General features: G+C 66.0%; 51 protein-coding genes, 1 tRNA gene and 1 pseudogene (2 of these 53 cut by a window edge). 31 read left to right on the top strand and 22 right to left on the bottom strand.

Features of this window, described 5'->3' with window-relative positions; translation table 11 throughout:
• The 14 genes from murD to HZZ16_RS06645 all read left to right on the top strand — a co-directional run.
• Window positions 1-410 carry the final stretch of a UDP-N-acetylmuramoyl-L-alanine--D-glutamate ligase gene (murD, locus tag HZZ16_RS06710; RefSeq protein ID WP_197947719.1) on the top strand. 991 nt of this gene lie to the left of the window's left edge, so only the last 410 of its 1,401 coding nucleotides appear in the window; its start codon lies beyond the left edge, outside the window; it ends in the stop codon at window positions 408-410.
• 228 nt (window positions 411-638) lie between these two features.
• Window positions 639-1,790, top strand: a complete 1,152-nt coding sequence (ftsW, locus tag HZZ16_RS06705; RefSeq protein ID WP_197947718.1) for a putative lipid II flippase FtsW — start codon at window positions 639-641, stop codon at window positions 1,788-1,790.
• A gap of 179 nt (window positions 1,791-1,969) precedes the next feature.
• Complete coding sequence (gene murG / locus HZZ16_RS06700; protein WP_210342362.1) at window positions 1,970-3,070, top strand: undecaprenyldiphospho-muramoylpentapeptide beta-N-acetylglucosaminyltransferase; 1,101 nt, start codon at window positions 1,970-1,972, stop codon at window positions 3,068-3,070.
• A 185-nt stretch (window positions 3,071-3,255) separates the two neighbouring features.
• Window positions 3,256-4,659, top strand: a complete 1,404-nt coding sequence (gene murC / locus HZZ16_RS06695; protein WP_197947717.1) for a UDP-N-acetylmuramate--L-alanine ligase — start codon at window positions 3,256-3,258, stop codon at window positions 4,657-4,659.
• Between the two features lie 186 nt (window positions 4,660-4,845).
• Window positions 4,846-5,766 carry a UDP-N-acetylmuramate dehydrogenase gene (gene murB, locus HZZ16_RS06690; protein WP_197947715.1) on the top strand — a complete coding sequence of 307 codons (921 nt, stop codon included), beginning with the start codon at window positions 4,846-4,848 and terminating at the stop codon, window positions 5,764-5,766.
• Between the two features lie 104 nt (window positions 5,767-5,870).
• On the top strand, window positions 5,871-6,857 hold the full coding sequence (locus HZZ16_RS06685) for a D-alanine--D-alanine ligase family protein (RefSeq protein WP_197947714.1): 987 nt from the start codon (window positions 5,871-5,873) through the stop codon (window positions 6,855-6,857).
• A 351-nt stretch (window positions 6,858-7,208) separates the two neighbouring features.
• Window positions 7,209-8,237 carry a cell division protein FtsQ/DivIB gene (locus tag HZZ16_RS06680; protein WP_197947713.1) on the top strand — a complete coding sequence of 343 codons (1,029 nt, stop codon included), beginning with the start codon at window positions 7,209-7,211 and terminating at the stop codon, window positions 8,235-8,237.
• Window positions 8,234-9,556, top strand: a complete 1,323-nt coding sequence (gene ftsA / locus HZZ16_RS06675; RefSeq protein WP_197947712.1) for a cell division protein FtsA — start codon at window positions 8,234-8,236, stop codon at window positions 9,554-9,556. The genes HZZ16_RS06680 and ftsA overlap by 4 nt, the downstream gene beginning before the upstream one ends.
• 87 nt (window positions 9,557-9,643) lie before the next feature.
• Window positions 9,644-11,422: a cell division protein FtsZ gene (gene ftsZ / locus HZZ16_RS06670; RefSeq protein ID WP_197947711.1), complete on the top strand. Its 1,779-nt coding sequence runs from the start codon at window positions 9,644-9,646 to the stop codon at window positions 11,420-11,422.
• Window positions 11,423-11,785: 363 nt separating this feature from the next.
• A complete protein-coding gene (lpxC, locus tag HZZ16_RS06665; protein WP_197947710.1) occupies window positions 11,786-12,748 on the top strand; it encodes a UDP-3-O-acyl-N-acetylglucosamine deacetylase in 963 nt (320 codons plus the stop codon).
• Window positions 12,749-12,989: 241 nt separating this feature from the next.
• Window positions 12,990-13,880, top strand: a complete 891-nt coding sequence (locus HZZ16_RS06660; protein ID WP_197947709.1) for an outer membrane protein assembly factor BamD — start codon at window positions 12,990-12,992, stop codon at window positions 13,878-13,880.
• 13 nt (window positions 13,881-13,893) lie between these two features.
• Window positions 13,894-15,567 carry a DNA repair protein RecN gene (gene recN / locus HZZ16_RS06655; protein ID WP_197947708.1) on the top strand — a complete coding sequence of 558 codons (1,674 nt, stop codon included), beginning with the start codon at window positions 13,894-13,896 and terminating at the stop codon, window positions 15,565-15,567.
• Window positions 15,568-15,723: 156 nt separating this feature from the next.
• Window positions 15,724-17,877, top strand: a complete 2,154-nt coding sequence (ligA, locus tag HZZ16_RS06650; protein WP_197947707.1) for an NAD-dependent DNA ligase LigA — start codon at window positions 15,724-15,726, stop codon at window positions 17,875-17,877.
• A 308-nt stretch (window positions 17,878-18,185) separates the two neighbouring features.
• On the top strand, window positions 18,186-19,634 hold the full coding sequence (locus HZZ16_RS06645; protein ID WP_197947706.1) for a cell wall hydrolase: 1,449 nt from the start codon (window positions 18,186-18,188) through the stop codon (window positions 19,632-19,634).
• Between the two features lie 175 nt (window positions 19,635-19,809).
• Here the strand turns inward: HZZ16_RS06645 and nadC are convergent, their stop codons facing one another.
• From nadC to nadA, 3 genes are all read right to left on the bottom strand, one after another.
• Window positions 19,810-20,688 carry a carboxylating nicotinate-nucleotide diphosphorylase gene (nadC, locus tag HZZ16_RS06640; RefSeq protein ID WP_197947705.1) on the bottom strand — a complete coding sequence of 293 codons (879 nt, stop codon included), beginning with the start codon at window positions 20,686-20,688 and terminating at the stop codon, window positions 19,810-19,812.
• 10 nt (window positions 20,689-20,698) lie between these two features.
• Window positions 20,699-22,306 carry an L-aspartate oxidase gene (locus tag HZZ16_RS06635; protein WP_197947704.1) on the bottom strand — a complete coding sequence of 536 codons (1,608 nt, stop codon included), beginning with the start codon at window positions 22,304-22,306 and terminating at the stop codon, window positions 20,699-20,701.
• Between the two features lie 181 nt (window positions 22,307-22,487).
• Window positions 22,488-23,612, bottom strand: a complete 1,125-nt coding sequence (gene nadA, locus HZZ16_RS06630) for a quinolinate synthase NadA (RefSeq protein ID WP_197947703.1) — start codon at window positions 23,610-23,612, stop codon at window positions 22,488-22,490.
• 341 nt (window positions 23,613-23,953) lie between these two features.
• Here nadA and HZZ16_RS06625 point away from each other — a divergent pair, with 341 nt between their 5' ends.
• The 6 genes from HZZ16_RS06625 (at window position 23,954) to HZZ16_RS06600 (ending at window position 31,331) form a co-directional block, all read left to right on the top strand.
• A complete protein-coding gene (locus tag HZZ16_RS06625) occupies window positions 23,954-25,207 on the top strand; it encodes an MFS transporter (RefSeq protein ID WP_197947702.1) in 1,254 nt (417 codons plus the stop codon).
• 42 nt (window positions 25,208-25,249) lie between these two features.
• Window positions 25,250-26,236, top strand: coding sequence for an acrylyl-CoA reductase (NADPH) (gene acuI, locus HZZ16_RS06620; protein WP_197947701.1), 987 nt, complete (start codon window positions 25,250-25,252; stop codon window positions 26,234-26,236).
• A gap of 114 nt (window positions 26,237-26,350) precedes the next feature.
• On the top strand, window positions 26,351-26,938 hold the full coding sequence (locus HZZ16_RS06615; protein WP_197947700.1) for a hypothetical protein: 588 nt from the start codon (window positions 26,351-26,353) through the stop codon (window positions 26,936-26,938).
• A 163-nt stretch (window positions 26,939-27,101) separates the two neighbouring features.
• Window positions 27,102-27,347, top strand: coding sequence for a DUF6894 family protein (locus HZZ16_RS06610; RefSeq protein ID WP_197947699.1), 246 nt, complete (start codon window positions 27,102-27,104; stop codon window positions 27,345-27,347).
• Window positions 27,348-27,535: 188 nt separating this feature from the next.
• Window positions 27,536-29,272 carry a methyl-accepting chemotaxis protein gene (locus HZZ16_RS06605; protein WP_197947698.1) on the top strand — a complete coding sequence of 579 codons (1,737 nt, stop codon included), beginning with the start codon at window positions 27,536-27,538 and terminating at the stop codon, window positions 29,270-29,272.
• 370 nt (window positions 29,273-29,642) lie between these two features.
• Window positions 29,643-31,331 (top strand): methyl-accepting chemotaxis protein, encoded by a 1,689-nt coding sequence (locus tag HZZ16_RS06600; RefSeq protein ID WP_197947697.1) that lies wholly within the window; start codon window positions 29,643-29,645, stop codon window positions 31,329-31,331.
• A 3-nt stretch (window positions 31,332-31,334) separates the two neighbouring features.
• On the opposite strand, the gene HZZ16_RS06595 is transcribed toward HZZ16_RS06600, so the two are convergent.
• The 6 genes from HZZ16_RS06595 to ygfZ all read right to left on the bottom strand — a co-directional run bounded on the left by HZZ16_RS06595 (window position 31,335) and on the right by ygfZ (window position 38,073).
• Window positions 31,335-34,046, bottom strand: coding sequence for a DUF2339 domain-containing protein (locus HZZ16_RS06595; protein WP_197947696.1), 2,712 nt, complete (start codon window positions 34,044-34,046; stop codon window positions 31,335-31,337).
• A gap of 50 nt (window positions 34,047-34,096) precedes the next feature.
• Window positions 34,097-35,065 (bottom strand): NUDIX hydrolase, encoded by a 969-nt coding sequence (locus tag HZZ16_RS06590; protein ID WP_197947695.1) that lies wholly within the window; start codon window positions 35,063-35,065, stop codon window positions 34,097-34,099.
• 229 nt (window positions 35,066-35,294) lie between these two features.
• Window positions 35,295-35,801, bottom strand: a complete 507-nt coding sequence (locus tag HZZ16_RS06585; RefSeq protein ID WP_197947694.1) for a tyrosine phosphatase family protein — start codon at window positions 35,799-35,801, stop codon at window positions 35,295-35,297.
• A gap of 162 nt (window positions 35,802-35,963) precedes the next feature.
• On the bottom strand, window positions 35,964-36,578 hold the full coding sequence (locus HZZ16_RS06580; protein ID WP_197947693.1) for a YfbR-like 5'-deoxynucleotidase: 615 nt from the start codon (window positions 36,576-36,578) through the stop codon (window positions 35,964-35,966).
• On the bottom strand, window positions 36,575-37,201 hold the full coding sequence (locus tag HZZ16_RS06575) for a DNA-3-methyladenine glycosylase I (protein ID WP_197947692.1): 627 nt from the start codon (window positions 37,199-37,201) through the stop codon (window positions 36,575-36,577). The genes HZZ16_RS06580 and HZZ16_RS06575 overlap by 4 nt, the downstream gene beginning before the upstream one ends.
• Complete coding sequence (gene ygfZ / locus HZZ16_RS06570; protein WP_197947691.1) at window positions 37,198-38,073, bottom strand: CAF17-like 4Fe-4S cluster assembly/insertion protein YgfZ; 876 nt, start codon at window positions 38,071-38,073, stop codon at window positions 37,198-37,200. Before ygfZ ends, HZZ16_RS06575 begins: the two co-directional genes overlap by 4 nt.
• A 97-nt stretch (window positions 38,074-38,170) precedes the next feature.
• Between ygfZ and HZZ16_RS06565 the strand changes: the two genes are divergently transcribed.
• The 5 genes from HZZ16_RS06565 (at window position 38,171) to HZZ16_RS06545 (ending at window position 42,291) form a co-directional block, all read left to right on the top strand.
• Window positions 38,171-39,505 (top strand): dihydroorotase, encoded by a 1,335-nt coding sequence (locus HZZ16_RS06565; protein WP_197947690.1) that lies wholly within the window; start codon window positions 38,171-38,173, stop codon window positions 39,503-39,505.
• Window positions 39,506-39,668: 163 nt separating this feature from the next.
• Complete coding sequence (locus HZZ16_RS06560; protein ID WP_197947689.1) at window positions 39,669-40,538, top strand: sulfurtransferase; 870 nt, start codon at window positions 39,669-39,671, stop codon at window positions 40,536-40,538.
• A 110-nt stretch (window positions 40,539-40,648) separates the two neighbouring features.
• Window positions 40,649-41,341 carry an RNA polymerase sigma factor gene (locus HZZ16_RS06555; RefSeq protein WP_197947688.1) on the top strand — a complete coding sequence of 231 codons (693 nt, stop codon included), beginning with the start codon at window positions 40,649-40,651 and terminating at the stop codon, window positions 41,339-41,341.
• An 86-nt stretch (window positions 41,342-41,427) separates the two neighbouring features.
• Window positions 41,428-41,961, top strand: coding sequence for a DUF4142 domain-containing protein (locus HZZ16_RS06550; protein WP_197947687.1), 534 nt, complete (start codon window positions 41,428-41,430; stop codon window positions 41,959-41,961).
• A 9-nt stretch (window positions 41,962-41,970) separates the two neighbouring features.
• On the top strand, window positions 41,971-42,291 hold the full coding sequence (locus HZZ16_RS06545; RefSeq protein ID WP_197947686.1) for a cupredoxin domain-containing protein: 321 nt from the start codon (window positions 41,971-41,973) through the stop codon (window positions 42,289-42,291).
• 47 nt (window positions 42,292-42,338) lie between these two features.
• On the opposite strand, the gene HZZ16_RS06540 is transcribed toward HZZ16_RS06545, so the two are convergent.
• From HZZ16_RS06540 to HZZ16_RS06525, 4 genes are all read right to left on the bottom strand, one after another.
• Window positions 42,339-42,605 (bottom strand): hypothetical protein, encoded by a 267-nt coding sequence (locus tag HZZ16_RS06540; protein ID WP_197947685.1) that lies wholly within the window; start codon window positions 42,603-42,605, stop codon window positions 42,339-42,341.
• Between the two features lie 249 nt (window positions 42,606-42,854).
• Window positions 42,855-43,232: a TIGR02301 family protein gene (locus HZZ16_RS06535; RefSeq protein ID WP_197947684.1), complete on the bottom strand. Its 378-nt coding sequence runs from the start codon at window positions 43,230-43,232 to the stop codon at window positions 42,855-42,857.
• Between the two features lie 45 nt (window positions 43,233-43,277).
• Window positions 43,278-43,712 (bottom strand): NUDIX hydrolase, encoded by a 435-nt coding sequence (locus tag HZZ16_RS06530; RefSeq protein WP_197947683.1) that lies wholly within the window; start codon window positions 43,710-43,712, stop codon window positions 43,278-43,280.
• A 9-nt stretch (window positions 43,713-43,721) separates the two neighbouring features.
• Window positions 43,722-44,231, bottom strand: a complete 510-nt coding sequence (locus HZZ16_RS06525; RefSeq protein WP_197947682.1) for a hypothetical protein — start codon at window positions 44,229-44,231, stop codon at window positions 43,722-43,724.
• 63 nt (window positions 44,232-44,294) lie between these two features.
• Here HZZ16_RS06525 and HZZ16_RS06520 point away from each other — a divergent pair, with 63 nt between their 5' ends.
• Window positions 44,295-45,059 (top strand): SOS response-associated peptidase, encoded by a 765-nt coding sequence (locus HZZ16_RS06520; protein WP_197947681.1) that lies wholly within the window; start codon window positions 44,295-44,297, stop codon window positions 45,057-45,059.
• A 98-nt stretch (window positions 45,060-45,157) separates the two neighbouring features.
• Here the strand turns inward: HZZ16_RS06520 and HZZ16_RS06515 are convergent, their stop codons facing one another.
• The 6 genes from HZZ16_RS06515 to HZZ16_RS06490 form a co-directional block, all read right to left on the bottom strand.
• On the bottom strand, window positions 45,158-46,351 hold the full coding sequence (locus HZZ16_RS06515) for a CaiB/BaiF CoA transferase family protein (protein WP_197947680.1): 1,194 nt from the start codon (window positions 46,349-46,351) through the stop codon (window positions 45,158-45,160).
• Between the two features lie 35 nt (window positions 46,352-46,386).
• Entirely contained in the window at window positions 46,387-47,316 is a 930-nt protein-coding gene (locus HZZ16_RS06510) for a glycine reductase (protein ID WP_197947679.1), read from the bottom strand.
• A 296-nt stretch (window positions 47,317-47,612) separates the two neighbouring features.
• On the bottom strand, window positions 47,613-48,194 hold the full coding sequence (locus HZZ16_RS06505; protein ID WP_197947678.1) for an NUDIX hydrolase: 582 nt from the start codon (window positions 48,192-48,194) through the stop codon (window positions 47,613-47,615).
• A gap of 9 nt (window positions 48,195-48,203) precedes the next feature.
• On the bottom strand, window positions 48,204-48,650 hold the full coding sequence (locus HZZ16_RS06500) for a GNAT family acetyltransferase (protein WP_197947677.1): 447 nt from the start codon (window positions 48,648-48,650) through the stop codon (window positions 48,204-48,206).
• Window positions 48,647-50,074 (bottom strand): FAD-binding oxidoreductase, encoded by a 1,428-nt coding sequence (locus tag HZZ16_RS06495; protein WP_197947676.1) that lies wholly within the window; start codon window positions 50,072-50,074, stop codon window positions 48,647-48,649. The genes HZZ16_RS06500 and HZZ16_RS06495 overlap by 4 nt, the downstream gene beginning before the upstream one ends.
• Window positions 50,071-51,072: an L-threonylcarbamoyladenylate synthase gene (locus HZZ16_RS06490; RefSeq protein WP_197947675.1), complete on the bottom strand. Its 1,002-nt coding sequence runs from the start codon at window positions 51,070-51,072 to the stop codon at window positions 50,071-50,073. The genes HZZ16_RS06495 and HZZ16_RS06490 overlap by 4 nt, the downstream gene beginning before the upstream one ends.
• 68 nt (window positions 51,073-51,140) lie before the next feature.
• On the opposite strand from HZZ16_RS06490, the gene HZZ16_RS06485 reads away from it, so the two are divergent.
• Both HZZ16_RS06485 and HZZ16_RS06480 read left to right on the top strand, forming a co-directional pair.
• Window positions 51,141-51,217: transfer RNA gene (locus HZZ16_RS06485), tRNA-Pro, on the top strand.
• Between the two features lie 381 nt (window positions 51,218-51,598).
• A complete protein-coding gene (locus HZZ16_RS06480) occupies window positions 51,599-52,573 on the top strand; it encodes a tripartite tricarboxylate transporter substrate binding protein (RefSeq protein ID WP_197947674.1) in 975 nt (324 codons plus the stop codon).
• 164 nt (window positions 52,574-52,737) lie between these two features.
• On the opposite strand, the gene HZZ16_RS37100 is transcribed toward HZZ16_RS06480, so the two are convergent.
• From HZZ16_RS37100 to HZZ16_RS37095, 3 genes are all read right to left on the bottom strand, one after another.
• The gene (locus tag HZZ16_RS37100; protein ID WP_246509975.1) at window positions 52,738-52,893 is read right to left on the bottom strand and encodes a hypothetical protein; all 156 of its coding nucleotides are present in this window, start codon (window positions 52,891-52,893) and stop codon (window positions 52,738-52,740) included.
• Window positions 52,894-53,199: 306 nt separating this feature from the next.
• Window positions 53,200-53,526, bottom strand: a complete 327-nt coding sequence (locus tag HZZ16_RS06470) for a hypothetical protein (protein ID WP_197947672.1) — start codon at window positions 53,524-53,526, stop codon at window positions 53,200-53,202.
• A gap of 79 nt (window positions 53,527-53,605) precedes the next feature.
• Entirely contained in the window at window positions 53,606-54,052 is a 447-nt protein-coding gene (locus HZZ16_RS37095; protein WP_246509974.1) for a hypothetical protein, read from the bottom strand.
• 33 nt (window positions 54,053-54,085) lie between these two features.
• On the opposite strand from HZZ16_RS37095, the pseudogene HZZ16_RS06460 reads away from it, so the two are divergent.
• From HZZ16_RS06460 to HZZ16_RS06450, 3 genes and pseudogenes are all read left to right on the top strand, one after another.
• A pseudogene (locus HZZ16_RS06460) lies at window positions 54,086-55,040 on the top strand (N-carbamoyl-D-amino-acid hydrolase).
• A 496-nt stretch (window positions 55,041-55,536) separates the two neighbouring features.
• A complete protein-coding gene (locus HZZ16_RS06455) occupies window positions 55,537-55,824 on the top strand; it encodes a hypothetical protein (protein ID WP_197947671.1) in 288 nt (95 codons plus the stop codon).
• Between the two features lie 170 nt (window positions 55,825-55,994).
• On the top strand, window positions 55,995-56,541 hold the 5' portion of the coding sequence (locus HZZ16_RS06450) for a TetR/AcrR family transcriptional regulator (protein WP_197947670.1). It continues 74 nt past the right edge of the window; only the first 547 of its 621 coding nucleotides appear in the window; the start codon lies at window positions 55,995-55,997; its stop codon lies beyond the right edge, outside the window.

Genomic DNA, 56,541 nt, shown 5'->3' with positions numbered 1-56,541 from the left:
GCAACGTGCTGTTCGTCAACGATTCCAAGGGCACCAACGCGGACGCCACCGCGCATGCGCTGTCGTCGTTTTCGGAGATCTTCTGGATCGCCGGCGGCAAGCCGAAGGCCGGCGGCATCACCAGCCTGACCGGTTTCTTCCCGCGCATCCGAAAAGCCTATCTGATCGGCGAGGCCGCGCAGGAGTTTTCGGGCACGCTCGGCACGCAGGTGCCGCACGAGATCAGCCAAACGCTTGAGGTCGCCGTCGAGCACGCCGCGCGCGATGCGGAAGCCTCGGCCCTTACCGACGCCGTCGTGCTGCTGTCGCCCGCCTGCGCCTCCTTCGACCAGTACCGCAATTTCGAGATCCGCGGCACCAGGTTCCGCGAGCTGGTGCAAGCGCTGCCGGGTGTGAAGCCGGTGGTGTGAAGGGGCACTCGTGTCCCGGACGCGCTGCAGCGTGTAACGCTGCTGCGCAGAGCCGAGACCCAGTAGCCGCAATGGGCCCCGGCTCTGCAGCGCGCCACGCCGCGAAGAGGCGGCGCATTGCGCTGCGTCCGGGGCACGAGACTCTCCACAACTTCATCAACTCCATTAACCCCCCGGTAACCAACCTCGGCGACCAATGGACGGACCTCTGTCCGAAAGCGGCCGCCCATGCTCTCCCGTGAAGAACGCACCCCCTTTTCCGAGTGGTGGTGGACCGTCGACAAGCCGCTGATGGGCGCCATCCTGGCCTTGATGCTGACCGGGGTGATCCTGTCGCTGGCGGCGAGCCCGCCGGTTGCGACCCGCATCGGGCTCGATGCCTTCCATTTCTTCGGCCGCCACGTGCTGTTCCTGGTGCCCTCCTGCATCGTGCTGCTTGGGGTGTCCTTCCTGTCGCCGCGCGCGATCCGCCGCTCGGCCCTGATCATCTTCGCGGCGAGCATCGTCCTGATCGTGCTCACGCTCGCCATCGGCCCGGAGGTGAAGGGCTCGCGACGCTGGATCACGCTGCTCGGCGTCAACATCCAGGCCTCGGAGATCGCAAAGCCGTCCTTCGTCGTGATCGCGGCCTGGCTGTTTGCGGAATCGACGCGGCGTCCGGAGATGCCGGCGACCTCGATGGCGGTGGTGCTGCTCCTGATGCTGGTCGCTCTATTGGTGATGGAGCCGGATTTCGGCCAGACCATGCTGATCCTGATGGTGTGGGGCTCGCTGTTCTTCATCGCGGGCATGCGCATGATCTGGGTGTTCGGCCTCGCAGGTCTTGGCGCGGCCGGCCTGTTCAGCGCTTATCTGTTCGTTCCGCACGTGGCGGGTCGCATCAGGCGGTTCATGAACCCGGCCTCCGGCGACACCTTCCAGGTCGATACCGCCATGGAGGCCTTCTACAACGGCGGCTGGTTCGGTCTCGGACCGGGCGAGGGCATCGCCAAGCGCAGCCTCCCCGACAGCCACACCGACTTCGTCTTCGCGGTCGCGGCCGAAGAGTTCGGCATCATTCTGTGCCTTGCGATGCTGGCGCTATTCGCCTTCGTTGTCATTCGTACGCTGTCGCGCGCTTACGCCAACGAGGACATGTTCTCGCGCTTTGCGGCCTCTGGGCTCGCGATCCTGTTCGGCGTGCAGGCGGCGATCAACATGTCGGTGAACCTGCAGCTCATCCCCGCCAAGGGCATGACGCTGCCCTTCATCTCCTATGGCGGTTCCTCGATCGTCTCGCTCGCCTATGGTGTCGGCATGATGCTGGCGCTGACGCGGCTGCGCCCGCGCACCGAGGTCGAGGCGAGCGGCCACGCCGAGGCGATGCGCAGTTACGCGTGATACAGGTTTCGTGTCCCGGACAAGCGAAGCGCAGATCGGGGCCCCAGAATGCCGCGCCATGGGCCCCGGTTCAGCAGCGCACCACGTCGCCAGAGCGACGCGCTGCGCTGCGCCCGGGGCACGACACCTTTGTTGCCGCGCTCGCAATGACCGAAAACTCCCTGTAAAACTCTCTCATCATGGACACGTCCCCCCTGATTCTTCTCGCCGCGGGCGGCACCGGCGGCCATCTGTTCCCGGCCGAGGCGCTCGGCGTCGAATTGATCCGGCGCGGCTATCGCGTTCGCCTCGTCACCGACGAGCGCGCGCTGCGCTATAGCGGGCTGTTCAGCAAGGACACGATCGACGTCGTCAGAAGCGATACCGCGCGCGGCCGCAATCCGTTCCAGCTCGCCTATGCCGGCCTCACGCTTGCGGCCGGCACGTTGTCGGCCTACGCCCTGATCAAGCGGTTGAAGCCCGTCGCCGTCGTCGGCTTCGGCGGTTATCCAACCTTGCCACCGCTGGTCGCGGCGAAGTTCGCGGGCGTGCCCGGCATCATCCACGATGCCAACGCCGTGCTCGGCCGCGCCAACCGGTTCCTGTCGAGCCGCGTGCGCGCCATCGCGACGTCCTTGCCCGGTGTGCTCGATCGCGATCCGGCGCTGGCAGGCAAGACGACGACCGTCGGCACGCCGATGCGTCCGGCGATCCTCGCGGCCGCTGCGGTGAAATATGCCGCGCCCGAGCCGAACGGTCCGCTGCGTCTGCTCGTCGTCGGCGGCAGCCAGGGCGCGCGCATCATGGCCGACATCGTGCCAGGCGCGATCGAGCGGCTCGAGCCTGCACTGTGGAGCCGTCTCGTTCTCACCCAACAGGTGCGCGAAGAGGACATGAGCCGTGTGCGCGCCGTCTACGACAAGCTCGAGATCAAGACCGAGCTCGCGCCGTTCTTCACGGATCTGCCGGCGCGGCTTGCCTCCAATCATCTCGTCGTATCGCGCTCCGGTGCGGGTACTGTGGCCGAGCTCGCCGCGATCGGCCGGCCCTCCATCCTGGTGCCGTTGCCCGGCTCGATCGACCAGGACCAGTTCGCCAATGCCGGCGTGCTGGTCAAGGTCGACGGCGCGATCCGCATCCCGCAGACCGAATTCACCTCCGACCGGTTGGCGTCCGAAATCTCCACCTTCGCCGCCGAGCCCGCGCGCCTCGCCGCCATGGCGGCGGCCGCGAAGGGGGCGGGGCGGCTCGATGCGGCCGAGCGGCTGGCGGATCTCGTGGTCAAGGTCGCGGGGTTATAGCACCCGTCATTCCGGACGGGACGCGAAGCGGACCGATCCGGAATCTCGAGATTCCGGGTTCGCTCGCGATGCGAGCGCCCCGGAATGACCAAAAATGCCCCTTGTCATGCCCCGCGAAAGCGGGGCATCCAGTAGTCGACGCAGGCTGATTTGAATCTCAGGCTTCGCGACGTCGAGGAGACAATATGAGACTGCCGCGCGAGATCGGACCCATCCACTTCGTCGGGATCGGCGGGATCGGAATGAGCGGCATCGCTGAGGTGCTGGTCAATCTCGGCTATGCAGTGCAGGGCTCGGATGCCGCCGACAATTACAATCTCGACCGTCTGCGCAAGAAGGGCGCGAAAGTCTCGGTCGGCCACAAGGCCGAGAATATCGACGGCGCCGAGGTCGTGGTCGTGTCTTCCGCGATCAAGCGCGACAATCCGGAACTGATGGCCGCGCGCGAGAAACGCATTCCCGTGGTGCGCCGCGCCGAGATGCTGGCCGAGCTGATGCGGCTGAAGAGCTGCGTCGCGATCGCCGGCACGCACGGCAAGACCACCACGACGACGATGGTCGCAACGCTGCTCGACGCCGGCGGGCTCGACCCGACCGTCATCAACGGCGGCATCATCAACGCCTACGGCTCCAACGCGCGGCTCGGCGCCGGCGAGTGGATGGTGGTGGAAGCCGACGAGAGCGACGGCACCTTCCTGAAGCTGCCGACGGATGTCGCCATCGTCACCAATGTCGACCCCGAGCACCTCGATCACTTCAAGACGTTCGAGGCTGTGCAGGACGCTTTCCGGCATTTCGTCGAGAACCTGCCGTTCTACGGCTTTGCCGTGATGTGCATCGATCATCCCGTGGTGCAGAGCCTCGTCGGCAGGATCGAGGACCGCCGCATCATCACCTATGGCGAGAATCCGCAGGCCGATGCGCGGCTGGTCGATCTCACCGCGGGCGGTGGCGGTTCGAAGTTCAAGGTCGTGATCCGCGACCGCAAGACCGGCACCACGCATGAGATCGCCGATCTCGCGTTGCCGATGCCGGGCCGGCACAACGCTTCCAATGCGACGGCTGCGATCGCGGTCGCGCACGCGCTCGGCGTTTCCGACGACAAGATCCGCAGTGCCCTTGCAGGTTTCGGCGGCGTCAAGCGCCGTTTCACCAAGACCGGCGAGTGGAACGGCGTCACCGTGATCGATGATTACGGCCATCACCCCGTGGAGATCGCAGTCGTGCTGAAGGCAGCACGCGATTCCTACACCGGCAAGGTGATCGCGGTGGTGCAACCGCATCGCTACACCCGCCTGCAATCCTTGTTTGAGGAGTTCTGCACCTGCTTCAACGATGCCGACGCGGTCGTCGTCGCCGATGTCTATGCCGCCGGCGAAGCGCCGATCGAAGGCATCGACCGCGATCATTTCGTCGCAGGTCTGCGCGCCCACGGCCATCGCGAGGTGATCCCGCTGCCGGCCGCGACCGAGCTTGCGGGCATCGTCAAGGGACTGTCGAAGCCTGGCGATCTCGTCGTGTGCCTGGGGGCAGGCAACATCACACAATGGGCGTATGCATTGCCGGACCAGTTGAAGGCGCTGGGGTAGGGCAGCGATGCTTCGTTCACCACTTTCGACACGGCACACTGCGCTCCCTCCCCCCTTGTGGGGGAGGGCGGGGGAGGGGGGTAGCCACAAACTCCAACCTCGCTTGGGGCTACCCCCCTCCCTGACCCTCCCCCACAAGGGGGGAGGGAACGGAAAGAGCGTGCCTGCCTCACATGAGGCTATCCCATGAGCTTCCCCGATATCACGCCGTCCCTCAAAGCCGCGATGCCCGAGCTTCGCGGGCGGCTGCTGGCGAACCAGTCGCTGGCCGAGCTCACCTGGTTTCGCGTCGGCGGTCCCGCGCAGGTGCTGTTCACGCCGGCGGACGAGGACGATCTCGCTTACTTCCTGGCGCATCTCGCCTCCGACATTCCCGTCTACGTCATCGGCGTCGGCTCCAACCTCATCGTGCGCGACGGCGGCATTGCCGGCGTCGTGATCCGGCTGGCCCCGCGCGCCTTCGGCGAGGCGATTGCGAGCGGCGACGTCGTCACCGCCGGCGCTGCCGCGCTCGACAAGCGCGTGGCGGAAGTTGCGGCCTCGGCCAATATCGGTGGGCTCGAATTCTATTTCGGCATTCCCGGCACGATCGGCGGCGCGCTGCGCATGAATGCCGGCGCCAATGGCGGCGAGACAAAGGACGTGCTGATCGAGGCGAGGGGCGTCGGGCGCGACGGCACCAAGCACGTCTTCTCCAGCGCCGAGATGAAGTTCGTCTACCGCAGCAGCGGCGTCGATCCCTCCATCATCTTCACTTCGGCGCGCTTTCGCGGCGAGATCAGGCACGCGGAGGCGATCCGCGCGCGCATGGCGGAGGTGCAGAGCCATCGCGAGACCGCGCAGCCGATCCGCGAGAAGACCGGCGGCTCGACGTTCAAGAACCCGCCCGGCCATTCCGCCTGGAAGCTGATCGACGCCGCCGGCTGCCGCGGCCTGCGCGTCGGCGGCGCGCAGGTTTCGGAGATGCATTGCAACTTTCTGATCAACACGGGCGAGGCCACCGCGCACGACATCGAGACGCTCGGCGAGACGGTGCGTGAACGCGTGAAGGCGAATTCCGGAATTGAGCTACACTGGGAAATCAAGCGGATCGGGGTGTCCGCTTAGTTGTCGTTCCGGGGCGGTGCGAAGCGCCGAACCCGGAACCTCGAGATTCCGGGTTCGCGCTTTGCGCGCCCCGGAATGACAAGAAACAGAGGCGACGAGACACCATGCGCATCACCATCCTCTTCGGCGGCTCCAACCGCGAACGTCTCGTCTCGGTTGCCACAGCCCACGCGCTGCATCAGGCGCTGCCCGAGGCTGACCTGTGGTGGTGGGACGTCGAGGACAAGGTTCACGTCGTGCAGTCGAAGCAGCTGCTCGAGCATGCCCGTCCGTTCGAGGACGAATTCAAGCCGGGCACGCGCGGCGTCCCGTTGGAGCAGGCGCTCGATAGGGCCAAGGCTGAGGATCGCGTGCTGGTGCTCGGCCTGCATGGCGGCCGCGCCGAGAACGGCGAATTGCAGGTGATGTGCGAGGCGCGCGGCGTGCCGTTCACCGGCTCGGGCTCGGCGTCCTCCCATCTCGCCTTCGACAAGATCGCAGCCAAGCACTTCGCCGCGCTCGGCGGCGTGACGCCGCCGGCAAACATTGCGCTCGATGCTATCGACGAGGCCTTCGCCGAGTACGGGAGGCTGATCGCAAAGCCCGCGCGCGACGGGTCGAGTTATGGCCTGATCTTCGTCAATGCCAAGCAGGACCTCGTCGCCGTCCGCAACGCAGCGAAGCATGAAGAGTATGTCATCGAGCCCTACATCGCCGGCGTGGAGGCGACCTGCGGTGTGCTGGAGCGCACCGACGGCTCGATCATCTCGCTGCCGCCGATCGAGATCATTCCGGGTGAGGGCAATTTCGACTACGCGGCGAAATATCTTTTGAAGTCGACCCAGGAGATCTGCCCCGGCCGCTTCGCACCCGAGATCACCGCCGCGCTTAAGGAGCAGGCGATGCTGGCCCATCGGGCGATGTCCTGCACCGGCTATTCCCGCTCGGACTTCATCGTCTCGGACAAGGGCCTCGTCTATCTCGAGACCAACACGCTGCCCGGGCTGACCAAGTCCTCGCTCTACCCCAAGGCGCTGAAAGCCGAAGGTATCGAGTTCGTCGACTTCCTGCGCGGCCTGGTCGAGCTCGCCTGCCAGCGCGTGCGGAAATAGTCAGGACTGGTTAACGGCCGGACCGGCGAAACGGGCCGGTTTGGCGGCCAAAACCGGTAAAATGCCGGACATCGCGGCGCAAATGCCAGACATCGCGAGGCAAAATGCGCAGGTCGTTAACGAATTTTACCTTTTGTTTACCAGGACGTCCGAAGGTTAACGCTGGCGGCGCATATGGCGCTTTGGCTGCCGGCGCGTGAGCTGTCGCGGGTGATGTCACCTCCAGCGAACGCTTTGAAGGGGAGAGGTTTTCTTCTGCTGAAGACCAGCACCCGGCCCCGGCAGGTCCGAGACGTCATGTTCGCCAGGATCCGCGCGATGTCGCGGGCAAACTGTTGACGAGCTCGTGCAATGGATGGTGCAGGACGCCTCACCCGATCGCTTTTCAGATCGCTGAGGCCCCAAGCTGACCTGAAGGCGGCCGCTATCGGAGCGGTCGTGCTTCTGCGCGAGTGGATGCAGGACAAGCACGAAGAGGCGCGCGCTGCCGCCAAGGACAAGGCCAAGCACAAGGCCAAAGCCAAGGCCGCCGTCGAGCGCGAGCCGCCGCCGCGCCTGGTCGCGCTGGTCGAGCGCTATCTGCCGCGCCGGGTCGGCCTCAGCTTGACCGTGCTGCTGTTGATCGGCAGCTGCGGCTTCGGCATCGTCAAGGGCGGCCACCTCCAGGATTTCGTCACCGCGGTCAGCGATGCCCGCAATGCGCTGGCCAATTCCGCCGGCTTCCGCATCACCTCCGTCGTGATCAATGGCCGCAAGCAGCTGACCCAGGACGAGATCCTCGCGATCGGCGGCGTCAGCGGCCGCTCCTCGCTGCTGTTCCTCGATGCCGAGGCCGTGCGCGACAAGCTCAAGGCCAATCCCTGGATCGCGGATGCGACCGTGCTGAAGCTCTATCCGGGCCAGCTCATGATCGAGCTCACCGAGCGCAAGGCGTTTGCGCTGTGGCAGGAGGCCGGCCGGCTCTCCGTCATCGCCGACGATGGCGCCGTGCTCGAGCCCTATGTCTCGCGGCGCTTCCTGTCGCTGCCGCTCGTGGTCGGCAAGGGCGCCGAGACCCAGGCGCGCGATTTCCTGGCGTTGCTGGCGCGCTACCCGCAGGTCAATTCGGTGACGAAGGCCGCAATCTACGTCGGCGAGCGGCGCTGGAACCTGCGGCTCAAGGACGGTCTCGACATCCGCCTGCCCGAGCAGGACATCGGCAACGCGCTGGCGATGCTGTCGAAGCTCGACAAGGAGGACAGGCTGTTCTCGCGCGATATCGTCGCCGTCGACATGCGCCTGCCGGACCGGCTGGTGGTGCAGCTCTCCGAGGACGCCGCCAAGGCGCGCGAGGAGCTGTTCAAGGACAAGAAGAAAAAGAAGGCCGGGGATTCCGCATGACCGGTCTCGATCGCACCCAGACGCCGAAGACGCGCCCGATGCCGCACAAGCGCGGCGGCATCGTCGCCTGTCTCGATATCGGCACCAGCAAGATCGCCTGCATGATCGCGCGGCTGAAGCCGTCGCCGCCGAGCGATGCGCTGCGCGGCCGCACCCATGCGGTGGAATTGATCGGCTACAGCCAGATCCAGGCGCGCGGCATGAAGGCCGGCGCGGTGATCGATCTTACCGAATGCGAGCAGGCGGTGCGCCAGGCCGTCGGGCTCGCGGAGACGATGGCCAAGGTGCGGGTCGAGTCCGTGCTGTTGTCGGTCTCCGGCGGCCGGCTCGCCGGCCAGCTGGTCGAGGCTGCCGCCGACATTCGTGGCGGTGCCGTAACGCCGGCCGATGTCAGCCGCGTCACCTCCACCGGCATGCGCCACGCCACCGGCGAAGGCCGCACCGTGCTACACGCCCTGCCGGTCGGCTACACGCTCGATGGCGTCAAAGGCATCCGCGATCCCCGCGGCATGGTCGCGCACCAGTTCGGCGTCGACATGAACGTCGTCACCTGCGACGCCACCGTGGCGCGGAACCTGATGCTGGCGGTGGAGCGCTGCCACATCAATGTCGAAGCCATGGCAGCCAGCCCCTATGTGGCCGGCCTGTCGGTGCTGACCGACGACGAGGCCGACCTCGGCGCCGCTGTCGTCGAGATGGGCGCCGGCACCACCACGATTGCCGTTTATTCGGGCGGCCGCTTCGTGCATGCGGCGGGTTTTGCGGTCGGCGGGCAACACATCACGATGGATCTTGCGCGCGGGCTCTCGGCGACCATTGCCGATGCCGAGCGAATCAAGACCTTATACGGCACCGTCATCACCGGCGGATCGGACTCGCGTGAGCTGATGTCTGTGCCGACAGCCGGTGACGAGCAGGATCTGCCGCAGATCGTCTCCCGCGCCACCATCGCAAACATCGTCAAGCACCGTGCCGAGGAAGTCTTCGAAATGGTTCGGGACAAGCTGAGGGATTCGCCCTTCGCCGCAGAGCCGAACGGCCGCGTCGTGCTCTCGGGCGGGGCCTCGCAGCTGACCGGCCTCGTCGATCTCGGCACCCGGATTCTCGGCCGGCCCGTGCGGGTCGGTCGTCCGCTCGGCTTCGGCCGGCTGCCCAACGAGGCGAAGAACGCCGCGTTCGCGGTGCCGGCCGGACTTCTGGTCTACCCGCAATATGTTCACCTCGAACATGTCGAACCGCGGCATACGCGGCAGCAGATCAAGACAGGGACCGGCGGATATTTAGGAAAGGTCGGACGATGGCTACGCGAGGGCTTCTGATGACCGCTTTCCGCAATCTTCGATTTTCACCAACTCCCGCGGCCACCGGCCGGGGCGAACCCACGCGCGCGTGATCGAGAGGCAACCATGACCATCAGCATCAATGTTCCTGATATTCACGAACTGAAGCCCCGGATCACCGTGTTCGGCGTCGGCGGCGCCGGCGGCAACGCCGTCAACAACATGATCACGGCGGGCCTGCAGGGCGTCGACTTCGTGGTCGCCAACACCGACGCGCAAGCGCTGACGATGTCGAAGGCGCAGCGCATCGTGCAGATGGGCACGGCCGTCACGCAGGGCCTCGGCGCCGGCTCGCAGCCGAACGTCGGCGCCGCGGCGGCGGAAGAGGTGATCGACGAGCTGCGCGACCATCTCTCGGGCGCCAACATGGTGTTCGTCACCGCCGGCATGGGCGGCGGCACCGGCACGGGTGCAGCTCCCGTCATCGCCAAGACCGCGCGCGACATGGGCATCCTCACCGTCGGTGTGGTGACCAAGCCGTTCCACTTCGAGGGCCAGCGCCGGATGCGCACGGCCGAAGCCGGTATCGCCGAGCTGCACAAGGTCGTGGATACGCTCCTGATCATCCCGAACCAGAATCTGTTCCGGGTCGCCAACGAGAAGACCACCTTCGCCGACGCCTTCGCGATGGCCGATCAGGTGCTCTATTCGGGCGTCGCCTGCATCACCGACCTGATGGTCAAGGAAGGCCTGATCAACCTGGACTTCGCCGACGTCCGCGCAGTCATGCGCGAGATGGGCAAGGCGATGATGGGCACCGGCGAAGCCTCCGGTGACAAGCGCGCGCTGACCGCCGCGGAAGCCGCGATCGCCAACCCGCTGATCGACGACAGCTCGATGAAGGGTGCCAAGGGCCTCCTCATCTCCATCACGGGCGGCAAGGACCTCACCCTGTTCGAGGTCGACGAGGCGGCGACCCGCATCCGCGAGGAAGTCGATCAGGACGCCAACATCATCGTCGGCGCCACCTTCGACGAAGCGCTCGACGGCCTGATCCGCGTCTCTGTGGTCGCCACCGGCATCGAGCAGGCCGCGATCGCCCGCAACAGCCAGGCGACGTCTGCGCCCGTCGCCAACCCGGCTCCGCAGATGCAGCAGGCTGCCGCCCCGGCCGCCGCCGAGAGCCGTCTCGCCGACCTGACCGCCCGGCTCCGTGCCGACAACCAGCGCCTGGCCGAGCGCGCCCAGAAGCTGGAAGCCCAGACCCCGGCCGCCGCTCCGGCTGCCGCCGCGCCGCGTCCGAACGTCGAGCGCGCTGCGCTCGCGGCGATCGCCGCTGCCGTTTCCGAGGTGCCGCAGGCGCCCGCGCCGCAGACCTATGGCGATGTCACCGTGCGCCCGATCGCGCAGAAGCCGACCCTGTTCCCGGAGGCCGACATGGCCCCGGTCGCGGTGCAGGAGCCGATGACGCCCGATACCTTCATCCCGCCGCAGGCCGAGCGTCCGGCCCGTACGCCGCGCATGCCGCGAATCGAGGAGCTGCCGATGCCGGCGCAAGCCGAGATTCGGCAGGCTCGCGGCGAGTCCGAGGAAGAGACCCCGCAAAAGACCCGCCTGTCGCTGCTGCAGCGCCTCGCCAATGTCGGCCTCGGCCGTCGCGACGAGGAAAGCGAGCCGCCGGTCGCGGCCCGCACCGCCGGTCCCGCCATGCCGCCGATGCCCGAGCGCCGGCCGCAGAAGACCGTGGCGCAGCAGATCGCGTCCAACGAGCCGGTATCGGAGTATGCCCGCCGTCCCGCGCCGCAGGGTCTGGACGTCCATGGCCGCCCCGCGCCTGTTGCGCCGGCGCCACAGGGTGACGACCATCTTGATATCCCGGCCTTCCTGCGGCGGCAGGCGACCTGAGGATTGTTACAATAAGGCAGACGAAAAAAGGTCCCGGCGAGAAGCTCGCCGGGACCTTTCCTTTTGCCTCGGGCATGTCCGGATTGTGCGGCCAAACAACTGATTTTAAATCATTAATTACGTATTCGGTGGTTCAGTAAAACTGCCGATAACGGCCCCGAACCCCGGCGCAATTTGGTTAAGCCTTGGCGCGAATACGGCAGGTTTGGGGTAACAATCGGTAAAAAACCGTGAGTTGGCGCTGTTTGAGGCTGCAACTATGGTCTGCCGTGACTTGGGGATACGGAGATTCGGAAGCGTCGGCTCGGGCCGGCCAGGTGGGTCTCGTATAAGTCACAGTGGGTCGTAGTGGGGCGGTTCCTAATGAAGTTTAGCCGGCAAACAACGCTTCGTGCGCAAGCCTCTGTGGCAGGCGTGGGCGTTCATTCCGGTCTTCCCGTCACTCTCACGCTTGGGCCTGCGCCTGTCGACGCGGGTTTTATTTTTGTCCGGACCGGACTCGAGGGAAGTGACCGCGAAGTTCAGGCCACCGCCGAGCAGGTGATTGCGACTGACTTTGCCACCGTGCTCGGCGACCGCGACGGTCCGCTGGTGTCCACCGCCGAGCATGTGCTTGCTGCACTACGGGGCATGGGCGTCGACAACGCCACCATCGAGATCGACGGTCCGGAAGTTCCGATCATGGACGGCAGCGCCGCGGCCTTCATCGCGGCGATCGACCAGGCCGGGATCGTCACCCAGCCGGCGCAGCGCCGCTTCATTCAGGTTTTGAAGCCGATCTCGGTCAAGATCGGCGATTCCGTCGGCGAGATCAGGCCCCACGCCAATGGGTTCCGCGTCGAGGTCGAGATCGATTTCACCAATCCCGTCATCGGCCAGCAGGCTTACGCGTTCGACCTCAACCCTGAAGGTTTCCGCCGCGAAGTCGGCCGGGCCCGAACCTTTGGCCTGATGTGCGACGTCGCGCGGCTCTGGAGCGCGGGCTATGCCCTCGGCGCCTCCTTCGACAACACCGTCGTGTTCGACGACGAGCGGCTGCTTAACACCGAAGGCCTGCGCTACTCCGATGAATGCGCCCGCCACAAGGTGCTGGACGTGATCGGAGACCTCTCGCTGGCCGGCCTGCCGCTGCTTGGCGCCTACCACTCGGTGCGTGGCGGCCACAAGCTCAACCACGCCGTCCTGACGGCGCTGCTCACCGACCGGACCGCTTGGCGGGTGGTCGAGGGCGAGGCTGCCCGCCGCACCACGCGTGCCGTGGGCGAGGTCGGTCGCGGCATCGTCGGCGGCCGGATCGCTGCGGCCTTCGGACCGGATGTGTCCTGACGCGGCCTGCCGCTTTCGGATTTGGTTGGCGGCCCCCGGGAAACTCCTGGTAACCATGTTCGGCTAGCATTGCGGCAGGTTCGCCTTAATCCGGGCGAAATGCCTCCCTATCCGGTTCGGTAACGATCGTTTTTCGGATACATCGGCGTGGTCGCATGGCAGCCACCACGGTTACATTTCGCGCCTATGAGGGGTTCGTGGGCTGCGGACACCGCATCACAGGGCGTCAGGGCTTAAACTCATGTCGGCACAGCGTATGACGCGCGGATATTTCTCGGTCTCATCGCGACCCCGCGGGCTGCTTCAGGCCGTCACCTTTATCATCCTCGCGCTGCCGCTTGCCGGATGCGGCACGGGCGCGCTCTGGGACAAGTTCACCGCCAAGGACGACACCTTCGTCGAGGAGCCCGCCGACAAGATCTACAATGAGGGCCTGTACCTCATGAACGAGAAGAAGGACATGAAGGCGGCGAACAAGAAGTTCGAAGAGGTCGACCGCCAGCATCCTTATTCCGACTGGGCCCGCAAGTCGCTGCTGATGTCGGCCTATGCGTCCTATCAGGGCGGCGATTATGACGGCTGCATCGGCGCTGCCACCCGCTACGTCACGCTGCATCCCGGCAGTCCGGATGCGGCCTATGCGCAATACCTGATCGCCGCCTCCCATTACGACCAGATCCCGGACATCAGCCGCGACCAGACCCGCACCGAAAAGGCGATCGCCGCGCTGGAAGAAGTGATCCGCAAATATCCGAACTCGGAATACGCGACCTCGGCCAAGGCCAAGATCGAGGGCGCACGCGACCAGCTCGCCGGCAAGGAAATGAACGTCGGCCGCTACTACGCCCAGAAGCGCGACTACACGGCCGCCATCAATCGTTACAAGACCGTCGTCACGCAGTACCAGACCACCCGCCATGTCGAGGAGGCGCTGTTCCGGCTCACCGAGGCCTATATGGCAATCGGCATCGTCGGCGAAGCGCAGACCGCGGCGGCCGTGCTTGGGCACAATTTTCCTGACAGCCGCTGGTACAAGGACGCCTATAATCTTGTAAAATCCGGCGGTCTCGAGCCGAGCGAGAATCAGGGGTCCTGGATCAGCCGGACCTTCAAGAAAATGGGTCTCGGCTAGGAAATTTGGTTCCATGCTGGCGCGTCTGTCGATCCGTGACATCGTCCTGATCGAACGGCTCGATATCGAATTCGCCTCCGGCCTCGCGGTTTTGACCGGCGAGACCGGTGCGGGCAAATCCATCCTGCTCGATGCTTTTGCGCTGGCGCTCGGCGGCCGCGGTGACGCCGGCCTCGTGCGTCACGGCGCGGAGCAGGGGCAGGTCACGGCCGTGTTCGATGTCCCGAAGAATCACCCTGCGACGAAGATACTGGCCGAGAACGGTCTGGACGATACCGGCGAGATGATTCTCCGGCGCGTGCAGCTCGCCGACGGGCGCACCCGCGCCTTCATCAACGACCAATCGATCAGCGTGCAGACGCTGAAGGCGGTCGGCACCGCCCTGGTCGAGATCCACGGCCAGCACGACGAGCGCGCCCTGGTCGATGCCGCCACCCACCGCCGCCTGCTCGACGCTTTTGCCGGCCTCGAAAAGGACGTTGCGGCGGTCGAAGCGCTCTGGGATGCGCGCCGCACCGCCAACACCGCGCTGGAGGAACATCGCGCCGCCATGGAGCGCGCCGCGCGCGAGGCCGATTATCTGCGCCACGCCGCCGACGAACTAAAGCAGCTCGCGCCCAACGACGGCGAGGAGACCGCATTGGCCTCCCGCCGCACCACCATGATGCAGGGCGAGAAGATCGCCTCCGACCTGCGCGAGGCGCAGGAGGCGGTCGGCGGCAATCATTCGCCGGTCGCAGCCCTCTCGGCGGCGGTGCGCCGGCTGGAGCGGCGCGGCGTCAACTCGCCGGCGCTGGTCGAGCCGGCAGTCAAGGCGATCGACGCGGCGATCAACGCGCTGGAGGAGGCCGACCAGCATCTCCAGGCGGCGCTGGCCGCAACCGATTTCGATCCGGCCGAGCTCGAGCGCATCGAGGAACGGCTTTTTGCTTTGCGTGCAGCGTCTCGCAAATATTCGACGCCGGTCGACGGCCTCCCTGCGCTGGCCGCCAAATACGCCGCCGACGTGGTCCTGATCGATGCGGGCGCCTCGCGCCTGAAGAAGCTGGAGCAGGCCGCGATCGAGGCGGACAGCCGCTATGCGGCGGCCGCCAAGAAGCTGTCGCAGGTGCGGCAGAAATCGGCAGAGAAGCTCAACAAGGCGGTCAACGCCGAGCTCGCCCCGCTCAAGCTCGAGCGCGCCAGGTTCATGACCCAGGTCGAGACCGACGAGGCCGCGCCCGGGCCGCAAGGTTTCGATCGCGTCGAGTTCTGGGTGCAGACCAATCCGGGCACCAAGCCGGGGCCCTTGATGAAGGTCGCCTCCGGCGGCGAGCTGTCGCGCTTCCTGCTCGCGCTCAAGGTCGTGCTGTCCGACCGCGGCTCGGCGCCGACGCTCGTCTTCGACGAGATCGACACCGGCGTCGGCGGTGCGGTGGCCGACGCCATCGGCGGGCGCTTGGCGCGGCTTGCCGGCAAGGTCCAGGTCATGGCCGTGACCCACGCTCCGCAGGTCGCCGCCCGCGCCGACCAGCACCTGCTGATCTCCAAGGACGCCCTCGACAAAGGCAAGCGCGTCGCGACCCGCGTCAATGCACTCGCCGCCGACCACCGCCGCGAGGAGATCGCCCGCATGCTCGCGGGCGCGGAGATCACCGCGGAGGCTAGGGCGGCGGCAGAGCGGCTGCTGAAGGCGGCGACGGCTTAGATCATGTCCCGGACGCGCGCAGCGCGAGCCGGGACCCAGAATGCCGCTACATGGGGCCCCGGCTCTGCAGCGCACCGCTTCGCGCCGCGCCGCGTCCGGGGCACGAGATTTCCACACGCCTTTACCGTGCTACCCGCTCCGTCGTATCCAAGCGCCATGGCCAGAGCAGCAAGATCCAAAGCAACACCGCTACGCGACGTCGCCGAGCTCACCAAGGCGCAGGCCAAGGTCGAGCATATGCGGCTCGCGCTCGAGATCGAGGGGCACAACGAGCGCTACTATCAGGAGGACGCGCCGACCGTCACCGACGCCGAATACGACGCGCTGCGCCAGCGCCTCAACGCGATCGAGCAGCGGTTTCCAGAATTCGTCACCGCGGACTCGCCCTCGCAGAAGGTCGGCGCCGCGCCGTCCGGACGCTTCAAGAAAGTCCGGCATGCCGTGCCCATGCTGTCGCTCGACAACGCTTTTGCGGAGGAGGACGTGCGCGACTTCGTCGGCCGCATCGTGCGCTTCCTGAAGCTCGACGACGACCAGATCGACTTCTCGGCCGAGCCGAAGATCGACGGCCTCTCTATGTCGCTGCGCTACGAGGGCGGTGAGCTCGTCACCGCCGCGACGCGCGGCGACGGCGCGGTCGGCGAGGACGTCACCGCCAACATCCGCACGCTGGAAGACGTGCCGCAGAAGCTGAAGGGCCGCAACATCCCTGACATCTGCGAGGTGCGCGGCGAAGTCTACATGACCAAGAAGGCGTTCCTAGCGCTCAACGAGCGGCAGAAGGCGGCCGGCGACACCATCTTCGCCAATCCGCGCAATTCGGCCGCCGGCTCGCTCCGCCAGAAGGACCCGACCATCACCGCCTCCCGTCCCCTCGGCTTCTTTGCCTATGCCTGGGGGCAGATGAGCGCTTTGCCGGAAGACACGCAGAGCGGCATGATCGGCTGGTTCGAGCGCTGCGGTTTCAAGACCAATCCGCTGACCAAGCTCTGTCACTCGGTCGAGGAACTGCTCGCCTTCCACCATGCGATCGAGGAGCAGCGCGCGCGGCTGGACTACGACATCGACGGCGTCGTCTACAAGGTCGACCGTATCGACTGGCAGGAGCGGCTCGGCTTCGTCTCGCGCACGCCGCGCTGGGGCGTCGCGCACAAATTCCCGGCCGAGCGCGCCATGACGGTGCTGCGCGACATCGAGATCCAGGTCGGCCGCACCGGCTCGTTCACGCCGGTCGGCAAGCTCGAGCCGGTCGGCGTCGGCGGCGTGATCGTGCAGAACGTCACGCTGCACAACGAGGACTACATCAGGGGCATCGGCAACAAGGGCGAGGTGCTGCGCGAGGGCCGCGACATCAGGATCGGCGACACCGTGGTGATCCAGCGCGCCGGCGACGTCATCCCGCAGGTGGTCGACGTCGTCCTCGACAAGCGGCCGAAGACCGCCAGGGAATTCCACTTCCCGAAGAAGTGCCCGTGTCCGCTGCACACCGACGTCGTGCGCGAGGAGACGGCGACGGGCGAGGAGGGCTCGCGCGCCCGCTGCACCGGCGAGTTCGCCTGTCCCTACCAGAAGATCGAGCATTTGAAGCTGTTCGTGTCGCGGCGGGCCTTCGACATCGACGGCCTGGGCGAGAAGCAGCTCCAGTACTTCTTCGACGAGGGCTGGGTGAAGGAGCCCGCCGACATCTTCACGCTCGAGAAGCGAAATTCGAAACTGAAGCTCGAGGAGGTCGAGGGCTACGGCGCGACCTCGGTGCGCAACCTGTTCGGCGCCATCGAGAGCCGGCGGAAAATTGCGCTGGAGCGCTTCATCTACGCGCTCGGCATGCGCCATGTCGGCGAGACCACGGCGCTGGCCCTGGCGCGCGGCTACGGCTCGTGGGATGCGTTCCACGATGCTTGCCTGAAAGTTGCCAAGGGCGATGAGGAGGCGATGGCCGACATGGATGCGCTCGACCAGATCGGCGACACCGTGATCAAGAGCATCGCCGATTATTTCGGCGAGAGTCACAATCGCGGCATCGTCGAACGCCTGACCAGCGAGGTCGAGATCGTCGATGCCGAAAAGCCGAAGAGCAATTCGGCCGTGGCTGGCAAGACGGTCGTGTTCACGGGATCGCTGGAGAAGATGACGCGGGATGAAGCCAAGGCGACGGCCGAGCGGCTAGGGGCCAAGGTGTCGGGCTCGGTCTCGAAAAAGACCGATCTCGTCGTCGCGGGCCCCGGCGCCGGCTCGAAGCTAGCGGACGCCAACAAGCACGGCGTCAAGGTGCTGACCGAAGACGAGTGGCTGAAGCTGATCGCCGAGTGAGCTGCGCGCTGGCGCCTCGCGTCCATCACCATCGCAAGGGCGTCTGGCAACAAGCGTCCCGTAATGATACGCGGGAGCAAGGGTTCCTTCACCTTTCGCGTTGACCCGATGTTTACCGCTTCACGTGAGGCCGCATTTACCAATGCGCCACGTCGCCCCGCGAAAACACCTGCATTCGCTTGAGTGTGCCGCCTGCGCCACGCCGATTAACGCCCCGGCAACCTAAATTAGATACTCACGATAAAGATCGAATTGCACGGATGTACTGAGTTCGATCTGACGAGCGTAAGCGTAGCGTGAGCGTAACGATGTCAGTGTTGCGTAACCATCCGAAGGGCGCGCGGTTCGCGTCCTTCGGCATCGGTCTCTGCATCTTCGCATTGATGCCGAGAGAGACCGGCTATCAGGACATTGCCTCGCTGCTAGCGCGCCAACCCGGCGTCGCCGAGCGTTGGCAGAAGCAGGTGTTCTCCGCTGCGTCCTCGATTCAGCTCGCCACCTATAGTTTTTCCCGCCCCATCGGCACTTCGGTTCCGCAGAGCGCGATGGTTCGGCTCGCGAGCCTCGACGGCCGCGACGTCACCGGCGCGATCCGTCGCAATCCGGCGCTTCAGACGCCGCCGCGCTATCACGCATCCGACTTTCCCAGTGTCGATCGCTCCCTGAAGGGTGATCGCCTCGCAATCGTCGCGCCGACGCAGTCGCCTGAGACGGCCGCGCCGGCTGCAGCCCCGGCCAAGGAAGATCCCGCGACCTCGAACAGCTCGGTGTTCGGCGCCAAGACTGCCGCATTGCCCCCGGCGATGTCGCCGGAATCCGCGGCCGCGCTCGATCCCGAGCTGCAGGAGGCGATGCGCGCGCCGCCGCTGCCGCAATATTCCAATCCGCCGCAGGCGAGCGAGACCGCGCGCACGTTCGCGGTGCAGCCGCTGGAAGCGCTGAAGCGCGCCACGGCGCCGGCTGCGCCCGCGCGCGATCCCTTCAGCGTCAAGACATCGAGCCTGTTCTTCGGCAGCTCCTCGCTCGGCGGCAATCTCGAGACCATCGAGAGCTGGCAGCCCGGCGCCGAGCCGCTGATCGTGATGCCCGACCCCGACATGAAGGTGACGGCTTCGCTGACCCCGCCAACGGCGGAGATCGCCAAGGACATCGAGAGCGGCGAGAGCGTCGCGCCGAAGGGCGAGGTCAACGCCGACAACCAGCGCGCCAAGTCGCCGGCGGAACGGCTCGCGCTCGACGAAAAGTCGCGCGCGAAATCGGAAAAGTGCCTCGCCGAGGCCGTCTACTTCGAATCCCGCGGCGAGGCCGTGCGCGGCCAGATCGCGGTGGCGCAGGTGGTGATGAACCGCGTGTTCTCCGGCAAATATCCTGACACGGTGTGCGGCGTGGTCTACCAGAACAAGTACCGCCATTTCGCCTGCCAGTTCACCTTCGCCTGCGACAACAATCCGGACGTGATCCGCGAGCCGGAGATGTGGGAACGCGCCAAGAAGATCTCGAAGGCGATGCTCGACGGCCAGATCTGGCTGCCCGAGGTCGGCAAGTCCACGCACTACCACGCCTATTGGGTCCGCCCGTCCTGGGTCGCCGAGATGAAGAAGCTGTACAAGACCGGCGTGCACACCTTCTATCGGCCGCGCAATTGGGGTGACGGCAGCGAAGAACCGAGCTGGGGCTCGCCGGCGCAGACCGCCGCGCTCTCCGCCGCACTCGCGCAGGAAGCCAAGAGCTCCGCGGAGATGAGCGAGCGGCGGTAGTTCTCTTACCTCTCCCCGCTTGCGGGGAGAGGTCGGATCGCTTTGGCGATCCGGGTGAGGGGGTACAGGTCTCTCGACAGTCGCATGTGTTGAGAGAGGCCCCTCATCCCGGCCCTCTCAGGGCGAGCGAAGCTCGTCCCGGCCCCGTAAGAACGGGGAGAGGGAGAAGAGCTCCTCACGCCTCGATGTCCAGCGCGCAGTCGAAATTCGGCGCCGAATGCGTCAGGGCGCCGGCCGACGCATAGTCGACGCCGGTTGCCGCGATGGCGGCGATCGAGTCCAGCGTGACGCCGCCGGACGCCTCCAGCGCGAGGCGGCCCGCGTTGAGCCTCACCGCTTCGCGCAGCGTCGCAGGGTCCATGTTGTCCAGCAGCACCGCGTCGGCCATTCCGCAGTCGAGCACCTCGCGCAGCTGCGCCAGCGTGTCGACCTCGATCTCTATCTTGACGAGATGGCCGGCATGGGCGCGGGCGCGCTCCAGCACCGGGCGGATGCCGCCGGCCACCGCGATGTGGTTGTCCTTGATCAGGATGGCATCGTCGAGTCCGAAGCGATGGTTGAAGCCGCCGCCGCAGCGCACCGCGTATTTCTCCAGCGCGCGCAGTCCTGGCGTGCTCTTGCGCGTGCAGCAGATGCGCATCCTGGTGCCTTCGGCGCGCGCGACATAGTCCGCCGTGAGCGTGGCGATGCCCGACAGCCGGCCGACGAAGTTCAGCGCGGTCCGCTCCGCCGTGAGGATGGCGCGCGCGGGCCCCGAGATCGTCAGCACGGGCTCGCCGCGCGCAACCCGCGCGGCATCGCGGACATGTGCGCGCACCTCGATCTCAGGCGACAGCTTCTGCAAGCTCGCGAGCGCCAGCGGCAATCCGGCGATCACGCCGGACTGGCGCGCGACGAGGATGGCTTGGGCGCGTGTCGCCTCCGGGATCGTCGCGAGCGAGGTGATGTCGCCGGCGCGGCCGAGATCCTCGTCGAGCGCGCGCTCAACGGCCGCCGCGATCGCGAGCGGCGAGAGGAAGGCATCGGGGTAGAGCAGTGAGGTCGGGGTGATCATGGGGCCTCCTTCAGGCGATCATGGGTTGCGCGATGCGTGGCCGCTTGTGCTCGTCGAGGCTCTCCGCGACCTCGCGCGTCGCGGCGAGCGTGGTCATCGTTCTCTGCGCCAGCGCTGGGTTCTCGGCCGGGTGATCGGAACGGAAGTGCGCGCCGCGGCTCTCGCGCCGCGTCCAGGCAGCAACGGCGACGAGCAGGGCCGAGATCTCTATGTTGCCGAGGACGCCGTGTCCGGCCTCGCGCGCGAGCCTGGCGAAATGGCGCACGGCCTCCGCAAGACCGTCACCGTCGCGGATCACGCCGACATGGGCGCTCATCATCGCGCGCAGCCGCTTCACTTCTGCACCGTCCAGCGTGCCAGTGCGCGGCGTCACCAAAGCGTCGGGCAGGCGGGCCGGCGGGAACACGGTGCGGCCGGCGATGTCGTCGGCAATGCGGGCGGCATAGACGACCGCTTCGAGCAGGGAGTTCGAGGCGAGCCGATTGGCGCCATGCGCGCCGGTGGAGGAAACTTCGCCGGCGGCCCAGAGACCGTCGATCGAGCTGCGGCCGCGCGCATCCACTGCGATGCCGCCCATGTGGTAATGCGCGGCCGGAGCGATCGGAATCGGCTGCGCGGCGGGATCGATGCCGGCGGCGATGCAGCTCGCATGCACGGCCGGAAACCGCGTCGCAAAGCGCGCGCCGAGCGCCTGGCGTGCATCGAGGAAGGCGCCGCGCCCGGCCGCGATCTCGGCGAACACGCCGCGGGCCACGATGTCGCGGGGCGCGAGCTCGGCGAGCGGGTGGCGGGCGCTCATGAAGCGCTCGCCGTTGCCATTGATCAGCGTCGCCCCTTCGCCGCGCAGCGCTTCGGTGGCGAGCGGCGCCGGGTCGCGGCCGACCATGATGGCGGTGGGGTGGAACTGGACGAATTCAGGATCGGCGATCACGGCGCCGGCGCGGGCGGCGATCGCAAGGCCCGAGCCGCTCGCTTCCGGCGGGTTGGTGGTGACGGCGTAGAGGTGGCCGAGCCCGCCGGTCGCAAGCACGACCGCGCGTGAGGCGAGCACGAGCGGCCGTGCCGCGGGATTGCCGGCCTCGCGCAACTGAAGCCCGGTGACCGCGCCGTCCTCGGTCAGCAATGCTTCGGCGACGAAGCCTTCGATCAGGCGGATCGAGGGGGTGCGGCGCACGGCCTCGCTCAAGGCCGCGATGATCGCGGCGCCGGCGCCATCGCCGCGCACATGCACGATGCGACGCGCGGAATGCGCAGCTTCGCGTCCGACGGCAAGCCTGCCGTCGAGATCGCGATCGAACGGAACGCCATAGGCGAGAAGATCGTGGATGCGCGGCGCCGCCTCGCGAGCGATCCCGAGCGCGATGGCTGCATCGACCAGGCCGCCACCGACCGCGACGGTATCGGCAGCGTGTGCCTCCGGCGTATCGCCTTCAGCCATTGCCGCAGCGATGCCGCCTTGCGCCCATGCGGAGGACGCGCCGTGCCCGAGCGGTGCCGCCGAAATCAAGGTCACAGGCCTCGGCGCGAGCTTCAGCGCGCAGAACAGTCCGGCAAGGCCGCCGCCGACGATGACGACGTCGTCGGTGCGGGCGAGGTTGTGGATGTTGTTTGTTGTCATCGTTTTCACCTTTCACTTCGCTGTCGTCCCCGCGGAGGCGGGGACCCATACGCCGCGGCGGCAGTTGTTTTGCGAAGCTCTGCAACGATGTTCTTCGCCAAACATCTGCTTGTGGTTATGGGTCCCGGATCTGCGCTACGCTTGTCCGGGACGACAGCTGTGTATGACGCTGCATGTGTTGCTAGTTCTTCAGATTGATCATGCGCTCGACCGAGCGCCGCGCGCGTTTCGCAAGCGCGGGATCGATCGTCACCTCCTCGCGAAGCGTCAGCAGGCTCTCCAGGATGTTGTCGAGCGTGATGCGCTTCATGTGCGGGCAGAGATTGCAGGGGCGGAGCATCTCCACGTCGGGCAGCTCTGCCCGGACATTGTCGGCCATCGAGCATTCCGTGATCATGACCAGCCGCCGCGGCCGCTTTGCGCGTACCCAGTTGATCATGTGCGCGGTCGAACCGGTGAAGTCGGCTTCCGCCAGCACGTCCGGCGGGCATTCCGGATGTGCGATGATCTGCACGGTGGGATCGGCTTCGCGAAAGCTGCGCAGCTCTTCGCCCGTGAAGCGCTCATGCACCTCGCAGGCGCCTTTCCAGGCGATGATCTTCACGTCGGTCTTCGATGCCACGTAAGTGGCGAGGTATCGGTCGGGCAGGAAGATCACGGTTGGGGCGTTCAGGCTCTCGACCACCTGCACCGCGTTCGAGGACGTGCAGCAGATGTCGACCTCCGCCTTCACCTCCGCCGAGGTGTTGACATAGGCGACAATCGGCACGCCGGGGAATTTCTCGCGCAGCAGCCGCACGTCCGCCCCGGTGATGCTGGCGGCGAGCGAGCAGCCCGCGCGCGAATCCGGGATCAAGACGGTCTTGTCCGGATTGAGCAGCTTCGAGGTCTCCGCCATGAAGTGCACGCCGCATTGGACGATGATGTCGGCCTTCACCTTGGTGGCTTCGACCGCGAGCTGGAGCGAGTCGCCGCCGATATCAGCGACGCAGTGGAAGATCTCCGGAGCCTGGTAGTTGTGGGCGAGGATGACGGCGCCCCGCGCGCGCTTCAGCTCGTTGATCGCGTGAATCGTCGGCGCCATCAGCGGCCATTCGATCGATGGGATCACGTGCTTGACGCGGTCATAGAGCGGCGCGGTGGCGCGTTCGACCGCCGGCGTCCACTCCAGTGCGGGCATCGGCCATTTCGGCCCCGGGGGCACCGGCGCGGCGCGGGGGGAGACCGGCACGGCGCGGGAGGCGATGGGCTGGCCTTGCGGCCGGTTGGCAAAGTCGTCGGGACCGTAAATTCCAGTGATCGGCATTGAAGCCTCCCAAGCAAGGTTATTATGCTCAATTTGAGAATATATAGAGCCCGAGAAATCCGGCCGAGGTGGCCGGTCGAACATCGCTGCTGCCCTAATATGCTCAATATGAGTAAATCGAACATAGCACGCACCGCCGCGCACCGCTAGGTCCTGCCGCACACATTTCTGTCAATTCGCGGCTGAAGCGGCAGGCGAGGCCAGATCGAAACGCAATGCTCCCGCGTCAGCTCCTCGTGGAATGCAACCGTTTTTGCCTTGGGGTTTTCATGCAGATGCATTAAACGAGCTGTCCCGCGGCTGCAGGTTTGCGGATCCGCCAACGACAGACGAGGACAACCATGTCGACACAGATCGGCGAGCTCGCACCGGCCTCACGTTCCCTCAACTGGCGTACCCCGGCCATCATTATCCTCTGCGGCTGTGCCATCGGCATGCTCGGCTTCGGTCCGCGTTCGGCGCTCGGCTTCTTCGTGCAGCCGATGAGCAACGAATTCAGCTGGGGCCGTGACGTGTTCGGCCTCGCCATCGCCGTGCAGAATCTGTTGTGGGGACTCGGTCAGCCGTTTGCCGGTGCAGTTGCGGATCGCTTCGGTCTGTTCCGCGTGATGTGCGTCGGCGCGCTGCTCTATGCCGGCGGCCTGCTCTTGATGCGCTATTCCTCGACCCCGCTGACGCTCGACATCGGCGCCGGCGTCATGATCGGCTTCGGCCTCGCCGGCTGTTCGTTCAATCTGGTTCTGTCGGCGTTCAGCAAGCTCTTGCCGGCCGAGAAGCGCGGCCTTGCGCTCGGGGCCGGCACGGCGGCGGGGTCGTTCGGGCAGTTCCTGTTCGCACCGATCGGCGTCGCCTTGATCGACAATTTCGGCTGGCAGCAGGCGCTCTCCGTGTTCGGTTTCCTGATGCTGCTGATCATCCCGCTGTCGCTGGCGCTCTCGACGCCGCCGGTGACAAGCGCGAGCAGCGCAACGCCCGCGGACGACCAAACCATCACCAAGGCGCTTGCCGAAGCCTTCGGTCATCGCTCCTACGTGCTGCTGGTGCTCGGCTTCTTCACCTGCGGCTTCCAGCTCGCCTTCATCACCGTGCATCTGCCGGCTTTCCTGGTCGATCGCGGCATCTCGACGCAAACCGGCGGCTGGGTGATCGCGGCGATCGGCCTGTTCAACATCATCGGCTCGCTCAGCGTCGGCTATCTCCAGAATTATCTGCCCAAGCGCTACATCCTCTCGACCATCTACTTCACGCGTGCGCTGGCAACGCTCGCCTTCATCTCGTTCCCGATCACGCCGTTCTCGGCGATCGCGTTCGGCGCGATCTCCGGCCTGACCTGGCTGTCGACGGTGCCGCCGACCTCGGCGCTGGTGGCGCTGATGTTCGGAACGCGCTGGCTCGCGACGCTCTACGGCTTCGCCTTCGTCAGCCATCAGGTCGGCGGCTTCCTCGGCGTCTGGCTGGGTGGCATCGTGTTCGAGAAGTTCGGTTCCTACACGCCGATCTGGTGGCTCTCGATCCTGTTCGGCGTGCTCTCGGCGCTGATCAATCTTCCGATCGTCGAGAAACCCGTTCAGCGGGCGGTTGCGCAGCCGGCCTGATCGGCTAAACATCCCCGACAAACAAAGTCAGGGAGTTCAGTCGTGGCCACATTCAAGGCGATCAGGATCGACAAGGCGGACAAGGGCACCACCGCGGCGCTGACGCAGTTCGACGAAGCCGAGCTGATGGAGGGCGGAGTCACCGTCCGCGTCGAATGGTCGACGCTGAACTACAAGGACGGCCTTGCGCTCACCGGCAAGGCGCCGGTGGTGCGCCGCTTCCCGATGATCGCCGGTATCGATTTCGCCGGCACGGTTGAAGCCTCCTCGCATCCGCAGTGGAAGGCGGGCGACAAGGTGGTCTGCACCGGCTGGGGCATGGGCGAGACCCATCTCGGCGCCTATGCCGAGAAGGCGCGGGTGAAGGGCGACTGGCTGGTCGCTCTTCCGCAGGGCCTGTCGGCGCGCGATGCCATGGCGATCGGCACCGCTGGCTTCACCGCGATGCTCTCGGTGCTGGCGCTGGAGAAGCACGGCATCTCGCCGAAGAGCGGCCCGGTCGTGGTGACGGGCGCTGCCGGCGGCGTCGGCTCGGTCGCGATCGCCGTCCTTTCGAAGCTCGGCTACCACGTCATCGCTTCGACCGGCCGGGCCTCCGAGGCCGACTACCTGAGGCAGCTGGGGGCTACCGAGATCATCAACCGCAACGAATTGTCGGCGCCGGCAAAGCCCCTCGCCAAGGAGCGCTGGGCCGGCGGCGTCGACAGCGTCGGCTCGACCACCCTCGCCAACCTGCTCTCGATGACGAAATATGGCGGCGCGATCGCGGCCTGCGGCCTGGCCGCCGGCATGGACCTGCCGTCCTCGGTAGCGCCGTTTATTTTGCGCGGAGTGTGCCTTCTCGGCATCGATTCCGTGATGTGCCCGATTGAGCCGAGGAAAGCCGCCTGGCAGCGTCTGGCCTCCGACCTGGATCGGGAAAAACTATCTGAAATCACTGATGAAATTTCGCTCGACGAAGTTGCGGGGTGGGGCGAGAAAATCCTGGCCGGCCAGGTTCGCGGCCGCGTCGTGGTAAAAATCGTCTGACGGCGTTCAGACTTTACCAACCAAGCTGCTTCAATCTCGCCATGGTTCGTATGGTAAGCAGCGGGTAAAGAATAAAGGCATCGCCCGCTGCGGGGGTTGGGTTCGGAGTTGAGCATGCTTGCGCGTATTGTGTTGGGGGCTGTCACGGCGGCAGCGACGTTTGCGCCGGCCATCGCTGGAAGCATGAACGCCGACGAGGCGCGCCGTTTCGTGGCCGGCAAAGTGTTCGCCTTCACTTGTTTCGACGGCACCCGCGGTGCAGGCCGCATCCTCGACGATCTCGGCGCCGCCGGTGCGGTGCAATTCTCGGGCGCAGGCCCGGTCCGTCATCTCCGCCTGCCCGGCAACACCCTCCAGATCCGCGGCCAGAACGTCTGCGCCTCAATCAAGGGCATCCCGTTCGAGCCCTGCTTCAACCTGGAAAAGACCGACGACCGCAGCTTCCGCGGCTCGGTGTCGGGCATGGGCTTCGCCTATTGCGACTTCCATCACCAGGGCGGCAATCAGATGCTGATGGCGCGCGCCGCGGCGCGGCCGCGCTCGCTGCACAAGCCGGAGCACACTGGTACGGTCGCCGCGTCGAACACCGAGGTCGTCGCGCGCGTCGAGACGCCGCGTGTCGAGAGCAGCCGGATCGAGCCGGCGAGGTCCGAGCCCGCGAAGAACGAGGGCCCGCTGGAGCTGCGCCGCTCCACGCAGTGAGCTCGCCTGCGCGGGACAACCCGCGCCATTGATCGTCGAAGACATCATCGAACACGAAGCCGCCCGCGCCGTAGTCATACGGACCGCGGCTTTCATGCCTTGGTAGCTGTTCGGGCCTCAGTTTGCGTGCGGCCGGGGGGCGGTCCCACGCAAGGGTTCAACGATGTCGCTCTATTTCTTCCGCATCAGCACCGGCCGCTATTCCGGCGCCGCCGACCTGCCCTACGAGTTCGAGGATCGCGCAGCCGCCTGGACCGAGATGACCGAGGTGTGCGCCAATCTGCTCAGCGGCATCGCGCGCAGCCTGAAGCCGAACGCCGAGTGGTGCATGGAGCTGCTCGACGAGGACAAGCAGCCGGTCTTTCGAATCAGCCTCGTCGGCGAGGCCGTTGGATGCAAAGCTTCCTAGCTCCGACTTGAAGCTGCAATTTACAACTATGACGGGATCATTTCCTTTCGCGCTCAATCATTTAGCGTACAAATTCAGTATTTCTGCGAGGGATTTCGTTAACCAAATCGGAATGTGAAAAGCTCACTTTTTGGGCAATGGCGCAGTCAGGGGAAGCCGCTGCGCGTTCCTTCGGGGGAAACATGCCCATGCTGAGCCTTGTTCAGAATCTGAGGATCGGGACCAAGCTGGCGATTGCGTCGGCGCTCGGTGTGCTCCTGGTTGGGGCCATGATCGCAAGCCAGATGCTCGGCAATGCGGGCATTCGCGAGAGCAGCCAGAGCGCGTTTGCGCAGCAGCAGATCGCGCGCGACGCAGTCAAGGCCGAGGCCGCGGTTCGCGGCATGCAGCTCGCGGTACGAGACCTTCGACTCGCCAATAGCCCGGCTGACATTCAGAAGGCCACCCAGAACCTGGGGGACCAGCAAAAATCGACGAACGCGCTGGTCGATGAAATGCTGAAGCTTTCTCACGAGACGGAGAACCGCGCTCGGATGGAGAAGCTGAGATCGCTGGCCGCGAATTACGAAAAGGCCGCGCAGCAGATCGCCGGCGTGCGCGGCGAGGCCCTGGCCGCCAGCGGTGCAGACGGCGCGGCCCGCGCTGCGAAGCTCAATGAAGACGCCATTCGCATCGCACGCGAGGTGACCCTGCCGATTGCCGGCGAGCTCGACGTGCTGATCGGCCAGATCGCGGATTACGCGAGGCACAAATCCGGGGAGAAGAATGCCGCGGCCGCGGCACAAATGACATCGAGCGAGCAGCTTGCGATCCTGGTCGGCGCACTTGCCATGCTCGTCCTCGTCGGCTCCTGGCTGATGTCGTTCCTGACCATCGCGCGGCCGATCCGTGCGCTCACCGTCGCCATGGACAAGCTCGCCGGCGGCGATTTCTCCGTGGTTCTGCCCGGTCTCGGCCGCAAGGACGAAGTCGGCGGCGTCGCGGCCGCCGTCGAAAAGTTCAAGATCGTGTCGGAGCAGAAGGCGCGCGAGGAGGCCGAAGCCAAGATCAGGCAGGACCAGATTGCGGCCGCGCAGCGCAAGGCCGAGATGCACAAGCTGGCCGACAGCTTCGAGGCCGCGATCGGTGAGATCGTCGATACCGTGTCCTCGGCCGCGACGGAGCTGGAAGCTTCCGCCTCGACGCTGACCGCGACGGCGGCGCGCGGCCAAGAGCTCACCACCATGGTTGCTGCCGCTTCCGAGGAAGCTTCCACCAATGTGCAGTCGGTGGCGTCGGCGACCGAAGAGCTGTCGTCGTCGATCACCGAGATCAGCCGGCAGGTGCAGGAATCCGCCCGCGTCGCGGGCGAAGCGGTGAACCAGGCCCGCACCACGACCGATCGCGTCGGCGAGCTTTCCGCGGCAGCGGCGCGGATCGGCGACGTGGTCGAGCTGATCAACACCATCGCCGGCCAGACCAACCTCCTGGCGCTCAATGCAACCATCGAGGCCGCGCGCGCCGGTGAGGCGGGTCGCGGCTTTGCCGTCGTCGCCTCCGAGGTCAAGGCGCTTGCCGAGCAAACGGCGAAGGCGACCGGCGAGATCGGCCAGCAGATCGCCAGCATCCAGACCGCCACCGAGCATTCGGTCGGCGCGATCAAGGACATCAGCCACACCATCGAGAGACTGTCGGAGATCTCCTCGACCATCGCAGCCGCGGTGGAAGAGCAGGGCGCGGCGACGCAGGAAATCTCCCGCAACGTGCAGCAGGCGGCGACGGGCACCCATCAGGTGTCGTCCAACATCACCGACGTGCAGCGCGGCGCGAGCGAGACCGGTTCGGCATCCACGCAGGTGTTGTCCGCGGCGCAGATGCTGTCCGGCGACAGCAACCGGCTCAAGCTGGAGGTCGGAAAGTTCCTCGATACTGTGCGCGCGGCCTGACACGCGCCTTCGCGAGCGTCGCTCGGTCGCTGCTCGCTCGAGCGCAAAGCCGACGAGGAATGAGCAGGGCGACGATTGACGGTGTGGGCGGCGTGACGTCCCTCCAGCCGCCGCGAATGCTGCGGCGCACTGAGCTACGTCCGCGTCGCAACAGGGAGATGCCGTGCGGCTGCAAGAGAAAGTTGCAGAGACACCACGATCGCTGCGCACGAGCCGTAGTTTTCTGTAGCCTCCTGTTAACGCCTGTTTGCGATTATGGGCGCAATCCTTCGGGAAAAGAACCAGCCAGCATTGTTGAACTGACCTTCTGTCGTGTCGTCTGCGGCGCAGGTGATGTGCGCGTTGCCGGGTAATCATCGGGATTGTCGTGATGTCGAAGTTGTCGATTGTCTTCAAGCTTCTGACCGTGCTGTCGGTCCTCGTGCTCTCGCTGGCTGGCGTCGGTGTGATGGCGATCGGTACGATGCAGAACATCAACGCCCATACTGTTGAGATAGCGGAGAGCTGGTTGCCGAGCGTGCGTGCGCTCGGCTCGATGCGTGCCGACATCAACGAGCTCCGCGTCGCGCTGCGTCTGCACCTGATGCAGGACACCGCCGAAGGCAAGGAGGCCGCGGAGAAGCGGCTGGCAGGCTTGCGTGAACGCATCGAGAAGACCCGCAAGGTCTACGAGCCGCTGATCACGGTCGCCGAGGAGCGCTCGCTGTACGAGCAATGGACCAAAGCCTGGGCCGAGTATCTCAACGGCGTGCAGGACGTGATGGCGCTGTCGCGCAAGAGCGTCGGGCGCTTCCCGACCGACGCCAACGAGCTGTTGCAGACCAAGGTCGCGAAGATGGCTCAGGCCGCCGATCCCTTGCTGCAGAAGGGCATCGAGCTCAACAACCGCGGCGCCGAACTGGAGACCAAGCAGGCAGCCGACAGCTACGCCACCGTGTTCCGCGTGCTCGTCGGCATCATCGTCGCTGCCGTCGTGATCGCGATCGGCGCCGCCTACTATCTCGTGCGCGACGTCTCGCGCGGCATCGCCTCGATCATTCGCCCGATGCAGTCGCTCGGCGAGGGCGACCTTTCGGCCGAGGTGCCGCATCGCGGCGAAAAGACCGAGATCGGCTCGATGGCGGATGCGCTCCAGATCTTCAAGGAGGCGCTGATCGCCAAGAAGGCCGCCGACGAAGCGGCGGCGCGCGACGCCGAGGCCAAGATCGAGCGCGGCCGCCGTGTCGATGCCATCACCCGCAATTTCGAGGTCATGATCGGCGAGGTCGTCGAGACCGTGTCGTCGGCCTCGACCGAGCTCGAGGCGTCGGCGGCAACGCTGAGCGGCACGGCGCAGCGCGGCCAGGAGCTCGCAACGGTCGTTGCGGCTGCGTCGGAAGAAGCTTCCACCAACGTCCAGGCGGTGGCCTCCGCCTCCGAGGAGCTGTCGTCCTCCATCACCGAGATCAGCCGCCGCGTGCAGGATTCGGCGCGGATGGCGGCGGAAGCGGTCGAGCAGGCGGCTCGAACCAACGAGCGCGTCAACGCGCTGTCGCAGGCGGCCGCCCGCATCGGCGACGTCGTCGAGCTCATCAACACCATCGCCGGCCAGACCAACCTGCTCGCGCTGAACGCGACCATTGAGGCGGCGCGCGCAGGCGAAGCCGGCCGCGGCTTTGCCGTCGTCGCCTCCGAGGTCAAGGCGCTGGCCGAGCAGACCGCGAAAGCGACCGGCGAGATCGGGGCGCAGGTCTCGGGCATCCAGGCCGCGACGCAAGAATCCGTCAGCGCCATCCAGGAGATCGGCGGCACCATCGAGCGGCTGTCCGAGGTGTCGGCTGCGATCGCTGCCGCCGTCGAGGAGCAGGGCGCGGCCACGCAGGAGATTTCGCGCAATGTTCAGCAGGCCTCGCTCGGCACACAGGAAGTGTCGTCCAACATCACCAACGTGCAGCGCGGCGCGATGGAGACCGGCTCGGCCTCCAGCGAAGTGCTGTCGGCGGCGAAGTCGCTGGCGACCGACAGCACCCGCCTGAAGGTCGAAGTCGCGCAGTTCCTGGAATCGGTCCGCGCGGCCTGACGCTTAGCTGCCCGTCTGCGGCGCGGCCGGCGATGGTGCGACCTGCCGCCGGAACAGGATGCGCTGGTAGAACCAGCCGATCGCGACCAGCACGACGCCGAGGCACATGAACGAGAGTGCGCGGTAGACACCTGTCAGCGTCCATACGTCGACCGCGAAGGCCTTGAAGATCGTCAGCGCGATGACGGCGGCAGACGCCAGCCGCGCACGCTCCGAATTGACGAGGATGCCGACGCCGAGCAGCACCACGCCGAAGGCGAGCCATCCGATCGAATAGGTGTATTGCTCGGCACTCGTGGTGCCGCCGTAGAGCAGGACCGGGCCGTGATAGAAGCGGCGGATCTCCAGCGTCACATAGGTGAGCGCGAACACCAGCGCGCCACCCGCAATTGTGTTTGCGTATGCGACACGGCGGTGTCCCGCCACCGCGTAGGAGAGCAACAGCATCAGCACCGCCGGCAAGGCATAGCCGAGCAGCAGCAGATTGAACACGAGCCCGCCGACATTGACGCTGGAGAGCAGCATCGGGTTCTCCAGGATCAGGAGGCCGAACACGCTGATGAGACCGGCGATCGCCGTCAGCACGATCGCGCCGACATTGTGCACGATGCTGTGGCTGCGCAGCCGCAGGCGCTCCAGGCCGATTGCCATGGCGAGCGTGACACAGACTTGCAGCGCGAACTCGAGCAGCGAGGGCGGCGAGGTCATGCGGCCGCCGGTCGCAAAGTGCCGGATCTCCATAAAGGCGAGCAGCGCAGTGAACAGGATCGCCGCGGTCTCGACCACGCGCAGCGGCACGTCGTCCGCGCGGCGGCGCAGGAAGATGCTCGCGCCCCAGAACGAGGCGGCCGGCAGGCCATAGCCCCACAACAGCCAGTTGAAGATCGGTGTCGTGCCGACGGCATCGCCGACGATGCGCGGATCATAGGCGATGCGCGCGGTGACGATCGCGGCGAAGACGGCAGCTAACCGGCGCAGCACCGGAATCGGCCGCTGCAACGAGATCCAGGCGGTGCCGAGCGACATCAGCGCGAGCGCGATGGTGAGCCAGCCCTTCTCCAGGGCGAAGGTCAGCGCCAGCGCCAGCGCGCCAAGCGTACCGGTCGCGAACAGCGCGACCGAGGTGGCAACGCCGGGCCGCTCTTCGCGGCGCATCAGCGCTTCGGTCGCGGCGCCAAAGCTTGCTGCGAGCAGCACGGCGAGGATCGCAAACGGGATCGAGCGGTCGAGATGGGCAATGCGCGCATAGAGCGCAACCAGGATGGCGAGGGGCGTCGCGACGCCCGCCGCCGACCACACCACGGGAATGATCGCCGAATTCGAGCGGCCCTGCGCGAAAAAGCCCGTGACGCCGAAGCCGGCGGCGAAGATCGCGGCTGTTACCAGATGCAGCGTCACCGCGCTGTCGGTCGCGACCGGGCCGACGCCCGGCATCGGGCCGCCCGGCAGCACCAGCATGTCAGGATTGGCGCGCACCGCCCATTCGGCGAACACGATGAAAACGGTCGCCGCGGCTGCGCCCAGCGCGCCGGTCGCCGCCGGTGCACGCCAGGCGACGAACAGTGTGCCGCCAACCAGGAGCGTGAAGGCGATCAGCGCGAGATCGGCATGTGCGCTCGACAACACGACCAGCATCGCGCCGAACAAATAGGCGCCGAGCGCGCCCGATGAGACCGGCTCGATCTCGCCGTCCTCCATGCTGGGTCCGAACATGAAACCGCAGACGACGAGCAGTGCGGCGAGCACGAAGCCGGCGATGGCATGGAAGGCGTGCGGCGCGACCTGCACCTGTTCGGTGTCGAGACCCGGGAAGATCCAGAGTACCGCGAAGGCAATGGTCGTGACCGCAAGCCAGCGCCATAGCCTGATGCGGGCGAGACCGAAGCTCGCGGCCGTGACGACCGCGAGATAAATGTAGAGCGCCCAATAATCCGGCTTGCCGGAAGAGACGAGGATCGGCGTCACGAAGGCGCCGACCACGCCGAGCCCGGCGAGCGCGGGACCGTGCAACAGCGCCGCCGCCAGCGTGCCCATCGCAACGATGCCGAGCAGCACGAAGGCCGTCGCAGGCACGAGGAAGCCGTAGAGCGCGTAGGCCGCGTAGATGGTCGCGAACGCCACCGCCGTTCCGGCCGCGGTGAGGATCGCGGGGATGTTGGCGATCGGCAGCGCGGCGATGCTCGAGATGCTCTCCTTGCGCCGCGTCCATTCGCCGGTGCCGAGCAATGCAGCGGCGAACAGGCCGCCGAGGAACACGCGCACACCGGGGCCGAGCAGGCCGGCCTCGATCGAATAGCGCACCATGAAGAAGCCGCCGAGCGCGAGCGCGAGGCCCCCGATCCACACCACCCAGCGGGTGCCGAGCCGCTCCTCCAAGCCGGGTGCTGCCTCCGGCACCGGTGGGGGCGCAGCGGCGCCCGTGCTCGGCTCGAGCGGGGGCGGTGAGATCTCTTCGGTGACGAGCGGAGGCGGCGTCGTTTCGGCTTCCGGCGCCAACGGCGGCGGCTCGGCGGCTGCAGTCGTCGCGGGGGCTTCGGCCTGCACCTGCGCCGGCATCAACGGCGGCGGCTGCACCGGCCGCAGCGCGTAAAGCATCTCTTCGAGCGAGTTGAGTCGGCGGCGCAACTCGGTCGCCTGGCTGGACGCCTTGATCGCGATCAGGAAGGCGATGATCGCAATGATCAGCGCAAAGACGTCAAACGGGCCGTCGGACATGAAGCCTCCAGGCAACCGGCGGGCAGGGGCCGGTACCAAATTATCAGGATCTAGCGCCGGGAGCGTACGCGCAAGCCCGGCGCGGGCCGCTCCTGGAGCACCTCGCGGCGGAAGCGATAGAGCGCTGCCGGCCGTCCGCCCGTCTGTGTCGACATCACCCCGGTCGGTTCGACCAGGGCTTCCATTTCGACCAGGCGGCGGAAGTTCTGCTTGTGCAGGTGCCGGCCGGAGATCGCCTCCACCGTGTGCTGCAGTTCAGTAAGTGTGAATTCAGCCGGCAAAAGTTCAAAGACGACAGGACGATACTTCAGTTTTGCGCGCAGCCGCGCGATGGCCGTGGCGAGAATCCGGCGGTGGTCGAACCGCATCGAAGTCCCGAGCGGGGGAAGCGTCTTGCGCGCCAATGCCGCAGGACGGCCGTCCCGGCGGGCCTCCTCGATCAGCCCGGCCTCGTAGAGCAGCTCGTAGCGGTCGAGCACGCGCTCCTCGTCCCAAGGCGCGCCGTCGAGACCGAAATAGAACCGCACGCGATCCTTCCGCGGCAGCGCGCGTAAAGTCTCCGGCGTTTCCTCCTCGGCCCATTCGGTCAGCGCAGGGATGATGTCGCGGGCGATGATCGCTGGCGGCTGCTCGCGCCAGTCTTCCCAGGGGAAGAAGCGATACCAGGGTGCGAAGCTCGCCGCGTTTGTCGCAAGCTCGCCGCCGGCGGGGCGCGTCAGCGCGAGGTAGCCGATCGAAACGATATGGGCGCCGGTATCGCCGGCCTCGGCATGACGGCCGCGGTCGCCGAACGTGTAGAGCTGCTCGACGTAGCCGAGCCGCAGCCCTGCCTGTTGCTCGACCCAGGCGCGCAGGCCGATCTCGAACGTGCGGTGGCTCACTGCGTCGAACGGACCGAACGGCAGACCGGCAAGCCCGTCAGCACCGTGCGCGGTCAGGATCAGCGGCTCGTGGTTCTCGATCGCGACGATGGCCGCAGTGAGGCCGATCTCGATCGGTGTCAGCAGCGTCTCGCTCATGCGGCTGATGCTGTAGGTGTTGCGAGAGAGTTATGCCGGTTGATTGTGGGGGCGTCACCGCGGGCTCGCTGTAACCTCTCCCGCTTGCGGGAGAGGTCGGCGCATAGCGCCGGGAGAGGGCTTTCTCCTCTAGGGGATTGTCCCGTTGCCGAGACACCCTCTCCCCAACCCTCTCCCGCAAGCGGGAGAGGGGGTGCAGTCCCGTCGCAGCTGCTATTCGACTCCCGTCTCATTCGAGCTCGATCGCGAAGGGGCGGCCTTCCACCATCATTGCGCCGGGGCCCATCTCGTCCAGCGCGCGCAGCATGCGGCCGTTGCGTCCGAGTGCACGATCGGCGAGGCTGACGATGCGCCGGTTTGGCGAGGCGATCGGCGAGGCCGCGCGAATTTTCCGTGCGATCTCGATCTCGTCGCGGTTCGGATTGAGCGCGCAAACGGCCGCGAACGCGCTCGCGGTGGAGCGGCTGATCCCGGCATAGCAATGCACCACCAGGGGGGCGCTGCGGTCCCAGCCGCGCACGAAGTTCAGCACCTGCTCGATATGCGTCTCCGACGGCGCAACGAAGCCGTCCATCTCCTCGGTGATGTCGTCCATCGACACCTTGAGATGATTGGCCGGGAGCACCGAGACTGGACGCGCCACCTGCTCGACATTGGCCATCACGGTCAGCACGTGACTGGCCTTGGTGAGGCGGACGGTTTCGGGAAGCGCGGCGAGGGAACAGACGTGGATCATGGCGAACCTTTTTGTTGATTATAGCCGCGGCCGTAGGGTGGGCAAAGCGACATGTCCGCCGTAGCTCGAAGAGCGAAGGCGGAAGCGTGCCCACCACTTTTGTCGCAAACGCGAAGAGATGGTGGGCACGGCGCAAGTGCGCCTTTGCCCACCCTACGAGAGCTACGCAAACACGGCGCCAAACCGCTCCAGAAACTGCTTCTCGGCCCGCGCCGCGGTCCAGGGCGTCAGGTAGTCGCGTCGGACACTGTCGGGAAGACCCGGATCCTTGCCGAACAGGCGTCGCGCTTCGCTTGCGCTGAAGCCGGCGAGCTCGGTTGCCTCGAGATAGGCCGCGCCGCGATCGGCGGCCTTGATGGCCTGCGTGATGTCATCAGGCAATACCGGTGGCAAGCCGAAGCGGATATGGATGGCGCCGAGCAACCGCTTCTCGACGGCCTTGTAGTGACCGTCGAGCACGGCCTTGAACGGCGAGATCATGTCGCCGATCACATATTCCGGCGCATCATGCAGCAGGGCTGCGAGCCGCACGCGCTGGTCGACGCGGGGCATCTCGTGCCGCAGCACCGTCTCTACCAGCAGCGTATGCTGTGCGACCGAAAAGATGTGCGCGCCGAGGGTCTGCCCGTTCCAGCGCGCCACCCGCGCCAACCCGTGCGCGATGTCACCGATCTCGATGTCGAGCGGGGAGGGATCGAGCAGGTCGAGCCGCCGGCCGGACAGCATGCGCTGCCAGGCGCGGACCTCTTCGTTGCGGGCCGCCTTCTTCGCCGTCATTTGGCCTTGAGGCGCGGCTTGCGCCGGGTCTTGCTGCAGGTCGCATGACAGTGGCAGTCGACCAGGTGGTCGTTGACCATGCCGGTCGCCTGCATGAAGGCGTAGACGATCGTCGGGCCGACGAATTTGAAGCCGCGCGAGGACAGCTCCTTGGAGATCTGCATCGACAGCGGCGTCGAGGCCGGCACACTCGCGGTTGTCTTGAACTGGTTGACCTTTGGCCGTCCGTCCATGAAGTCCCACAGGAGCTTCGAGAAGCCCGGGCCCTTCTCCATGATGTCGAGATACGACTTCGCGCTCAGGATCGCGCCTTCGATTTTGGCCTTGTTGCGCACGATGCCCGCATCGTTCATCAGCGCGTGAATCTTCTTAGGCGTGTAGCGCGCGATCTTCTCCGGCTGGAAATCGTCGAAGGCTTTGCGGAAGTTATCGCGCTTGCGCAGGATCGTGATCCAGGACAGGCCGGCCTGGAAACCGTCGAGCATCAGCTTCTCGTACAGCGCGCGGTCGTCGTATTCCGGCACGCCCCATTCGGTGTCGTGATAGGCGACGTAAAGCGGATCTTCGCCCGGCCAGGGGCAGCGGGTCAGACCATCGGGATGCAAGCGGGCAGCGCGGCTCATGCGAGGGGCTGCTTGGCTGGAATTCGAACGGCGTCTGGTTCAGCCAGCGTCAAAGCCAGCCCCCCAGCGGTGAGCGGCTGGCCCGCATCGAGCGCGTCTGCGACACGGTCGATGCGCACCAGTGCGATGCCCTTGCCGCCGGCCGTCGAGCCGATGGTGCCGACCGGCTTGTCGCCGGCAAGAATGGTCGTGCCCGGCTCGGGCGAGGCGTCCTCGAGCAGCACTTTCACGCTGCGTGTGCGCGCGGTGCCGCGATGCTGCATACGCGACACGACCTCCTGGCCGACATAGCAGCCCTTGTCGAAATCGACGCCGGCGAGGCGATCCATGTTGGTCTCATGCGGGAACGCATCGCTGTACATGAAATCGAGCCCGCCGCGCGGTACGCCGAGCGCGATGCGGTGCGCCTCGTACTCGGCCGCATCGACCAGCTCGGCGCCAATGAGATCGGACAGTTTCTGCTTGAGATCTTCCGGGATCAGGATGCGGGTGCCGAGCCCCTCAGCGCGCGGATCGGCGAAGGCAAGGTCGGGCTGCGCCGCCGGCTCGCCGTCCCAGGCCGCGAGCACGCCGAGGTCGAGCTTGTCCACCGTGACCTTGGCGCGCAGCTTGTAGAACTTCAGCTTGGTAGCGAGGGTGTCCGCCAGCGCCTTGGGGCAGTCGATCAGGAACCCGCCGCCGTGACCGGCGGGCGCTTCCGTGATCAGGAAATCCACGATGATCTTGCCCTGCGGCGTCAGCAGTGCGCCGAATCGCCCCAGGCCAGGTTTCAGCCTGTCCAGGTCGGTGGTGACGAGGCCATTGAGGAAGTTGCGCGCATCCTCACCCGCGACCTTGATGACGCCCCGGTCCGGAAGAAACGCCGATTTCATGCGAAAATCTCTTGCGACATGTTGCTCCGGAACGTAAGCCCGCAACGCATAAACGACAAGACCTCGAGCCCTGCGCCCTGAGGATGAGAGAGGCCCCATGACCCAGCGTTTCGATGTGATCCTGAAGGGTGGCACCGTCGTCAACCAGGACGGCGAGGGCGTGCGTGATATCGGCATCACGGGCGGTCGCATCGCCGAGCTCGGTCCGCTGTCGCAAGGCTCAGCCGCCGAGGTGATCGACTGCAAGGGCCTGCACATCCTGCCCGGCGTGATGGACACGCAGGTGCATTTCCGCGAGCCCGGGCTGACGCACAAGGAAGACCTCGAGACCGGCTCGCGCAGCGCCGTGATGGGTGGCGTCACCGCCGTGTTCGAGATGCCCAACACCTCGCCGCTGACCGTGACGGCGGCCGAATTCACCGACAAGGTGAAGCGCGCCCATCACCGCATGCATTGCGATTTCGCCTTCTTCATCGGCGGCACCCGCGAGAACGTCCAGGATCTGCCTGTGCTGGAGCGCGCACCCGGCTGCGCCGGCGTCAAGGTGTTCATCGGCTCCTCGACCGGCGCGCTCTTGGTCGAGGACGACGAGAGCCTGCGCCGCATCTTCCAGGTGATCCGCCGCCGGGCCGCCTTCCACGCCGAGGACGAATACCGTCTCAACGAGCGCAAATCGCTGCGCATCGAGGGTGATGCGCGCTCGCATCCGGTCTGGCGCGACGAGACTGCGGCGCTGATGGCGACGCAGCGCCTGGTCAAGCTCGCGCACGAGACCGGCAAGCGCATCCACGTGCTGCACATCTCGACCAAGGAGGAGATCGAGTTCCTGCGCGATCACAAGGATGTCGCCTCCTGCGAGGCGACGCCGCACCATCTGACGCTGGTCGCCCCGGAATGCTACGAGCGGCTCGGCACGCTGGCGCAGATGAACCCGCCGGTGCGCGGCGCCGATCATCGCGCCGGCATCTGGCGCGGCATCGAGCAGGGCATCATCGACGTGCTCGGCTCCGACCACGCCCCGCATACGCTGGAGGAGAAACAGAAGACCTATCCGGCGTCGCCCTCCGGCATGACCGGCGTGCAGACGCTGGTGCCTGTTATGCTCGATCACGTCAATGCGGGACGCTTGTCGCTGGCGCGCTTCGTCGATCTCACCAGCGCCGGCCCCGCGCGTCTCTACAATATGGCCTGCAAGGGCCGCATCGCTGCTGGCTACGACGCCGACTTCACCATCGTGGATTTGAAGCGCAGCGAGACCATCACCAACAAATGGGTGGCGTCCAAGGCCGGCTGGACGCCCTATGACGGCGTTCGCGTCGCCGGCTGGCCCGTCGGCACGTTTGTGCGCGGCAAGCGCGTGATGTGGCAGGGCGAGCTGGTGACGGCTGCGCAGGGCGAGCCGGTGCGGTTTTTGGAGACGCTGAAGGCGTAGGCGCTTTTGTCGGGGGACGAACGCACCGTCCCCCGTCATTGCGAGGAGCTCTTGCGACGAAGCAATCCAGAGTCCCTCCGTGGAAAGACTCTGGATTGCTTCGCTGCGCTCGCAATGACGAGAGGAGAGAGCTACATTTCCTCTCGAACGGGAGCGTAGTCCGATGTCCCAGCCATCACCCCTCATCGCCACCGAGCAACTCGCCGCCATGATTGGCGATCCCAATCTCCGGCTTTACGACTGCACGACCTACAACGAGCCGGTGCCGCCAGGCAGCGCCGTGCCCTATCGCGCGGTGCCCGGCGACAAGACGTTTGCGGCCGGCCACATCCCCGGCGCCGATTTCCTCGACCTGCAAGGCGAGTTCTCGGACACTTCGTCGCAACACTTCTTCATGATGCCCGATGTCGCTCAGCTGGAGGTCGCGTTCGGCCGCCACGGCCTCGATGCGGGCAAAACAATCGTGCTCTACAGCATCGGCACCATGATGTGGGCGACGCGGTTCTGGTGGATGCTGCGCGCGCTCGGCGTCGATGCCCACGTGCTCGACGGCGGCTTCGACAAATGGCAGCAGGAGGGGCGGCCAATCGAGACAGGCGCACCCAAGGCCTATCCGGCCACGACCTTCAAGGCGGCGCCGCGCCCAGGCTGTTTCGTCGACAAGGAAGCCGTGCTGGCCAAGATCGGCGATTCCGCAACCGTCATCGTCAACGCGCTCGGTCCGCAGTTTCATCGCGGCCTCGAGCCGAGCCGCTATGGCCGGCCGGGCCGCGTTCCCGGCAGCGTCAACGTTCCTGCAGCCACGCTCGTCAATGCCGACAAGACGCTGACGAATCTTGCGGATGCAGAAGCGAAGTTCGCCGCCCAGGGCGTCACGCGCGACAAGGAAGTGATTCTCTACTGCGGCGGCGGCATCTCGGCGACGATCGACCTCTTGCTGCTGACCCAGCTCGGCTACGACAAGCTGGCGCTCTACGACGCCTCAATGGGCGAATGGGCGAGAGATCCCTCGCTGCCGATCGAGACGGATTAGGAGGCGGTCGTTACCCACCGGAAAGGGTAAGATCCTGGGTAAGAAAATTGGGAACCTTTCCCCTGCGCCTGCATCCAATGTCCGGAACCAATGGAGACAGGATGCCCGCCATGCCAGGGACCGCAGCCGGCCTGACCGCCGGCGCCAGGACGTTGGAAGCCGCACTGGTGGACCGCGCGCGGCGCCGCGACGAGGCCGCTTTGCGCGAGATCATGCAGGCCAATAACCGCCGGCTCTTCAGGCTTGCCCGCGGCATCCTGCGCAGCGACAGCGACGCGGAGGACGTGGTGCAGGAAACCTATGTCCGCGCTTTCACCCACCTTGACGGCTTTCTCGGCGAGTCGGCGCTGTCGACGTGGCTGTCGCGCATTGCCATCAACGAAGCGCTCGGACGCGCACGCGGCCGGACGCCGCAGGTCGAGCTGGGATCGGTGCCGGAGGCAACGCTCGAAGCACAAATCATCCAGTTTCCGCTTTCGTCCGCCGCAACTGATCCGGAAAAGTCCATGGCCCAACGCGAGATCCAGCGTGTCGTCGAACGCGCGGTCGACGAACTGCCCGAGACCTTCCGCATGGTCTTCATCGCGCGGGTGATGGAGGGGATGAGCGTGGAGGAGACCGCCGGGCTGCTCGGCATCAAGCCCGAGACCGTGAAGACGCGGTTGCACCGCGCGCGCACCATGCTGCGCGAGAACGTCGAGAAGAAGATCGGTCCGGTCGTGATGGATGCGTTTCCGTTCGCAGGTGAGCGTTGCGAGCGCCTGACGGAGGCCGTGCTCAGGCGCCTTGGCATCGGGGCGTAATTTTTCGGGAACGTTCGCGCGGAATTGGCATCCAACCTGTGCAAGCAACAGTCCGGAACGTTTCCGGCCCACAGGAGTGTCATGCCATGTTGATCCGATGGAGCGCGGCGGCCGCCGCAGCGATGATGTTGTCGAGTCCCGTATTGCTGCAAGGCGCCAGCGCAGCCGACAAGCCCACCGATCCCCAGATCGCGCATATCGCCTACACCGCGGGCGTGATCGACATCAACGCTGCCAAGCAGGCGCAGAAGAAGGCCAAGAGCAAGGACGTCAAGGCATTCGCTAAGGACATGCTGCGCGACCACGAGGCGGTCAACAAACAGGCCCTCGCGCTCGTCAAGAAGCTGAACGTCACGCCGGAGGACAACGAGACCAGCAAGGCGCTGTCGAAGCAGGCGGCCGACAAGATGGCCGAGCTCGACAAGCTCGATGGCGCGGCGTTCGACAAGGCTTACGTCGCCAACGAGGTCGCCTACCACAAGGCGGTCAATGGCGCGTTGGAGACGCAGTTGATCCCGTCTGCGAGCAATGCCGAGCTAAAGAGCCTGCTGCAGACCGGGCTGAAGATCTTCCAGGGTCATCAGCAGCACGCCGAGCACGTTGCGGCCGAGCTGAAATAGGAGCGTCGCATGATGCCGGGACGCCTCGCTTCGATCGCGCTTGCGGCCGTGCTTCTGTCGATGGTCGTCCCGGCACGCGCCGCGACGATCGAGATCACGATGGACAATCTCGTGATTGCTCCCCCTGAGGTATCGGCGAAGATCGGCGATACTATCACCTGGGTCAACAGGGACTTCTTCGCCCACACCGCCACGGCCAGGAACGGGGATTTCGACGTGATGCTGCCGCCAAAGAAATCGGCGACATCGGTTCTGAAGAAGGCCGGAACGATCGAGTATTACTGCCGCTATCATCCCAACATGAAAGCGACGCTCAAGATCGAGCCGTGACCCAGGAGGGGCGCGTTCCCGGCTCTGTCGGGAACATCTCCCGCGGCTTACTGCCGGGAGATGCCGACCGAAAATTCGCCGTTGCGGATGCGGCCGGGGAAGCCCTCGACGAACTTGGCCACCGCGTCCTCGCCGTAGGTCCCGACGAGCTCGGCGAGGGCGGCGAACAGGCTCGCCTGCGCCAGGCAGTCGCCGTCGACGCCGTCATGACGCGCCTCGGCCCAGGCCTCGTTGAGATAGCTCAGCGCGGCCTGTTTCTGCTCGTGATCGGGCAGCGGCGCGCGGGCGGGGGCGAAGGAAATCGGCTGGCTCATGAAACTCGGTCAGGCTGGGCGCGATCCACGGCGATGCGCTGTGCGAGAGGTGTAGCACGGGCGTTAACGCCCGCTAGGCCACATCTTTAAGAACGGTTAACGGCTGTGAACAAAGTCGATGACAGGGTTCCAGCCTCTTGTCATTCCGGGGCGCGCGCAGCGCGAACCCGGAATCCATCAGGCCGCTGAGACGGTGGATGAATGGATTCCGGGTTCGCGACTTTGTTGCGCCCCGGAATGACGAGAGAATCAGTTCGCGTAGCGCGCCGTGAGATCGCGCGAGATCTTCGAGCCTTCCTCGATGTAGCGGCGGATCGCCACCATCGCGGCCGGCGTGCAGCTGCGATAGGTCTGCTGAAAACCGTTATAGCCGCGGTTGAAGCCGGCGATCATGCGGGTGCGGCGCTCGCCGGAGGGAGTCTCGGCATCGATCAGCGCCTGCATCTCGTTGCGCCATTTGTTGCCCTCGTTGGCCCCGCAGATGCCGCGCAGATAGTGCAGCCCCCCGAGGATCTCGGCCAGCCGCTGCAGTTCGCCGTCAAACGGCGCCGCCACGTCCTGGGCCCTCGTAGGGACGGAGGCGCAGGCGAGAATCAGGGCGAAAATGGCCAGAAATCGCGTCGACATCGGCCGCTGTATGCCCCCTCGGGACGGCTGGCGCAAGGCGGGCCGTCAGGCCCCGAGCAGCCGGTGAGCGGACAGGATGACCTCCTCCAGCCCCCCGGTCAGCTTGAGGTCGCCGAGGCTTGCCAAGGCGCTAGGGTCGATCCAGCGGTAATCATCGAGCTCGTCGTTCAGCGCCGGCTCGCGGGCCGTCCACCGCGCGGCAAAGGACATGATCAGGTAATGGCCGGCACCGGCCGCGGCCGGCAGCACCTCGCGCCAGCCGGCGAGGCCAATGATCTCGATCCGAAGGCCGGTTTCCTCGTCGACCTCGCGGCTCAGGGCCTGATGCAGAGATTCGCCGAACTCGACCCGGCCGCCCGGCAGCGAATAGAAGCCCTTGGCCGGCGAGCGGGCGCGTCGGACCAGCAGCACCTTGCCGTCGCGGAAGATCGCCGCGCTGACCGCAAGCTGGGGGTGGGCAGGGTGGACGATTGCGGCCAATCGCGTCACCTATCCCGATGAGTTCGCCATGATGGTGTCGACGTCGGCTTCCGCCCCGCCATTGATGATGCCGCCGCAGGCTGCGATCAGTGGCTTGACCCAGAGCGTGGCCTGCTCGGCGAGCCGGACGCGCGTCGAGTCCTTCTCGACCTCGCGCATGGCCGAACCGACCGCGGTCAGGATCGAGGTCATGGTATCCGTCAAGTGGTCGAACTGGGCACGCACATTGGGATCGGCCTTCTCATAGGCCTCGATGGCGAGATCCCGCGCCTTGAAATTCGACGCCGTGAAATGCTCAGCATAGGACAGCGGCGTCCAGGTCAGGAAGTCTTCGGCGCATTCCGGCATATCCGGCACCATTTCGAGCAGCATCACGGCTTCATTGAAATGGTTGAGATAGTCGGTGGCAAGCCCGGTCCGCGGGTTGATGTTGGCCACGCGCAGCCGTTCGGCCCAGGCGGCCGCCTCGGGGCCCGTCTGTACATGCGTCTGCGCGGGTTGGGAGGCCGTTGAGCTCATCTGCCGCAGTGTTAACGTTCGGGGTTAAAAGGACCTGAACGGACCCTATATAGGCCTCCAAGGATGTGTGGACGCTTCGTCATAACTTCGGCCCCCGCGGCTCTGCGGCAACTATTCGGCTATGTCGAACAGCCGAATTTCCCGCCCCGGTACAATGTCGCTCCGACGCAACCGATTCCGGTGGTGCTGGTCGAGAACGGCGCGCGCCATTTCCGTCTGATGCGCTGGGGCCTGCTGCCCGGCTGGGTCAAGGATCCCCGCGGGTTCACGCTCCTGGTCAACGCCCGCTCCGAGACGGTGCTGGAGAAACCCGCCTTCAAGAACGCGATTCGCCGGCGGCGCGGTCTGATCCCGGCCGACGGCTATTACGAGTGGAAGACGGAAGCCGGCCGCAAGCAGCCCTTTTTCATCCACCGCGCCGACGGTGAGCCGCTCGGCTTTGCCGCTGTGTTCGAGACCTGGGTCGGGCCCAACGGCGAGGAGCTCGACACGGTCGCGATCGTCACCGCCGCGGCGGGCGAGGATCTCGCCGCGCTACATGACCGCGTGCCCGTCACCATCAGCGCGCGCGACTTCGAGCGCTGGCTCGACATCAAAGGCGACGAGGTCGATGCGATCCTGCCGCTGATGAGGCCCCCGCGCGTCGGCGAATTCGCCTGGCATCCGGTTTCCACCCGCGTCAACCGCGTCGCCAATGACGACGAACAGCTCGTGTTGCCGATCAGCGCGGAGGAGATCGAGGCGGAGGCCGAGGCCGCGAAGCCGAAGAAGGCGATGCGGAAGGTTGCCGCGAGCCCGGCCGATGACGGGCAGGGGTCGTTGTTCTAGGCGCGATGCCGTAGGGTGGGCAAAGCGAGGCGTGCCCACCATCGTGCACCGAGCAAGCCGTGAGATGGTGGGCACGGCGCGTCGCGCCTTTGCCCACCCTACACGACCTCGCCCGCCCTCAACCGCGCGATCTCCGCCGCATCGAATCCCAGCTCGCCCAGCACCGCGTCCGTATCCGCGCCCAGCTCCGGCGCCATGCGATCGAGCCTGCCGCTGCCATGGGCGAGCTTGAAGCCGCTGCCGGCAAAGCGCAGGCGGCCGTATTCCGTGTCCAGCTCCTGGATTGCGCCACGCGCCTTGATTTGCGGATGGTCGATCACTTCCTCGACCTTCCAGATGCTGGCGCAGGGCGCGCCGGCGTCCTCCAGAATTGTCTCCCATTCGCGTGCCGGCCGTTTCGCCAGCGCTTCCTCGATGATGGCGCGGAGCGCCGGCTCGTTCTCGTTGCGGGCGAACCAGTCCGCAAAGCGCGGATCTGACAGCGTATCCTCGCGGCCGAGCGCAGCCATCAATGCGCGGTACTGCTTCTCGTTGTTGACGGCGAGCAGGATGTGGCCGTCGCCGCACTTGAACAAATTGGCCGTGGTCCGGCGGCTCACTGCCTGATTGCCCGAGAGTGTTTGCCGATGGCCGGCCACCGACCAGTCCGCGATCTGGCCGGAGAGAAACGCCAGCGTCGCTTCCAGCATGGAGACATCGATCAGCTGCCCCTTGCCGGTGCGGTCGCGTTGATACAGCGCGCTCGAGACACCAAAGGCAGCCGTGGCGCCGGAGAGCACGTCGCACACCGCAAAGCCTGCGCGCGTCGGCCCCGTCTCGGGGTGGCCGGTGATCGCCATGATGCCAGACAGCGCCTGCATCTTGCCGTCATAGCCGGGCCGCAGGCGGTCCGGGCCGGTCTGGCCGAATCCCGACACCGCACAATAGATCAGCTTCGGGTTGATGGCGGACAGCGCCTCATAGCCGATGCCGAGCTTGTCCATCACACCGGGGCGGAAATTCTCCATGACCACGTCGACCTGCGCCGCAAGCTTCTTCACGATCGCGATCGCCTCTGGCTTCTGCAGATCGAGCGTCAGGCTGCGCTTGTTGCCGTTGATGGCTTGGAATGCCGGCGCCAGCCCGCGCTCGGCCCATTCGCGGCTGAGCGGCGTGCGGCGCATGTCCTCGCCCTCGCGCCGCTCGACCTTGATGACGTCGGCGCCGAGCAGCGCGAGCTGGTAGCTCGCATAGGGGCCGGCCAGCACTTGCGTGAAATCCAGGATCTTTACGCCCTCGAACGGTCGCGTCACCTCGCTCTCCCTCGGCTTATTGTTGTTGGAGGACGTCAAGCGGCGCGATTGCCGCGCGCGATCTCCTTCTGCTTGTCGAACTCGGCACGGCGCCGCGCCAGCTCTTCGGGGCTAAGCTGCGCGACGTTGTTGTAGTCGAGCTTCCAGGAGGCGTCGTCGCTCCAGCGCAGCGGCGACTGCACCGTGGTCTGCGGACCGCTCGCCGTCTCCAGCAGCCGGAGCGCGAGCTCGAGCGTCTGGGCCTGCGAGGCGATGTCGTGCGGCTTGCCGGCGGAATTGCCGAGCGGGAAGTCGCTGAACAGGAAGCGCGGCACGGCGGCGTGCTCGACGATGTCCTTGGCGCAGCCCATGATGACGGTGGCAATGCCGTTGCGCTCCAGATGCCGCGCCACCAGAGCCGTGGTCTGGTGGCAGACCGGGCAGTTCGGCACCAGCACCGCGACGTCCACCTTGTCCGCGAGGCAGCGTGCGAGGATCTCCGGCGCGTCGGTGTCGAGCGTGACACGATGGCTGCGATTGGTCGGCGCGCCGAAGAAGCGCGGCGCGACTTCGCCGATGCGCCCCGCAGCGGAGGCCTTCAACAGCTGCGGCAGCGGAAACCAGGTGCCGCTGTCGGTGGCCGAGGTGTGCTTGCGGTCGTAACCGATGTGCGAGATGCGCAGATCGTGCTCTTTCGACGTGTCGCCGTCATAGACCTGATAGAACTTCGCGCCGCCATTATACGCCGCGCCCGGCCCCTGGTCGCCCTTGGCCGGATCGTAAGGCGCCGCGGTGGTGATGATGGTGACACGGGATTGCGAAAGCGGCTTCTTCAGCGGCTGGAACGGCGCCGCGGTGTAATGCGCCCAGCGGTACGGCGTGGTGTAGCCGATCGCCGCGTAATAATCCCGGGTGCGCTGCATGTAGGGGACGGGGGAGTCGTAGTCGGGCGCAAAGCCGAATTCGTCGTCGCGCGGAGCAGACATAGCGCGTCTCCTGGTTCTTGGTTGGCGCCAGACTAGAGCTAGTTTTGCGGTTGCTCAACCGGGGGAGGGGACACGCAGGACAGAATTGCAGACGAGGATGACGCGGCATCTCTTACCCTCCCCTGGAGGGGGAGGGTCGCTGCGCATAGAGCGAAGCGGCATGCGCGAGCGGGGTGGGGTGACGGTCTCTCCGCGAAGAGAACTGCCCGAGTGGAGAGATCACCCCACCCCGCTCGCGCTGCGCGCGATCGACCCTCCCCCTCCAGGGCCCTCCAGGGGAGGGTGAAGAGCATCGCCTACCTGAACACGTGCAGCGCCACATACTGCAGCAGCATGATCGCCTTGGCGTCGATGATGCGGCCGTCAGTGATCATCGCCAGGGCCTCGTCGATGGAGAGCTCCAGCACCTCAATGTCCTCGCCCTCGTGTTCGAGGCCGCCGCCGTCGCTCACCCGCATCTCGGGCTCGTATTCGGCGACGAAGAAATGCAGCTTCTCGGTGATGGCGCCGGGGCTCATGAAGGCCTCGAACACCTTGTGGACGTGGTGCAGGCGATAGCCGGTCTCTTCCTCGGCCTCGGCCCGGATACGCTCCTCGGGCTCGGCGTTGTCGAGCACGCCGGCGGCGGCCTCGATCAAGAGGTCGTCGTAACCGCGGATGTAGGCCGGCAGGCGGAACTGGCGCACCAGGATCACGGTCCGCCGCGCGAGATTATACGGCAGCACGGCGGCGGCGTTGTCACGCTCATAGGTCTCGCGATGCTGGGTCTGCCACTCGCCATTGGCGCGCCGGTATTCGAAGGTCGTGGTCTTGAGCGTGGTCCAGCCGTCCGAGAGCACGCGGACGTCCTTGATGCGGACGCGATCGGAAATGGTCATGGCTGGATCTCAATTGCTTGGCGTGGTCGCGCGGCCGTCGAGCCACTTCTGGAACATCACGGATGTCGAGAGCTCGAAGCCGAGCGAGCCGTAGAACGCATTGGCCTGCGCGTTCTCGCGGCGGACCAGGAGCTGCAGCTTCGAAATCCCGGTGTTTCGCAGCCAGTCCTCGGCCGCTGCCATGATGATGCGGCCATAGCCGCGCTTCTGACAGCTGGGATCGACGGCGACGTAATAGACCCAGCCGCGATGGCCGTCATGGCGGACCATCACGGTGGCGACGATCGCGCCGTTGTCGCGGCCGACCAGCACGGTGGAATTGTCGCGCCGCCGCGCCAGCGCGATGTCGGCATGCGGATCGTTCCAGGGTCGCGTCAGGCCGCAGCGCTGCCACAGCGCGACGACGCCCTCGACATCGGCATCGGCGATCGCCTCGATCGCAAGGGAAGCGTTCACAGCACCTTCCCCGGATTCATGATGCCGAGCGGATCGAGCATCGCCTTGATGGAGCGCATCAGCTCGATCGCGGTCTTGTCCTTCACCTCGGGCAGCTCGTCGCGTTTGAGCACGCCGATGCCGTGCTCGGCCGAGATCGAGCCGCCCATCCGCAGCACGATCTCGAACACCACCGCGTTCACGTCATGCCACCGCGCGAGGAAATCGGCGGTGTCGGCACCGATCGGCTGGCTGACATTGTAGTGCAGATTGCCATCGCCGAGATGGCCGAACGGCACCGGCCGCGCGCCGGGGATCAGTTTCACAACGGCGGCATCGGCCTCGGCGATGAAGTCGGGCACGGCCGCAACCGGGACGGAGATGTCGTGCTTGATCGAGCCGCCTTCCGGCTTTTGCGCCGCCGACATCTCGTCGCGCAACTTCCAGAACGCAGCCCGCTGGGCGAGGCTCGCCGCGATCACGGCGTCGTCGACGATCTCCTCCTCCATGGCGCGGGTGAGGATCGCCTCCAGCGGCGTGCGGGCATCCTCGCTCGGCGATGACAATTCCATCAGCACGTACCAGGGATGCTTCTCGGCGAGCGGATCGCGCACGTCGATGCCGTGGCGGACGGAGAAATCCACCGCCAGCTCCGACAGCAGCTCGAAACTCGTCAGCGCATTGGCGGCTTCGACTTGCGCGATGGTGAGCAGCTTGAGCGCTGCCGCCGGCGATTTCAGCCCGACGAAGGCGGTTTCGATCGCCCGCGGTTTCGGAAACAATTTCAACGTCGCCGCGGTGATGATGCCGAGCGTGCCTTCGGCGCCGATGAAGAGGTTGTGCAGATTGTAGCCGGTGTTGTCCTTCTTCAGCTTCGACAGCGCGTTCAGCACGCGCCCGTCGGCGAGCACCACCTCCAGTCCCAGCGCCATCTCGCGAGCGACGCCATAGGCGAGCGCCGCGGTGCCGCCGGCATTGGTCGAGAGATTGCCACCGATGGTGCAGCTGCCTTCGGCGCCGAGCGACAGCGGAAACAGCCGGTCGACCTCGGAGGCCTTGGCTTGCGCGATCTGCAGCACCACGCCGGCCTCACACGTCATGGTGTTGGAGGCGGTGTCGATCTCGCGGATCTTGTCGAGCCGGCGCAGCGACACCACCACCTCGCCGTTGTGCGGCGTCTGGCCGCCGACGAGCCCGGTGTTGCCGCCCTGCGGCACCAGCGCGATGTTGTGTGCGGAGGCGAGCTTGCAGATCGCGGAGACCTCCGCGGTTGAGCCCGGGCGCAGCACCAGCGGCGAGCGGCCGTGGAACAAATTGCGTTCCTCTGTGACGTAAGGCTCGATATCGCTGGGGTCAGTGATCGCGTGGCGGTCGCCGACGATCTTGCGGAATTGCTCGATCAATTCGGGCGCAAGCGGCGGGATGGCAGGCTTGTCGATGTTCATGTCCTCGTCTCTTGCTTCACCGCGGCGCGGCGCAGCCGGTCGTTGATCGCCTCGCCCAGACCATCTTCGGGAATCGGCATCACCGCAATCGCCCGCGGCCCTTTCGCATCGAGGCTGCGAAGATAGCCGAACAGATTGGCGGCGGCTTCATCGAGATCGGCGGCGGGCGACAAATTCATCACGGCCGATGCGGCGTCAAGGCCCGGCAGGCGCGAGGGTCCAAACGCCAGCAGTGCCTCGCCCGGCGCGACCTCACGTGCGTTGAGCCGCACATGGGCGCGCGGCGCGTAGTGCGAGGCCAGCATGCCCGGGGCCAGCGGCTGGCTGTCGTCGCTGCCAGCCTCCACCGGCGGCCGCGCCAACGGCGCGCCCAGCACCGCCTCGATCCGCTCGCGTGAAAGCCCGCCGGGACGAAGCAGCATCGGCGCGTCGAAGCAGCCGAGAATCGTGGATTCCACGCCGACCGTAACAGGCCCGCCGTCGATGATCAGGTCGATGCGCCCGGCAAGGTCGCTCTCGACATGGGCGGCCAGCGTCGGAGAGACGTGGCCGGAGATGTTGGCCGACGGCGCCACCACGGCGCCGCCGAAGGCGCGCAGGATCGCCTGCGCGATCGCGTGGGCAGGGATGCGGATCGCCACCGTGTCGAGGCCGGCCGTGGCGAGATCCGCCACTGGGCAGTCCGCGGTCTTCGGTACCACCAGCGTCAGCGGCCCCGGCCAGAACGCGTCCGCGAGCGCCAGCGCGCGCGCATCGAACCGCCCGATCCGCCGCGCGGCCTTGAGGTCCGCGACATGCGCGATCAGCGGATTGAACGCCGGCCGGCCTTTGGCGGCGTAGAGATGGGCGATCGCGGCGGCATTGGCAGCATCCGCCCCGAGCCCGTAGACCGTCTCGGTCGGAAACGCGACCAGCCCGCCGGCCGCCAGCGTTCGGGCGGCGACTTCCGCGCCGGCCGCGCCGGCCGGCAAAATCAGCGTCTCGAGACCCGTTTTCACTAGGGCAAAATTCCTCAGCTCGGCCGCTTGCAGTGCGTCAAACCCGACGCTATAAGCCGCCTTCTTGTCGGAGTGTGGCTCAGCCCGGTAGAGCACTGCGTTCGGGACGCAGGGGTCGCAGGTTCGAATCCTGCCACTCCGACCATTCTTCCAAAAATCGACGTTTTCCAGAGGCTTGGCGGACCGGCCGCCGGTGCCTCAGGACGCCTTTTTGCAACGATTTCGGGACCGGGTCCACGGTGGATTTGGTCCGAGCAGGGCGGCCTGTTGCGGCGGCATGGCTTGTCTTGGGTCGGCCGCGAGGGGTTAGCGCTGCGAGATAGGTCAGAGGACGCCGCGCCGCTCAAACGGAATTCGAAGCGCCGTCCCCTCGATGCGACCGCAATGACCTCACGAGCCGCCGAGGCCCACTGCATAGCTGCACTCCGGAGAACCGGTTGCTGTCCAGTCAGGCCGATGGCTAGATGAACGCACAGTCGATCGCGCGTTCGAGAGCGCGATCGGCCAATAAACAGGGCTGGAAATCATGAACAAGAAAATCCTCGCGCTCGTCGCAGCTTTTGGCTTCGCCGCCTGCGGGTCGGCTTGGGGAGCGTGGCGGGACGACAAGCCCATCGAAGTCGTGGTCGGCTTTGCGCCCGGTGGCGGCACCGATGTCATGGCGCGTAAGCTGCTGCCCTTTGTCGAGCGCGCGATCGGCGGCAAGGCGAAATTTGTCGTTCTGAACAAGCCTGGCGCCGGTGGAGAGATCGCGTTTGCCTCGATCGCGCGCGCGGTGCCTGACGCCTATTCGATTGGTGTCGTCAACGTGCCGGGCTACAATTTCCTGCCGATGACCCGCAAGACCCAATACACCACAGACGAGATTCGGCTGGTCGCACGGGTCGTCGAAGATCCGAACGTGATCGTGGTGCCCGCGAACAGCAGATTCGAGGATCTGCCGGCTGTCGTTGCCGCGCTTCGCAGCAAGCCGGGGTCGGTGAGCTTCGGTCACAACGGCGCCGGCACGAACGGTCATCTGGCCATTCGCATGCTCGCGGCCGTCGCGAAGGTCGAGCCCAACGAAATCTCCTACAGAGGAACGGCGGCACAGCGCACCGATCTTTTGGGCGGGCATCTGGACGTCGGGATGGTCACTGTCAGCGAGATTCCCGAGTTGCATGGCACCAACAAGGGGCCACTTCGCGTCATCGCGATCCTGTCGAAGAAGCGCCTTGCAGCGCTGCCCGACGTTCCGACGGCAGAAGAGGTGGGCTTTGCGGTCGTGACGACGGCGGAGCGCGGCTTTGCGGTCCCCAAGGGCGTTCCAGACGACATCGTCAAGAAGCTGGAAGCCGGGATCGCCGAGGGCCTGCGTCATCCGGAGTACCTGACGGGTTCGCCCGGGGATGAGCCGGTGATCGCCTTCATGCCTGGCGCGGAGTGGCAGAAACGTCTCGACGACATGTCCGAGACCCTGCGTCCTTTCGCCGAGCAGATGCGGGCAAGCGAACAGAAGTGATTGATCCTGCTCTGGCAGGCGGTTGCTGAGACTATTCGTCATGCTCCGGGCCGCTGCAAATCAAGGCCTCGATGGCCGCGCCGCCTCATGTTTGCCGCCCCCTCCAGCGCAAACGGCGCGGCCGTGATCGGCCGCGCCGCTGTGATCTTGCCATGTGAAGGGCCCTAGTCCTCGTAGTCGTAGGGCGCGTAGGCTGATGCGCCCCAGCGAGGCCCGTCATAGCCGTAACCCGGGCCCCAATAACCGTAGGTGTTGGTGGGGTGCCAGTCGCCGATGCGCTGGCATTGGCCGATGCCGGCCATCAATTGTCCGCCGCTCATGGCGGGTCCGGCGGCCCCGACTGCTTCTCCAGCCGGTGGGGTGCACGGGCCGGGACCCCGTCCCGCAGCGAGGCTAGGGCTTGCAGTTGCGAGCGGCAAAATCGCGGCCAGAGTGGCGGCGACGCTCACGAGTTTCGTACGTGTCATGGTTGTCTCCATGTTCGGGTTCAACGGGGGACCAATCTCTCCTGCTTCGAGACGTTCCGCGCGGAACGGTCGCGATTTCGCGAGCTAAAAGGGTTTCCTCGGGTTTCCCGGAACGCGGTGATTCCATTCACGTGAGCGCGTCGTCACGGGCGCGCATCATCATCTGCGAGCGATCAGCATACCCACTAGAAAGGCTACCATCAGCGACGGCAGCGGAGCGTCACGCACCATGCCGCGGACCACGTCTTGCCAGTGCTGCTGCGGCACCAGTTTCGGCGATCGCACGTTTGGCGCGGGCTGGATGCCCCAGCTTGTTGCGATCTCGGCGATCTCGCTCTGCGCAAGGCGCACCCCGTCGCGGACGCGAAAGATCGCGGCCTCGGACCGCTCGCGCGGTGCGAGCAGCATCAAGGTCTCGACGGCGGTGCGCAGCGTCATCTCGCCGTAGCCTTGCAGTCTGACCTGCTCCTCGGGATCGGACGTCATGCGAAATCCCTCACAGCGCCAATTCTTTGGAAATGGCCGCCGCCGAGCTTGGTTCCAAGGGCCCGAATCGGCAGGCCGACTATTTCCGCAGCAGCTCGCTCAAGGCCGCTGTCGCCTCGGCGCAGCGGATGTCGTCGATCTCCCGCGACAGGCTGAGCGCGCTGGATCTCAGCTCATCGAGCTTCCAGCTGTCCGGATGCTGGCTTTCGAGCTGACCGAGACGCTTGTTCAGATCGTCCAGTCTCGATTGAAGCTGCCCGATGCTGGTGGCCCCATTCACTTTCCAAACGCGTTGTGCACGCATTGTCGTTCCCCTGATAGTCTCACGGTGTTGTGAGAGCGCTTCGTGGCCGGATTGGGAGTTTGTTTTGTCCAGCTTCAGACGGTGGGGAACCGTTGCAGATCGGCAACGGATTTCCTGTTTAGGGAGCTCATCCAGCGCCGCACGATGATACCCGCAGGCACGGAATTTGATTGTGTCCTCCGCGCAGAGGGCCGAGGCGGCCTGGGCGCGATGATATGCCAACGCCCGGGGCACTCATAAAAATGGGGAAGACGCGTGGCGAGAATTGTGACCATCGCAGCCGGCCAGCTCGGCCCGATCGCGAGGAGCGAGACCAGGACTGCGGTGGTGGCGCGGCTGATGGCGTTGATGCGCGAGGCGCGGGCTTGCGGCTGCGACCTGATCGTCTATCCCGAGCTGGCGCTGACCACGTTCTTTCCGCGCTGGTACTTCGAGGACCAGGCCCAATATCGACAGCTTCTTCGAGCGCGAGATGCCGGGCCCCGAGACGCAGGCGCTGTTCGATCTTGCCCGCGAGCTCGGCATCGGCTTCTGCCTCGGCTATGCCGAGCTGACGCTCGAGGCCGGGCTAGTCAGGCGCTACAACACGTCCATCCTCGTCAACAAGAGCGGCGCGATCGTCCTGAAATATCGCAAGGTGCATCTGCCCGGCCATGCCGAGCATGAGCCGTGGCGCGAATTCCAGCATCTGGAGAAGCGCTATTTCGAGCCCGGCAGTGGCTTCGGCGTGGTCGATGCCTTCGGCGGCGTGATGGGCATGGCGATCTGCAACGACCGCCGCTGGAGCGAGACCTATCGCGTGATGGGCCTGCAGGGCGTCGAGATGGTGCTGATCGGCTACAACACGCCCGTGCACAATCCGCCCGCGCCGGAGCATGACGATCTCTCGCTGTTCCACAATCATTTGGTGATGCAGGCCGGCGCCTACCAGAACGGCACCTTCGTGGTCGGCGTCGCCAAGGCCGGTATCGAGGAAGGCGTCGACCACATCGGCGGCAGCTGCATCATCGCGCCGTCGGGCGAGATCATCGCGGCCTGCACGACAAAGGGCGACGAGATCGCGCTGGCGCGCTGCGATCTCGATCTCTGCAACTCCTACAAGCGCACTACCTTCAATTTCGACGTCCACCGCCAGCCGCGCGCCTACGGGATGATCGTCGAGCGGAAGGGCGTGACGATCATGGCGGATGGGACGCCGGTGAAGGGGTGATGCTGCCGGACCGGGGTGTTTCGCCGGGCTGTCAACCCGCCGGCGCGAAAACATTCCGCTTTACCGAAATTCGGAAATATCGTATGTCTCGCCCATCCCGGCTCAATCTTGAGGGGCGACCATGCGGTCGTCATTGTCGCGAGCCGGGCTTGCGGTGGACGCGGCAGCGTCGTGTACGAGAGGCCAAGGGCAGGGGGGATTGCTCTCCGTGAGTTCGAGGCTCCGTATGGACGAGCGGCGCTGTCAGGTTCGTCGCGCCGGCATTTCGATGGCAACGTGCACAAATCCGTCGAACCCTGCGGCGCCAACGAACCGCGCGTACGGCAAAACCGTGTGGTCCTGGCCGTCGTTGCTACGGTCAAGCTCTGGCGAATGCGGCATCTGCGTCAACCGGCGCGGTGTCGGTGACTCTTGCGGGAGTGAGGGAGGCCAGAACGAACTCGGCTCCCGGGAGAGCGCGGCATAAGCCGTCCGACCATCGCGCAGGGAAGGCCGTGTGTTGGGCTTCACCTGTATGCTGCTGTGCGGTTCTTCCTGCGTGTGCATTTCGCGCAGCGGACCGCGGGTGCCGCCGGCACCCGGTCTTCCCTGCGCCCTTGAACGTGAGGGCGGCGAGATCAAGCAAAGCTCGGGCGAAATGCGTCGCGAGAATGCGAAGGCGTATCTGCAATGCACGTTGGAGAGTTTGCTGCGTCGCCCCTTGCTCCGTCATTGCGAGCGCAGCGAAGCAATCCAGAATCTTTCCGCGGTGACAGTCTGGATTGCTTCGCTGCGCTCGCAATGACGAGGAGGAGAGTGCGCGCGCAAGGCTCCGCTCTCGTGCCCCGGACGCAGCGTCCCTTCGACCGTGCGCTGCAGAGCCGGCCCCCACCTACCGCAAGACGATCGCCGATCAACCACCCAATCACAACCAAGTGTCTTTATTCGGAAACGTCCATTCCCTATTATCCCGCAATGCAAAAGATCGCCCGTCGCTCCCGGCCTGCCGCACGTCCGCCCGGCCGCCCCCGGCAATTCGATATGAACACCGCGCTCGACCGCGCCGTGCGCGTTTTTCGCGAGCGCGGCTATCATGCCACCTCGATCGGCGACCTCAGTGCGGCGATGCGGCTCGCCACGGGAAGCATCTACAAGGCGTTTCGCGACAAGCATGCGGTGTTCCTCGCCGCTTTCGAGCGCTACGCGGCGCTGAGCCAGGAGCAGACTTGCAACGCGGCGGCGCGCGGTGCGAACGGCCGCGAGCGAATCCGTCACGTGATGCTATCCTATGTCGAACGTTCCAGGGGCAGCGATGGGCGGCGCGGCTGCCTCGTCGTCGGCAGCGCCGTCGAATTGGCCGCGGTCGATCCGGTCGTTGGAGCCCGCGTCAATGCGCAGCTCAAGAGCAACGAGAGCTTCATCGCCGGCCTCATTCGCGAGGGCCAGGCCGACGGCTCGATTCCGCGCCATGTCCCGGCCGACGACACCGCGCGGCTGATGATCTGCATCACGCAAGGCCTGC

Origin of the sequence: Bradyrhizobium glycinis (genome assembly GCF_016031655.1) — a bacterium.
Lineage (GTDB): Bacteria > Pseudomonadota > Alphaproteobacteria > Rhizobiales > Xanthobacteraceae > Bradyrhizobium > Bradyrhizobium glycinis.
Note: the sequence above shows the minus strand (reverse complement) of the source record. Positions and strands in the feature narration are given on the sequence as shown.

Excerpts from the sequence above, each read along its gene's own strand:
- ftsW (WP_197947718.1), top strand. The coding sequence starts at position 639 with ATGCTCTCCCGTGAAGAACGCACCCCCTTTTCCGAGTGGTGGTGGACC.
- murG (WP_210342362.1), top strand. The coding sequence starts at position 1,970 with ATGGACACGTCCCCCCTGATTCTTCTCGCCGCGGGCGGCACCGGCGGC.
- murC (WP_197947717.1), top strand. The coding sequence starts at position 3,256 with ATGAGACTGCCGCGCGAGATCGGACCCATCCACTTCGTCGGGATCGGC.
- murB (WP_197947715.1), top strand. The coding sequence starts at position 4,846 with ATGAGCTTCCCCGATATCACGCCGTCCCTCAAAGCCGCGATGCCCGAG.
- HZZ16_RS06685 (WP_197947714.1), top strand. The coding sequence starts at position 5,871 with ATGCGCATCACCATCCTCTTCGGCGGCTCCAACCGCGAACGTCTCGTC.
- HZZ16_RS06680 (WP_197947713.1), top strand. The coding sequence starts at position 7,209 with ATGGATGGTGCAGGACGCCTCACCCGATCGCTTTTCAGATCGCTGAGG.
- ftsA (WP_197947712.1), top strand. The coding sequence starts at position 8,234 with ATGACCGGTCTCGATCGCACCCAGACGCCGAAGACGCGCCCGATGCCG.
- ftsZ (WP_197947711.1), top strand. The coding sequence starts at position 9,644 with ATGACCATCAGCATCAATGTTCCTGATATTCACGAACTGAAGCCCCGG.
- lpxC (WP_197947710.1), top strand. The coding sequence starts at position 11,786 with ATGAAGTTTAGCCGGCAAACAACGCTTCGTGCGCAAGCCTCTGTGGCA.
- HZZ16_RS06660 (WP_197947709.1), top strand. The coding sequence starts at position 12,990 with ATGTCGGCACAGCGTATGACGCGCGGATATTTCTCGGTCTCATCGCGA.
- recN (WP_197947708.1), top strand. The coding sequence starts at position 13,894 with ATGCTGGCGCGTCTGTCGATCCGTGACATCGTCCTGATCGAACGGCTC.
- ligA (WP_197947707.1), top strand. The coding sequence starts at position 15,724 with ATGGCCAGAGCAGCAAGATCCAAAGCAACACCGCTACGCGACGTCGCC.
- HZZ16_RS06645 (WP_197947706.1), top strand. The coding sequence starts at position 18,186 with ATGTCAGTGTTGCGTAACCATCCGAAGGGCGCGCGGTTCGCGTCCTTC.
- nadC (WP_197947705.1), bottom strand. The coding sequence starts at position 20,688 with ATGATCACCCCGACCTCACTGCTCTACCCCGATGCCTTCCTCTCGCCG.
- HZZ16_RS06635 (WP_197947704.1), bottom strand. The coding sequence starts at position 22,306 with ATGACAACAAACAACATCCACAACCTCGCCCGCACCGACGACGTCGTC.
- nadA (WP_197947703.1), bottom strand. The coding sequence starts at position 23,612 with ATGCCGATCACTGGAATTTACGGTCCCGACGACTTTGCCAACCGGCCG.
- HZZ16_RS06625 (WP_197947702.1), top strand. The coding sequence starts at position 23,954 with ATGTCGACACAGATCGGCGAGCTCGCACCGGCCTCACGTTCCCTCAAC.
- HZZ16_RS06615 (WP_197947700.1), top strand. The coding sequence starts at position 26,351 with ATGCTTGCGCGTATTGTGTTGGGGGCTGTCACGGCGGCAGCGACGTTT.
- HZZ16_RS06610 (WP_197947699.1), top strand. The coding sequence starts at position 27,102 with ATGTCGCTCTATTTCTTCCGCATCAGCACCGGCCGCTATTCCGGCGCC.
- HZZ16_RS06605 (WP_197947698.1), top strand. The coding sequence starts at position 27,536 with ATGCTGAGCCTTGTTCAGAATCTGAGGATCGGGACCAAGCTGGCGATT.
- HZZ16_RS06600 (WP_197947697.1), top strand. The coding sequence starts at position 29,643 with ATGTCGAAGTTGTCGATTGTCTTCAAGCTTCTGACCGTGCTGTCGGTC.
- HZZ16_RS06595 (WP_197947696.1), bottom strand. The coding sequence starts at position 34,046 with ATGTCCGACGGCCCGTTTGACGTCTTTGCGCTGATCATTGCGATCATC.
- HZZ16_RS06590 (WP_197947695.1), bottom strand. The coding sequence starts at position 35,065 with ATGAGCGAGACGCTGCTGACACCGATCGAGATCGGCCTCACTGCGGCC.
- HZZ16_RS06585 (WP_197947694.1), bottom strand. The coding sequence starts at position 35,801 with ATGATCCACGTCTGTTCCCTCGCCGCGCTTCCCGAAACCGTCCGCCTC.
- HZZ16_RS06580 (WP_197947693.1), bottom strand. The coding sequence starts at position 36,578 with ATGACGGCGAAGAAGGCGGCCCGCAACGAAGAGGTCCGCGCCTGGCAG.
- HZZ16_RS06575 (WP_197947692.1), bottom strand. The coding sequence starts at position 37,201 with ATGAGCCGCGCTGCCCGCTTGCATCCCGATGGTCTGACCCGCTGCCCC.
- ygfZ (WP_197947691.1), bottom strand. The coding sequence starts at position 38,073 with ATGAAATCGGCGTTTCTTCCGGACCGGGGCGTCATCAAGGTCGCGGGT.
- HZZ16_RS06565 (WP_197947690.1), top strand. The coding sequence starts at position 38,171 with ATGACCCAGCGTTTCGATGTGATCCTGAAGGGTGGCACCGTCGTCAAC.
- HZZ16_RS06560 (WP_197947689.1), top strand. The coding sequence starts at position 39,669 with ATGTCCCAGCCATCACCCCTCATCGCCACCGAGCAACTCGCCGCCATG.
- HZZ16_RS06555 (WP_197947688.1), top strand. The coding sequence starts at position 40,649 with ATGCCAGGGACCGCAGCCGGCCTGACCGCCGGCGCCAGGACGTTGGAA.
- HZZ16_RS06550 (WP_197947687.1), top strand. The coding sequence starts at position 41,428 with ATGTTGATCCGATGGAGCGCGGCGGCCGCCGCAGCGATGATGTTGTCG.
- HZZ16_RS06545 (WP_197947686.1), top strand. The coding sequence starts at position 41,971 with ATGATGCCGGGACGCCTCGCTTCGATCGCGCTTGCGGCCGTGCTTCTG.
- HZZ16_RS06540 (WP_197947685.1), bottom strand. The coding sequence starts at position 42,605 with ATGAGCCAGCCGATTTCCTTCGCCCCCGCCCGCGCGCCGCTGCCCGAT.
- HZZ16_RS06535 (WP_197947684.1), bottom strand. The coding sequence starts at position 43,232 with ATGTCGACGCGATTTCTGGCCATTTTCGCCCTGATTCTCGCCTGCGCC.
- HZZ16_RS06525 (WP_197947682.1), bottom strand. The coding sequence starts at position 44,231 with ATGAGCTCAACGGCCTCCCAACCCGCGCAGACGCATGTACAGACGGGC.
- HZZ16_RS06520 (WP_197947681.1), top strand. The coding sequence starts at position 44,295 with ATGTGTGGACGCTTCGTCATAACTTCGGCCCCCGCGGCTCTGCGGCAA.
- HZZ16_RS06510 (WP_197947679.1), bottom strand. The coding sequence starts at position 47,316 with ATGTCTGCTCCGCGCGACGACGAATTCGGCTTTGCGCCCGACTACGAC.
- HZZ16_RS06505 (WP_197947678.1), bottom strand. The coding sequence starts at position 48,194 with ATGACCATTTCCGATCGCGTCCGCATCAAGGACGTCCGCGTGCTCTCG.
- HZZ16_RS06495 (WP_197947676.1), bottom strand. The coding sequence starts at position 50,074 with ATGAACATCGACAAGCCTGCCATCCCGCCGCTTGCGCCCGAATTGATC.
- HZZ16_RS06480 (WP_197947674.1), top strand. The coding sequence starts at position 51,599 with ATGAACAAGAAAATCCTCGCGCTCGTCGCAGCTTTTGGCTTCGCCGCC.
- HZZ16_RS37100 (WP_246509975.1), bottom strand. The coding sequence starts at position 52,893 with ATGAGCGGCGGACAATTGATGGCCGGCATCGGCCAATGCCAGCGCATC.
- HZZ16_RS06470 (WP_197947672.1), bottom strand. The coding sequence starts at position 53,526 with ATGACGTCCGATCCCGAGGAGCAGGTCAGACTGCAAGGCTACGGCGAG.